The organism is bacterium (genome assembly GCA_023382385.1).
Lineage (GTDB): Bacteria > Electryoneota > RPQS01 > RPQS01 > RPQS01 > JABWCQ01.
Genome location: JAHDVH010000002.1, coordinates 807,399 through 865,069 on the forward strand (window position 1 = coordinate 807,399; position 57,671 = coordinate 865,069).

The 57,671-nt window shown below is 54.3% G+C and carries 47 protein-coding genes (1 of these 47 only partly in view); 24 read left to right on the forward strand and 23 right to left on the reverse strand.

The genetic code is table 11. The features are described from left to right. The 8 genes in view from KJZ99_07780 to KJZ99_07815 are tightly spaced (at most 6 nt apart) and all read right to left on the reverse strand, a layout consistent with a single transcriptional unit that may run on beyond the window. Window positions 1–1,237: the 5' portion of a fatty acid--CoA ligase family protein gene (locus KJZ99_07780; protein MCL4305800.1), read on the reverse strand. It extends 35 nt beyond the left edge of the window; only the first 1,237 of its 1,272 coding nucleotides appear in the window; the start codon lies at window positions 1,235–1,237; its stop codon lies beyond the left edge, outside the window. After that, window positions 1,237–2,235 (reverse strand): o-succinylbenzoate synthase, encoded by a 999-nt coding sequence (menC, locus tag KJZ99_07785; GenBank protein MCL4305801.1) that lies wholly within the window; start codon window positions 2,233–2,235, stop codon window positions 1,237–1,239. The genes KJZ99_07780 and menC overlap by 1 nt, the downstream gene beginning before the upstream one ends. Beyond that, window positions 2,232–3,107 (reverse strand): 1,4-dihydroxy-2-naphthoate polyprenyltransferase, encoded by an 876-nt coding sequence (locus KJZ99_07790; protein ID MCL4305802.1) that lies wholly within the window; start codon window positions 3,105–3,107, stop codon window positions 2,232–2,234. Before KJZ99_07790 ends, menC begins: the two co-directional genes overlap by 4 nt. Further along, a complete protein-coding gene (locus KJZ99_07795; protein MCL4305803.1) occupies window positions 3,104–4,468 on the reverse strand; it encodes a potassium transporter KtrB in 1,365 nt (454 codons plus the stop codon). Before KJZ99_07795 ends, KJZ99_07790 begins: the two co-directional genes overlap by 4 nt. A gap of 6 nt (window positions 4,469–4,474) precedes the next feature. Continuing rightward, complete coding sequence (menB, locus tag KJZ99_07800; GenBank protein MCL4305804.1) at window positions 4,475–5,296, reverse strand: 1,4-dihydroxy-2-naphthoyl-CoA synthase; 822 nt, start codon at window positions 5,294–5,296, stop codon at window positions 4,475–4,477. Beyond that, the gene (locus KJZ99_07805) at window positions 5,293–6,126 is read right to left on the reverse strand and encodes an alpha/beta fold hydrolase (protein MCL4305805.1); all 834 of its coding nucleotides are present in this window, start codon (window positions 6,124–6,126) and stop codon (window positions 5,293–5,295) included. Before KJZ99_07805 ends, menB begins: the two co-directional genes overlap by 4 nt. Beyond that, window positions 6,126–7,841, reverse strand: coding sequence for a 2-succinyl-5-enolpyruvyl-6-hydroxy-3-cyclohexene-1-carboxylic-acid synthase (menD, locus tag KJZ99_07810; protein MCL4305806.1), 1,716 nt, complete (start codon window positions 7,839–7,841; stop codon window positions 6,126–6,128). The genes KJZ99_07805 and menD overlap by 1 nt, the downstream gene beginning before the upstream one ends. Continuing rightward, entirely contained in the window at window positions 7,838–8,968 is a 1,131-nt protein-coding gene (locus KJZ99_07815) for a chorismate-binding protein (protein MCL4305807.1), read from the reverse strand. The genes menD and KJZ99_07815 overlap by 4 nt, the downstream gene beginning before the upstream one ends. Before the next feature lie 121 nt (window positions 8,969–9,089). Between KJZ99_07815 and KJZ99_07820 the strand changes: the two genes are divergently transcribed. The 5 genes from KJZ99_07820 to KJZ99_07840 all read left to right on the forward strand — a co-directional run bounded on the left by KJZ99_07820 (window position 9,090) and on the right by KJZ99_07840 (window position 14,514). Then, the gene (locus KJZ99_07820; protein MCL4305808.1) at window positions 9,090–10,238 is read left to right on the forward strand and encodes a 2-isopropylmalate synthase; all 1,149 of its coding nucleotides are present in this window, start codon (window positions 9,090–9,092) and stop codon (window positions 10,236–10,238) included. Between the two features lie 74 nt (window positions 10,239–10,312). Then, window positions 10,313–11,095: a T9SS type A sorting domain-containing protein gene (locus KJZ99_07825; GenBank protein ID MCL4305809.1), complete on the forward strand. Its 783-nt coding sequence runs from the start codon at window positions 10,313–10,315 to the stop codon at window positions 11,093–11,095. Between the two features lie 76 nt (window positions 11,096–11,171). Further along, window positions 11,172–12,122, forward strand: a complete 951-nt coding sequence (locus KJZ99_07830) for a threo-3-hydroxy-L-aspartate ammonia-lyase (protein ID MCL4305810.1) — start codon at window positions 11,172–11,174, stop codon at window positions 12,120–12,122. 52 nt (window positions 12,123–12,174) lie between these two features. Next, window positions 12,175–12,561, forward strand: coding sequence for a hypothetical protein (locus tag KJZ99_07835; protein ID MCL4305811.1), 387 nt, complete (start codon window positions 12,175–12,177; stop codon window positions 12,559–12,561). 405 nt (window positions 12,562–12,966) lie between these two features. Then, window positions 12,967–14,514, forward strand: a complete 1,548-nt coding sequence (locus KJZ99_07840) for an IPT/TIG domain-containing protein (protein MCL4305812.1) — start codon at window positions 12,967–12,969, stop codon at window positions 14,512–14,514. 82 nt (window positions 14,515–14,596) lie between these two features. Here the strand turns inward: KJZ99_07840 and KJZ99_07845 are convergent, their stop codons facing one another. After that, window positions 14,597–16,159, reverse strand: a complete 1,563-nt coding sequence (locus KJZ99_07845; protein ID MCL4305813.1) for a T9SS type A sorting domain-containing protein — start codon at window positions 16,157–16,159, stop codon at window positions 14,597–14,599. Between the two features lie 7 nt (window positions 16,160–16,166). Then, window positions 16,167–16,664, reverse strand: a complete 498-nt coding sequence (locus KJZ99_07850; protein ID MCL4305814.1) for a hypothetical protein — start codon at window positions 16,662–16,664, stop codon at window positions 16,167–16,169. A gap of 305 nt (window positions 16,665–16,969) precedes the next feature. Here KJZ99_07850 and KJZ99_07855 point away from each other — a divergent pair, with 305 nt between their 5' ends. The 4 genes from KJZ99_07855 to KJZ99_07870 all read left to right on the forward strand — a co-directional run bounded on the left by KJZ99_07855 (window position 16,970) and on the right by KJZ99_07870 (window position 20,371). Next, window positions 16,970–17,269 carry a co-chaperone GroES gene (locus tag KJZ99_07855; protein ID MCL4305815.1) on the forward strand — a complete coding sequence of 100 codons (300 nt, stop codon included), beginning with the start codon at window positions 16,970–16,972 and terminating at the stop codon, window positions 17,267–17,269. 77 nt (window positions 17,270–17,346) lie between these two features. Then, window positions 17,347–18,990, forward strand: coding sequence for a chaperonin GroEL (groL, locus tag KJZ99_07860; protein ID MCL4305816.1), 1,644 nt, complete (start codon window positions 17,347–17,349; stop codon window positions 18,988–18,990). A 289-nt stretch (window positions 18,991–19,279) separates the two neighbouring features. Continuing rightward, a complete protein-coding gene (locus KJZ99_07865) occupies window positions 19,280–19,780 on the forward strand; it encodes a DUF1579 family protein (GenBank protein ID MCL4305817.1) in 501 nt (166 codons plus the stop codon). Window positions 19,781–19,876: 96 nt separating this feature from the next. After that, on the forward strand, window positions 19,877–20,371 hold the full coding sequence (locus tag KJZ99_07870; protein MCL4305818.1) for a DUF1579 family protein: 495 nt from the start codon (window positions 19,877–19,879) through the stop codon (window positions 20,369–20,371). 110 nt (window positions 20,372–20,481) lie between these two features. Here the strand turns inward: KJZ99_07870 and KJZ99_07875 are convergent, their stop codons facing one another. Continuing rightward, the gene (locus KJZ99_07875; protein MCL4305819.1) at window positions 20,482–22,671 is read right to left on the reverse strand and encodes a T9SS type A sorting domain-containing protein; all 2,190 of its coding nucleotides are present in this window, start codon (window positions 22,669–22,671) and stop codon (window positions 20,482–20,484) included. Between the two features lie 195 nt (window positions 22,672–22,866). Beyond that, on the reverse strand, window positions 22,867–24,069 hold the full coding sequence (locus KJZ99_07880) for an MFS transporter (GenBank protein MCL4305820.1): 1,203 nt from the start codon (window positions 24,067–24,069) through the stop codon (window positions 22,867–22,869). Window positions 24,070–24,439: 370 nt separating this feature from the next. On the opposite strand from KJZ99_07880, the gene KJZ99_07885 reads away from it, so the two are divergent. The 5 genes from KJZ99_07885 (at window position 24,440) to KJZ99_07905 (ending at window position 29,627) form a co-directional block, all read left to right on the forward strand. Next, window positions 24,440–25,939: a Do family serine endopeptidase gene (locus tag KJZ99_07885; GenBank protein MCL4305821.1), complete on the forward strand. Its 1,500-nt coding sequence runs from the start codon at window positions 24,440–24,442 to the stop codon at window positions 25,937–25,939. 169 nt (window positions 25,940–26,108) lie between these two features. After that, a complete protein-coding gene (locus tag KJZ99_07890) occupies window positions 26,109–26,912 on the forward strand; it encodes a DNA-3-methyladenine glycosylase (protein ID MCL4305822.1) in 804 nt (267 codons plus the stop codon). A 53-nt stretch (window positions 26,913–26,965) separates the two neighbouring features. Beyond that, the gene (locus KJZ99_07895; GenBank protein ID MCL4305823.1) at window positions 26,966–27,397 is read left to right on the forward strand and encodes a methylated-DNA--[protein]-cysteine S-methyltransferase; all 432 of its coding nucleotides are present in this window, start codon (window positions 26,966–26,968) and stop codon (window positions 27,395–27,397) included. Window positions 27,398–27,535: 138 nt separating this feature from the next. Further along, window positions 27,536–27,943, forward strand: coding sequence for a hypothetical protein (locus KJZ99_07900; GenBank protein MCL4305824.1), 408 nt, complete (start codon window positions 27,536–27,538; stop codon window positions 27,941–27,943). Between the two features lie 49 nt (window positions 27,944–27,992). After that, window positions 27,993–29,627: a T9SS type A sorting domain-containing protein gene (locus KJZ99_07905; GenBank protein ID MCL4305825.1), complete on the forward strand. Its 1,635-nt coding sequence runs from the start codon at window positions 27,993–27,995 to the stop codon at window positions 29,625–29,627. Window positions 29,628–29,735: 108 nt separating this feature from the next. Here the strand turns inward: KJZ99_07905 and KJZ99_07910 are convergent, their stop codons facing one another. From KJZ99_07910 to polA, 7 genes are all read right to left on the reverse strand, one after another. Beyond that, window positions 29,736–30,401 carry a DUF4433 domain-containing protein gene (locus KJZ99_07910; protein ID MCL4305826.1) on the reverse strand — a complete coding sequence of 222 codons (666 nt, stop codon included), beginning with the start codon at window positions 30,399–30,401 and terminating at the stop codon, window positions 29,736–29,738. Further along, the gene (locus KJZ99_07915) at window positions 30,398–31,612 is read right to left on the reverse strand and encodes an MFS transporter (protein ID MCL4305827.1); all 1,215 of its coding nucleotides are present in this window, start codon (window positions 31,610–31,612) and stop codon (window positions 30,398–30,400) included. Before KJZ99_07915 ends, KJZ99_07910 begins: the two co-directional genes overlap by 4 nt. After that, a complete protein-coding gene (locus KJZ99_07920) occupies window positions 31,609–33,258 on the reverse strand; it encodes a hypothetical protein (GenBank protein MCL4305828.1) in 1,650 nt (549 codons plus the stop codon). Before KJZ99_07920 ends, KJZ99_07915 begins: the two co-directional genes overlap by 4 nt. 119 nt (window positions 33,259–33,377) lie before the next feature. Beyond that, on the reverse strand, window positions 33,378–33,803 hold the full coding sequence (locus KJZ99_07925) for a hypothetical protein (GenBank protein ID MCL4305829.1): 426 nt from the start codon (window positions 33,801–33,803) through the stop codon (window positions 33,378–33,380). A gap of 411 nt (window positions 33,804–34,214) precedes the next feature. Beyond that, a complete protein-coding gene (locus KJZ99_07930; GenBank protein MCL4305830.1) occupies window positions 34,215–34,577 on the reverse strand; it encodes a hypothetical protein in 363 nt (120 codons plus the stop codon). Next, window positions 34,574–35,002 (reverse strand): hypothetical protein, encoded by a 429-nt coding sequence (locus KJZ99_07935; protein ID MCL4305831.1) that lies wholly within the window; start codon window positions 35,000–35,002, stop codon window positions 34,574–34,576. Before KJZ99_07935 ends, KJZ99_07930 begins: the two co-directional genes overlap by 4 nt. 71 nt (window positions 35,003–35,073) lie before the next feature. After that, window positions 35,074–37,827 carry a DNA polymerase I gene (gene polA / locus KJZ99_07940; GenBank protein MCL4305832.1) on the reverse strand — a complete coding sequence of 918 codons (2,754 nt, stop codon included), beginning with the start codon at window positions 37,825–37,827 and terminating at the stop codon, window positions 35,074–35,076. Between the two features lie 95 nt (window positions 37,828–37,922). Between polA and KJZ99_07945 the strand changes: the two genes are divergently transcribed. Both KJZ99_07945 and KJZ99_07950 read left to right on the forward strand, forming a co-directional pair. Beyond that, the gene (locus KJZ99_07945; protein ID MCL4305833.1) at window positions 37,923–38,255 is read left to right on the forward strand and encodes a DUF3467 domain-containing protein; all 333 of its coding nucleotides are present in this window, start codon (window positions 37,923–37,925) and stop codon (window positions 38,253–38,255) included. A 71-nt stretch (window positions 38,256–38,326) separates the two neighbouring features. Continuing rightward, the gene (locus KJZ99_07950) at window positions 38,327–39,757 is read left to right on the forward strand and encodes a fibronectin type III domain-containing protein (protein MCL4305834.1); all 1,431 of its coding nucleotides are present in this window, start codon (window positions 38,327–38,329) and stop codon (window positions 39,755–39,757) included. Between the two features lie 53 nt (window positions 39,758–39,810). Here the strand turns inward: KJZ99_07950 and KJZ99_07955 are convergent, their stop codons facing one another. The 4 genes from KJZ99_07955 to KJZ99_07970 form a co-directional block, all read right to left on the reverse strand. Continuing rightward, window positions 39,811–40,713, reverse strand: a complete 903-nt coding sequence (locus tag KJZ99_07955; protein MCL4305835.1) for a hypothetical protein — start codon at window positions 40,711–40,713, stop codon at window positions 39,811–39,813. Between the two features lie 132 nt (window positions 40,714–40,845). Next, the gene (locus KJZ99_07960; GenBank protein MCL4305836.1) at window positions 40,846–41,496 is read right to left on the reverse strand and encodes a GyrI-like domain-containing protein; all 651 of its coding nucleotides are present in this window, start codon (window positions 41,494–41,496) and stop codon (window positions 40,846–40,848) included. 177 nt (window positions 41,497–41,673) lie between these two features. Then, window positions 41,674–42,753 (reverse strand): A/G-specific adenine glycosylase, encoded by a 1,080-nt coding sequence (mutY, locus tag KJZ99_07965; protein ID MCL4305837.1) that lies wholly within the window; start codon window positions 42,751–42,753, stop codon window positions 41,674–41,676. A 124-nt stretch (window positions 42,754–42,877) separates the two neighbouring features. After that, the gene (locus tag KJZ99_07970; protein MCL4305838.1) at window positions 42,878–43,423 is read right to left on the reverse strand and encodes a hypothetical protein; all 546 of its coding nucleotides are present in this window, start codon (window positions 43,421–43,423) and stop codon (window positions 42,878–42,880) included. A gap of 201 nt (window positions 43,424–43,624) precedes the next feature. Between KJZ99_07970 and KJZ99_07975 the strand changes: the two genes are divergently transcribed. The 8 genes from KJZ99_07975 (at window position 43,625) to KJZ99_08010 (ending at window position 57,553) form a co-directional block, all read left to right on the forward strand. Then, window positions 43,625–44,044 carry a hypothetical protein gene (locus KJZ99_07975; GenBank protein ID MCL4305839.1) on the forward strand — a complete coding sequence of 140 codons (420 nt, stop codon included), beginning with the start codon at window positions 43,625–43,627 and terminating at the stop codon, window positions 44,042–44,044. A 5-nt stretch (window positions 44,045–44,049) separates the two neighbouring features. Beyond that, window positions 44,050–44,652, forward strand: coding sequence for a hypothetical protein (locus KJZ99_07980; GenBank protein ID MCL4305840.1), 603 nt, complete (start codon window positions 44,050–44,052; stop codon window positions 44,650–44,652). A 173-nt stretch (window positions 44,653–44,825) separates the two neighbouring features. After that, window positions 44,826–45,296, forward strand: coding sequence for a hypothetical protein (locus KJZ99_07985; protein MCL4305841.1), 471 nt, complete (start codon window positions 44,826–44,828; stop codon window positions 45,294–45,296). A gap of 58 nt (window positions 45,297–45,354) precedes the next feature. Next, window positions 45,355–46,518 (forward strand): glycosyltransferase, encoded by a 1,164-nt coding sequence (locus KJZ99_07990; protein MCL4305842.1) that lies wholly within the window; start codon window positions 45,355–45,357, stop codon window positions 46,516–46,518. After that, the gene (locus KJZ99_07995) at window positions 46,515–47,054 is read left to right on the forward strand and encodes a dCMP deaminase family protein (protein ID MCL4305843.1); all 540 of its coding nucleotides are present in this window, start codon (window positions 46,515–46,517) and stop codon (window positions 47,052–47,054) included. Before KJZ99_07990 ends, KJZ99_07995 begins: the two co-directional genes overlap by 4 nt. Before the next feature lie 61 nt (window positions 47,055–47,115). Then, window positions 47,116–48,480 carry a vanadium-dependent haloperoxidase gene (locus KJZ99_08000; protein MCL4305844.1) on the forward strand — a complete coding sequence of 455 codons (1,365 nt, stop codon included), beginning with the start codon at window positions 47,116–47,118 and terminating at the stop codon, window positions 48,478–48,480. 87 nt (window positions 48,481–48,567) lie between these two features. Next, window positions 48,568–49,905 carry a vanadium-dependent haloperoxidase gene (locus KJZ99_08005; GenBank protein ID MCL4305845.1) on the forward strand — a complete coding sequence of 446 codons (1,338 nt, stop codon included), beginning with the start codon at window positions 48,568–48,570 and terminating at the stop codon, window positions 49,903–49,905. 352 nt (window positions 49,906–50,257) lie between these two features. Then, window positions 50,258–57,553 carry a carboxypeptidase regulatory-like domain-containing protein gene (locus tag KJZ99_08010; GenBank protein ID MCL4305846.1) on the forward strand — a complete coding sequence of 2,432 codons (7,296 nt, stop codon included), beginning with the start codon at window positions 50,258–50,260 and terminating at the stop codon, window positions 57,551–57,553. Window positions 57,554–57,671: the final 118 nt, after the last annotated feature.

Here is a 57,671-nt window from a genome sequence, read left to right on the forward strand (position 1 = left end):
AGTCGAGCTTTCCATTTGGCAGATGAGGCAGTGAACCGGTGGTCAGAATCCTGCGTGGCAGCTTAAACCCCGGCAGCCGCTCGCGCAGCATGCTCACCCACTCGCTGCTTAGACTACTCCGCTCCGCCTCAACAGCGGCAGCGACAATCTGACCCCACTCTTCGTCCTCAAGTCCAATACAGGCGGCTTCGCGGATGTCCGGCAATTCGCGCAGAGCGGATTCAATTTCGTCGAGCGCGATGTTCTCGCCGCCGGAGATGATGATGCGATCTTTTCTGCCCAGCACATGCAGGCAACCTGAGCTATCCAGCAACCCCACATCCTCCGATGCAATCCAGCCCTCGCAAAACACGAGGGCTGTTTGATTGACGTCATCCACGTAGCCCGAGACCATTCCAGCGCTTTGCACGAGAATACGACCCGTCTCGCCGCAGGGCAAGTCTTGAAACTCATCGTTCACGACACGCACAGCCGCGCCGCCTATTGCACGGCCGCTGCTCGCACGTTCGGCCGCATCGGCTGCAAGGCTCACACAGGTGACCATGGAGCCGGCTTCGGTCATGCCATAGGTCCGCAACGCCTGCGGGACTTGTTCCGTCAGGTTAAGCGGCACGGGTCCACCTCCGACTAATATTGCGCGCAAACGGTCGGGAAACGGGCGGCCGTTGCGCACGGCGATGAGTCTGCGCAAGACGGTGGGCACGAGAGAAGCGAGCGTGATAGGTTCTTCATCGATGATGCGTGACAGCTCGGCGGCGTTGGCATTTCCGGTTATTCTAACGGAGGCTCCAGAGAGCACTGCACGCGGAAGAATCGCCATGCCTCCGACATGATAGAACGGCAGGCAGGCAAGCCAGCAATCGCCGGAATGTGCGGACAAATGAGTGTTGACCGCCTGTGCGTGCGAGATGATTCTCTCGGTTTCGAGCAGCATCAGCTTCGGCTCGCCGGTTGAACCGGACGAGGTCATGAACAGTCCGGCGTCAGGATGTCGCAACGCTTTAAGCCTTGACTCAACGGCAACCCGCTCGCGTGAGTCAACGCGGCCATGAAGCAGAGCAAGTGACGAATTGCCCGCCAATGCAAGCAGGATCTTCTGCGCATCCGCAATTGTATTAGAGGGTGCCAGAGTTTCTACTGGTTTCGCACTCGGAGATGAAGCGATGAGATCAGCAATCGCGACGCGTGCGTCGCTATCCTGAAGAAATGCGCGGGAGCGCCGCAATTCGTCAAGCATTACCATCTTAGAGGCGAGGCGTATTGGGGCAGGAGCCGCTCCGCCAGTTCAGCAAGAGGGGGAACATGCAGAGAGCCATCTTTGCACAGCACGGAATTTACAACTGTATCATCTTCGAGTAGATCAAGGGTGCCGAGTCCGTGCGCCACATATTTGGAGCCGAACTCCGCCGCGAAGTGCGCAAGCACGGTCAATCCGATACTGCTGTCGTACATGGATGAGAAAATGATGTTCACGTTTTCTTCGCGCAGACGTCTAAAAAGCTGTTCACGACCTCCAATCGCACCTAATCTTGCGGGTTTGACGATCGCAGCGACCACTCCCAGCGCACCAGAGTAGTCGCTAAGGGCGCGCTCGTCAAGCGCTTCATCGCAGGCCAACGGAAGTCCGGATTTTGCGGACAGAATTTTCCAGTTGCTCAGCGGCATGTGGCAAGGATCTTCCAGCCACTCAATTGCGTCAAGCGGCACGGAACGAGCGAACTCGAGTGTCTGATCTTCCGTCCAACCGAAGTTCGCATCCAATCTGAACATTGTGTCCGGCAACTCGCTTGACAACACATGCACCATCTGAATATCTTCCGGAAGCGGACGATACGCAACTTTAAGTTTTAGAGTGCGGAACCCTTGCTCCCAACAGGATCGCGCAGACTGAAGCACGTCATCAAGTGTGCCAGTCGGAAGAAGAATCGCGACAGGGAGAGAAACTGGGGCATCCTGTGCGTGTCGAACCCGTTCAGCAGCGTAACGCAGGCAATCCAGCCCATACATGGTGGCAGGCGCACTCGCGAGCATAAGAGAGTCACCTTCAAGAATGCGTTCCGCGTGCTCAAAGTGCTCGGTGCCGAACTCGGGGAGCAAAGCAATCTCTGAGACGAGCTTCTTGCCGTCCTGCTCAAGACCTAACAAGAAGCCGCGTCGAGATGTAATCATTGCGCGGGCCGTGTGAAGCGGCGCCTTCAGCCTCAAAGATATTGCCGTGTGACGAATCTCGCTCATACGATCATCCCGATCACAAGGAGAATTCCGAACACAAGCATATGACGCGCGGTACCGGCAAGGGCATCATTCAAGGTTGGGCCGTCGGTTTTGGTCCATACTTGCCGCAGAGGCTTAATGATTAACGGCAGAGCGAGGTGCGGGAGCAGGATGGCATAGGCCGGAAGCCGGGACCACATCAGGTCGAGGATGACGTAAGGAAGGAGCAGCGTGGCAGTGTATTCAATGAGTCCGAAAGTTCTGCCGAATCGCACGACGGGAGTGCGTTTGCCGGCTTTTCGATCCGTCGCCTCGTCGCGCACGTTATTGACGGCGAGCAGTCCGCAGGCGAGTACACCGGGTATCAGACCGAGGAGGAACGCAGTTTTGTTCCACTCGAGCAAAAACAAATACGACGTGCCAGCCACAGCCAGCACGCCGAAATAGAGCAGCACAAAGGTTTCCGCAAGTCCGTTGTAGCCGAGCGGATACGGGCCGCCGGTATACATCCAGCCGAACAGGATGCCGCTCAAACCAATTGCAAGTATAGGCAGGCCGCCTCGAAGGATAAGCGGAAGCGCGAAGACGACAGCCAACAAAAAGGCGACTACCGTCCCAATCAGAACTGCGCGCGCGGTGAGCAAACCGGCTTGAGTGACGCGAGTCGGTCCAAGCCGCTCGTGCGTGTCGGCACCCTTTCTGAAGTCGCTATAGTCGTTGGCGAAGTTAGTTCCGATTTGAATGCACGTCGCGGAGAGGAGAATCAGCGCGGCGATTGCCCACTCGAACTCATGCCGGCTGAACGCGAACGCCGCCCCGATAATCACAGGCAGGAGTGCTGCCACCAAGGTCTTTGGCCGTGCAGCAAGAATCCACGCGCGAGACTGTGTCAAATTGCCACGTCCTCTTCGGACATCGGCTTCTTCACGAGTTCATCAATGGTTGATCCACCGAACAACGTAAAGGTGAAAGCCAGAACACCGACACGACCAACATACATGAGCGCGATGATAACGATCTTTGCAAGAGCCGACAAGTCGGCAGTTATTCCGCGCGACAATCCGACCGTCCCGAGGGCGGAGGCTGCTTCGAAGAGAAGCGGGTCAAGCGATGTTCCTTCCGCCCAAGAAATCAGAAACGTTCCAGCCAGAAGAAGAATGACGTAAGCGCCTACCGTAACGGTCGCAACTCTGACGCGTTCGGGCGGCACTCTTGTATTCCAAAAGACAACGTCCCGAATTCCTCTCAACGTGCTGCGAATGGCGCCGAAAGTCGCCGCGACCGTCGTGCTTTTTAACCCTCCGCCTGTTCCTGAGGGCGAAGCTCCGATGACCATGATGATGACGATGAAGAAGGCAAACGCGACCGAGAGATTGCCAATGGGCACGGTATTGAAGCCAACGGTCGTGGAAGCTGTCATGCACTGAAACATACTCGCCATAATACGTTCATTGAGCGGCAAGCCTGTGATGCTGGGTTCACCGACAAACAACGCGAACGATCCGACGAAAAACACCACAGCGGTTGTGGAAAGAATGATTTTCGTCGTGAGAGAGACTTTAGGAATATCGTCTGTCACCCAGCGCCAGAAGTCGAACAAAACAATGAAACCGATCGCGCCCAAGTAGCTCAAAACGCCGATCACGACATTGATACCCGTGTGCCCTCGAAAACTTTCAAGGCTTGTGTCGAATAAACTGAACCCCGCCGTGCAAAATGCGGAAATGCTATGAAAGATCGCATTCCACATCGGATGCGGCACGCCCGCCTCCTGAAACATCGAATACAATAACCCAACTCCACAAAGCTCAATGACGAATGTCATGGCAATAACCGCTTCCAAGAAAGCTTCGACTCGCTGATCGCCTGTCAAACCGAAGGATTGCTTTGAAACGCTTCTCCTGAAATGCGGCAGCGGGCTATCGTTGCCGAACACGTAGAGAAAGGATCCAAACGTCATGTATCCGATGCCGCCCAATTGAATCAGCAGGAGGATGATTGCCTCGCCGAACCAGCTGTAAGATCCGGAGGTGCTGACGGGAGACAATCCGGTCGTGGAGACGGCCGAGACGGCGACAAACAAGTTATCAAGGATCGAGACCGAGTTGACCTCATGAGCGAATGGCAATGATAAGAGAAGCGTGCCAATGAGCATGTAGATCGCGTATCCAATCGCCAGCACGGTAACGGGCCGCAGATGGCGAAAGCGCAGGAGCAGCAAATGTGTCAGTTTGACTCTGGAGCGAGTAAGCATTGTTGACTAAGGGAGTCTTTTGAACTTGGAGAAGTCCGGCTTGCGCTTCTCTTTGTATGCGTTGCGCCCTTCCTGCGCCTCCTCACTCATGTAGTAAAGGAGTGTTGCATTTCCCGCAAGCTCTTGGATGCCTGCTTCGCCATCGGTTTCGGCATTGAAGGCAGCCTTCAAACAGCGCAGCGCCATCGGTGACATTGCGAGCATCTCCTGACACCACTGCACGGTCTCTTCCTCCAGCTTCTGCAACGGCACCACCGAGTTCACGAGACCCATGTCGAGGGCCTGCTGCGCGTCATACTGTCTGCACAAAAACCATATTTCCTTAGCCTTTTTGTGCCCGACGATGCGTGCCAGATATCCGGCGCCGAATCCTCCGTCAAAGGACCCGACGCGCGGTCCGGTCTGACCGAATCTCGCATTGTCGGCGGCGATTGAAATATCGCACACGACATGCAGAACATGCCCGCCGCCGATTGCGTAGCCCGCGATCATGGCCACAACCGGTTTCGGGAGTGAACGAATCTGCTTCTGCAGGTCAAGCACATTCAGGCGCGGCACCTTGTCATCACCGACATAACCCTGGTCGCCGCGAATGCGTTGATCTCCGCCGGAACAGAAAGCCTGATCACCTGCGCCCGTGAGAATGATCACACCGACATTGGAGTCTTCGCGCGCATCGAGAAAAGCGTGCTGCAAATCAAACAGTGTTTGCGGACGAAATGCGTTGCGCACTTCAGGGCGGTTAATCGTGATTTTGGCAATGCCGTTCCATTTGTGATAGAGAATATCCTGATACTCACCGGCAATGTGCCAAGGGAATGCACTCATGTCGAAGATCCTTCCGCTGCAGATATGAATTCAACTAACAGATTAACGAATTGTTGCGGCTGTTCGATGTGTGCCGCGTGTCCGCATCCCGGCAGTGTGTGTCGTCGAAGCAGCCGCGCACACGAAACTCTGCTGATGTTCGCGTTGCTCTCCACAAATTTCGAATCAATCTCTCCGGCAGCCAGAAAGAGCGGCTTCTCCCAACCCGCTAAATCGTTAAAGCAATCCGGCATGGTTCCCGTGCCAAAGTACTTCAGAGCGAGGGCAAGGCCTTCCGGAGAACACTTCAGCCGCTCTCTGCGAATGTGATCCTGTATGTGCGGGGGCAACGACTTTTGTGTGGCAAAGATCGGGAGAGTCTCCCAATAGCTTGTGAACCAAGTCATGCCGCGGCGCAGAATGTTCTGAGCGAGCAGCAGGTCGCTCTCGCGGCGATGTTTGCGCTCGTCGGGATTCGCGATTCCCGTGCTTGCGCCGAGTAAGGCGAGGCTTGCGAACTGGGCAGGTTTGGACAAGGCACACATCAGCGCGACGCGGCCACCCTGACTGTAGCCGAACCAATGTGCGGGACGCGGTTCGACCTGCGCAATGACCTCTAACAGATTACTCGTTAGGGTTGACCACCCCAACGAAACATGGCTGTCCACGACAGTCTCGCCGTGACCCGGCAAGTCCACGCGGATAATTCGCAGGCGTTCTTCAAGGAACGGCAGCAATAGATCGAAGCTCGAGAGCGTCTGAGCAAAGCCGTGCAGCATGACCAAAGGCGGCGCTGATGGGTCACCGGAAAGTTCAACCCGCCAGTGGAAGTCTTGAGTTTGGATAAGCATTACTTAAGCGACCGGAGAAGCCGCGCAACGGTCGCGTCATAAAGCGTCCGGTTACGTTCGCGTTCCGTTTGCACCTCAATAATTCGGGTTGTACCGCCTGTCCAATCTAATCGAGCGGCAAGTTCCTCAGGCATCCTGCAGGTGCTCCAAGCAATGTTGAAGAGCTTCTCAGCGGCAGAGAGGTTAACATCAACGGGAGTTCCGTGGATTTTTTCGAAAGTGTCGGAATAGCTGGAGATCGGCAGAAAATGGAAGATGCCGCCTCCGTTGTTGTTGAGAAGGAGGACATTAAGGTTGAGTGCCTTGCGTGCCGCCTGTAATCCACCAAGGTCATGCAGAAAAGCCAGATCGCCGCAAATCAAAAGGGTTGGACGACCGCTACTCACTGCAATCCCTGCCGCTTGTGACAGCACCCCGTCTATTCCGTTGGTGCTGCGCTGCGCATAGACGTGAATGATCTTGCCCATCGGCTCTGCGAGCATGTCCGCATAGCGGATCGGCATGCTCGAGGCCAGCACGAGGTTGCTCTTGTCGGGAAGTGAATCAAGTGCCGCTACGACAAACGCAGCTTCGCACTCCGCATCGAACTTCTCCGCTCTGCACAACGCGCGGGCGGCACCCGCGGTTCGCCATAGCGGGTCAAGCAGGAACGAATCACGCGAAACTTTGACTTTCAGAATCAGATTGTGCAGGAACTGAGCGACGTCGCCCGTCAGCACGTGTGCCGCACGTTCGTCAGGATCGCGCGGCAACGAATCCCGTTGAACGCGAATTGTTTGCGCGCGATGACGATTCAGATACTGATTGAGCGTTTTGCTGGTTGGATAGCCACCAAATTCGATGACAAGATCCGGTGCCAACGCGTTTAGTCCATCGTGGCGGAGAAAGAGATCGTAAAGCGGCAGATTTGGTTCACCCGAGAAGCGCAAGCCCGACGCAACGTCAGCGAACATCGGCCAACCGAGCTTGCGAGCCAGCGTATGGATTGCCTCACGTTCAGCGGGTGTGCGTGCCGAATCGGGACCGCAGACAATCAAGCCGCACCAGCTGCTCTCAATCTTCCTAATCAACTTTGCATCGGCATCGCTGCTCGGCGGCTGAAGAACTTCAATTGCGGAAATCTCACTTACGATCTCCGCGAAAGCTCGATTGCAGGACTCGATGTCCTGTTGAAGTGGAGCGAGCGGCTCGTCCGTCGGCACGTTTATCTGAATCGGTCCCTGCGGCGCGGAGAGCATGGCCGTCAATGCGTGCCGAACCCAGTAGAGCATCTCCCGCATTGACTTCGCATCGGCCTGCGGTTCGGATAGGTCCAGCGCCATGCGCGCGTATCTTCCAAAGATCGCGGTCTGATCAATCGTCTGTGGAGCACCTGTATTGCGCAGCGCACGCGGGCGGTCGGCGGTCAGCACAACGAGCGGATAACCGGCTTGTGCTGCTTCAATCACAGCCGGATAGTAATGCGCGGCGGCAGTGCCCGACGTGCAGATCAGAGCAGAGGGGTTACCACCTCCCTTGACAAGTCCGAGTGCATAGAAACCTGCCACCCGTTCGTCGGTAAACACATGACATGTAAACTGCTCATTCAACGCTGCGGTGCGCGCGAGAGGCGTAGATCGGGATCCGGGCGAGATAACAACATGCCGAATGCCGGCGGCAATGAGCTGCGCGCAGAGCAACTCGGCTTGCAGATAGTTCGGATTGGGGATGTTCACAGTAGATCAAGCAGCGTTCGGCGCATCACATCCATCTTCCACCCGCACTCGGCATACTCCTGCTCGGCATTCGAATTCGCCACGATTCCCGCGCCACCGAAGAGCCGCGCATGGTTGCGATCCAGCATCGCACAGCGCAGCACGACAATTGCGGTCGTGGTATGTCCGTTGCTGAATCCGAGCACTCCGCTGTAGAGTTCTCGCGGACGCGGTTCGAGTTCTTGAATGAGATCCGCGGCAAGATCACGCGGAGTGCCGCACACGGCCGGTGTGGGATGCAAAGTCGAAATTAAGTCGTCATCCGTGACACCGTCCCGCAACACACCGACGAGCTGGCAGTAGACGTGCTCAAGATTATCCGCACGGCGTTCACCAAGCGGGGAAATGGTCAGATGCTGACACAGAGGTTCAAGGCAGGTTCTCACGAATTCCGTGACAACTTGCTGTTCGGCGCGGTCTTTTTCGGAAAAGGCATGACCTTCAAAGAGAGTCTGCCGCGTTCCGGCCAGACTGTCAACTTTGACGACTCGACCTTCGCGTTGAAATAGGATCTCGGGAGATGCGCCGATCCAGATCTTATCGTCACGGAAAGCGTGCGCAAAGATGGAGGTTCCCGACGAGTGCTTCAGGAGACGAGTCACCAGTTCATGAACGGACCACGCCTGCATGCCGACCATTTCGATTTGGCGGCTTAGCACAGCCTTGCTGATGAAGCCCGATTCAATCTCGTAGCGAATCTTTTCGACCGCACGCGACCAGTTTTCAAGCGGGAAACAATCGGTTTCTATCGGTGGATCAGGGGACACCTCCGCCCCGCTTCCGAGGACGTTGAAGCCCGGAATCTCATCGCCGCTGAAGCGTACAGCGTCACCACTCACCTCTACCATCCAACTCGGATGCCAGACATAGCGGAGCGCCCCGCTATAGTCTATCCGGAAGCAGACCGGAATAATAGAGCTTGAGTCACGCCATTGGAGCAGTTCATGGATGGACGTGCCGGACTTGGCGACTCCTCCAGCACACCACACGTGCTCTTCGCCACGTGGACGCATGAGCAGCGTTGCCTGGTCGGACATGACCCGCCCGGCTGCCTCATGCAGAATATCTCTGGTGTCTGCTTTGGTCAAGCGCTCGGTTTCCATAATTTCATAATTTAGCCATATTCCTCTCCCGATTCAATTGCCCGGTCGTTGCACTCCAGCCCGATTCCTCCTATATTCACTTTTCATTCCATACCATTTCTGTATAATGCCCAGACCCGTACACTTCTACGATACAACGCTCCGAGACGGCGAACAGACCCCGTTTGTTGTCTTCTCGGTTGAGCAAAAGCTCAAAATCGCCCGTGCTTTGGCTGATTTGGGTATTGATGTGATTGAAGCTGGCTTTCCCGCCGCCGCGGAATCGGAGCAGGAGGCGATTCGGAGGATTGCGGCCGAGCTGCCCCAGACGGTTATTGCTGGACTGGCAAGATGTCGAAAGAGCGATGTCGAAATTACGGCAAAGGTTCTGGAGAAGTCACACAAGCCAAGAATTTCTATAGTCTTACCTGTATCAAACCGACATCTTACCGCCTCTTTGAAGATAACCCGAGAGCAGGCCTTGGCCTCCATTTCCGAGACAGTCGAGTATGCGACTAAGTTTTTGACAGATATTGAGTTCATCGCAACGGATGCCACTCGCACGGCAGAACAGGATCTTCTTGCGTGCTTACGGGCCGCCGCTAACGCCGGCGCCACAACGCTGGTCGTTGCAGACACTGTGGGATGCGCTCTTCCCGAGGGCTTAAGGGGCTTGTTTCAGCGATTGCGCAGGGAGTTTCCGGCATCGGTCAGGCTGGGAATCCATTGTCATAATGATTTTGGACTTGGGACAGCCAATTCGGTGGCGGCACTGGAGGGAGGAGCGGACCAAGTCGAGGGGACGGTCAACGGGTTGGGTGAGCGGGCAGGGAATACAGCCCTCGAGGAAGTTGCGATGATCCTGAAATATCATAGGGATAAACTTGGGTTAGCCACGAACATCAATTCCTCGCAAATCATGGAAACCTCGCGGCTGGTTCGGGAAGTTTCGGGAGTAATCGTGCAGCCCAACAAAGCCCTCGTGGGTCAAAATGCTTTTCTGCATGCTGCCGGTATGCACCAACAGGCGATGCTCGCCGACCCTTTAACATTTGAGCCGTTTAATCCCGAAGAAGTCGGTGGAAGTGCCGCGCTTGAAGACCGGATAATATTTGGTAAATTCTTAGGAAAAAACGGATTAAAGCGGCTGCTGGCAATGGACGGCATCGAACTCGCGGAAGATCAGTTAGATGCGTTGGTCGCGAAGATCCGTGCTGCCATCGAACGGCGGGAAACGGTCAGCCGCCGCGACATGCTGAGCTGGGCACGCGGCTAAACCAGCTTGCAAAGAGTTGAAATGCGTATTATCTTAATTGTCTGAACAGACCATTGTCCGCTTCTGGAGAGAATATGAACCGCTTGCTTTGTTTTTGCATCTTGACAGTACTCCTTGCCTTGAATTCAGTTGCCAGCGCGCAGACGTTCACTTTTACGATGCGGGAAACGGAAATTGAGTATTCCAACGGCTCGACTGAATACGTGTTTCATGGAAGAATCGAAAATCTTCTTGACGAAGAGCGTGAGCTTTGGGTCTCCGTCACGCCAATCGACGTGCCCGATCCACTGCGCGCATATTCAATTTGCACGCATCGCGGCTGTTATCCACCTGATTCCGGCCAGCGAAGGGTTCTTGAGACGTATGAAGCGCTTCAGGTGGATACCGGAGCGAGCGCGTATGTTTACAATTTAGGAATTGATCCTGAGACCGGATTTCTCGACATTTCACCGATAACGGGGAATTATGTGTTGCGCATCGCCGCCGAGAACCCCGACGATCCTGAAGAGACAATTGCCTTTGACTTACATCTGAACGAGGCGACGTCCGCTCGCCCGCGCGTTGTGCCGGTGATCAACTCGGCAGCGTTACTCAGCAGCTATCCGAATCCATTTAACCCCGAGACGACCATTCAATACGTTGTCAGTAATCCCGGCGCGGTTGAATTGAATGTTTTTAATATGCTGGGACAGAATGTCGCGACATTGATCAACTCGCCTTTCATGAGCAGCGGAAGCTATAACGCGAACTGGAAGGCGGTCAACGCACAGGGTCTGCCGCTCCCTTCGGGAAGCTATCTGCTTGAGCTGAATAATGCGGGTCACCGCGCCGTGCATAAACTCGTATTGGCGAGATAAGAGCCTGCCAAACCGGAAAACAACTTTCAAGAACAGGGTGCTGCCGGGCACCCTGTTTTCATGAGCAGAGCAATTCATGACTGAACAGAAACTCCCCACCTCTCTCGATGTCCTCGAAGCCGCGCAAGTTCTGAAGGGCGTAGCACACAAGACTCCGGTGCACACGTCACGCACACTTGACGCGCGCGGCGGCGCTGAAGTGTATCTGAAGTGTGAAAACTTTCAGCGTGTCGGTGCGTTTAAGTTTCGCGGGGCCTATAACGCGATGTCGCGTCTTACGTTCGAGGAAAAGAATCGCGGCGTCATTACGCACTCTTCCGGCAACCACGCACAAGCTGTCGCGTTGGTCGGCGCACTCTTGAGTATTAAGACTGTGATCGTTATGCCGCAGGATGCTCCGCCGATCAAACTCGCGGCCACTCGAGGCTATGGCGCGGAGATCGTATTGTATGATCCAAGCCGGCGGACGCGCGAAGAGATCTCCGCGGAGTTGAAAGACAAGCACGGCTACGTGTTGATTCCGCCTTACGATCATCCGCATATCATCGCAGGGCAAGGCACGGCCGCACTCGAACTGCTGACGGACTTTCCAGATCTTGAATTGCTGCTCGTCCCCTGCGGCGGCGGCGGCTTGTTGTCGGGGAGCGCGCTTGCCGCGAAACATGTCAATCCCAACATCAAAGTAGTTGGTGTCGAACCCGAAGTTGCTAACGATGCGACATTATCGTGGCGCACCGGCACACTGCACACGGTGAAGAATCCACCAACCATTGCCGAAGGCACCCGCACACCAAGCCTCGGCAAGCTCACGTTTCCGTTGGTGCGCGCGAATGTGGACGATTTTGCGACGGTCAGCGAATCCAAGATCATCGAAGCCACGAAGTTTCTGTTTGAACGCATGAAACTGGTCGTCGAGCCCTCAGGTGCGCTCGGTGTCGCGGCGTTGCTGTCCGGCTACCCAACACCTGACCGAGTCGGAGTCATCGTCAGCGGCGGCAACCTTGATCCAAGTGTGTTGTTGATGTGAAGAAGCGAAACTCAGCCAGACATTGGTGCTCAAGACCTGAAGGGAGAACTGGATGACCAAAACCACGTTAACGGCTTCGCGAACAAACGGATTGCGCTTCTCCTCACAGCTGATAGTCACACTCTGGGCGAGCTTCTGGAGCTACTTCCTCATTGCCAACCTGCTTGACAATGCACACACCACCCCTGCTTCTGAACAGACGAAGGGCTACGCGTTTATCATGTGCGGTCTGCTTGTCGTGTGGGGCGCAAGCTTGCTGGCATGGCGCATGCCCCAGAAAAGCGGTGTCATTCTATTGGTATTAGGAGCTTTGCTTTCTTTGGGTTACATGGCTTGGCCTTCGCCGAATCTGTTGACTGCGGACAGACTAATGACTTCCGCTTTACTCGGTGGATTACCCTTCCTGGCCGGAGTTCTGCTCTGGGTCGCTCATCGCTGAGCGCCAGCCCTATACCTTCAGATTCAAGCCCCGCTCAATAGAGCGGGGCTTCCTTTTCCAGCGCACCAAACAGGAGGCACAGGCTAATATGACTAATTCCGTCGACTTTGAAAAGTGCTGAAGTATTGATGCATTCCGTTAGGATGCCTATTGATTAGCAACTATCATCCCCACAAGTCGAGGCTGCGATGAGTGACCGCGTGAAGAACTTTCTTTTGAGCGGCTGGTTCATCCATTGATAATCGAAAATTCATGCCATAGATTCTTCAGAGATCCTCACTCAGACGTTACTCGTGCTTGTGCTTAGTCGGAATAGACACATGCCCTGTAGTGCCAGAGAAAAATCTGTTGGCTACTTGTCTTGATGAACATCGTAACAGTTAGTAAACGTGAGGGAGATTAGTTATGAAGAGAAGTTCAGGGATAGTTCTTCTACTCGCTTCATTATGCACAATTGCAGTTGTGCAAGCAGAACCAAGTAGACCCGTTCCGATTCAAGGCCCGCCGCCTCCCGTGTCATTGTCCGTTGATCGGGATGCACGCGTTGCATTGCCCTGGGTTGAGAATTTCGAGAACGGCGCACCGGGTTGGATTACGAGCGGTTTCTTTCATGTGATTGCCAATCCGCAAACCTATCAAGTGATGCACCCGACCATTAACCCCAATCTGGTTACGCTGCCGGACGCGGGGAACCTGCCCAGCGCGCACGGAGGTAACCACGCGCTCTGGTATGGAGAGATTGCCACGGGCACTTTTGTCGGAGCAGATTTCGATCAAACTCAGCCGCTGCTATCCGGCGGAACTTCCCAACTACCCAACGCGGGCTGGGCTATAACCCCCGATCTGGATCTAAGCGGTCTTACGGATGCTACTTTGACGTTCTGGACATTGTGGGAAGTTGAAGGAGTGGATATTCCGTGGTTCGACGTGATGTACATAGAAGCATCAACCGATGCGGGAGCAAGTTGGTGGCCGGTTGGAGGCGGCCAACTCAATCCATTGAATGACGTCAACGCCAATGCAAACGTCGGATACAGTTCGGGTGGCCTCGGAATGCCTCCGACATGGGTTCAGCATAGCTTCTCCCTCGCGGCCTTCTGCGGCGGCACTTGCTGGCTCCGCTTCCGCTTCGACACAGTTGACCAACTCTACAATGGCTTCCGCGGCTGGTTTATAGATGACGTTAGAGTAGATGGTGCCGGTCAGTCCTCGGGACCGATCATCACAGACGTTGTTCCAAGCAGAGGCCAGATGGATGACATCATCTACGTTCACGGTCAGAATTTCCAGGGCGGGGCAAGCATCACTCTGAGCGGTGTCGGCACCGAGTCTGCGGTGCTTTCCAATATCCTTGCGCAGTTTGTCGTGCCCGATCTGCCGGAAGGAGATTATGACGTCATGCTGATGAATCCGGACGGTCAATTCGATGTTTGCGCGGGATGCTTCGAGATATCTCCTGTGCAAGGGCCGTATATTGATTTCGTGGATCCGAACTGGGCCTACCCCGGTGTTCCGACTCCTCTGATCATCGAGGGACAGAACTTCGATCCTTCCGCGGTGGTGACGATTGGGGGAATACCGCCAACGGATGTGGTTGTTGTCACCCAAGAGCGCATTACATGTGTATCTCCCGGAACTCTGGGGATAGGATTTCACGCCGTGCGCGTGACCAATCCCGACGGACAATACGATCAGTGCACCGGCTGCTTTGAAGTGCGGATTCCAGAGTCGCCGACTGAACTGGTGATCAGTGTAGTAGGTAGCGACGTTCACTTGAATTGGCGTCCGGCTCCGTGGGAAGGCGCGGAATACAGAATCTACCGCGACTCGAATCCCGAAGGGCTGTTTACAACTTTGATCGATGATGTGCCGGACACCTTCTGCGTCGACCATAACGTATTGAACGAACCCGAAGAGGGCTTCTTCTATATCGTCAGGGCGTACGTACCGTAGCAGGTGAAAGATAAGAGATTTTGATACGAAGCCCCGCTCGATTGAGCGGGGCTTTCATTCTGATTGGGGATAGAGGAATCGCCTACTTCAAATGCAGCAGCTTTACGCTTTGCGCGAAACCGCCGGCATTGAGTCGCGCAAAATAAAGACCGGTTGAGTGATTCCCGGCATTCCACATCACGGAATGCACACCGATGCTTTGCTGCTCGTCTACTAATGTTTCCACGAGTCGTCCCAGCACATCGTGGATATCCAAGCGAACGCGCTGCTCGCGGACCATTGCGTATTCAATAGTCACCGAGGAATTGAAAGGATTGGGAGAAGCAAGAAGAGGAATGCCCGTTACCACTTCCGGCAGATCTGCTCCGATCCCCGCCGTTGTGTCCGTCAACCACGGAGCAAGTTGCACTGGTCCGGTTACCGTATCGCCTGCCCCATTCGGAGCTGCAAATTCATTGAACGGTCCGCTTGGATCACTCCAGTAATTGAATCGCGCATCGGTTTCCACAGATCCGTCCAATGCATAGCCGCAATTCTCGAAGAAATTGTAGCGCATCGTATGCGGCATGGATTGCCATGGACCGCCGCTTCCGCCAATGGATGGGAGGCCATTTATGCTGTCGTGTACAAAGCGATTGTTCTCTATAAGTGCCGGATATCCGACGAACGGCCAAATATCATCAGCAGTTACGTGACCTGCACAATCAATGAAAGTGTTCCGTTGAATCCGAGCGCCATGAGTAACGGAAGCAGGGTAGTAGAGTAATCCGAGCGCGCCAGCGGCCATCAAACCGATACTTTGTCCCGTGCATCTGATGAAAACGTTGTCCGTGATACGAACGGAATCAGGAAGCTCTGAATCTATCCTGACAGCGTGGTTTCCGTAAGAACAATCAATAATCAAATTATGCGAAAACTCAATCGACCCTCTGCCCAATGACACAGCAGTTTCGAAAGGGATTGTAACTGCCGGACCAAAAGTACAATTTGTGATTCTGTGCGAATCGCGGTTCGTGCCAAGCAGACTGTGACCATACACATCACTGAAATTGCACGAATCAATTTCAGATTTGCTCGCACTGACCAGACTGCGCGGGTCATGGTACTCACCTCCCGAGAACTTGCACCTTTTCGCACGCAGCATGTTTCCGGCGCGTACGATTACCCCGGACAGTTCGACATTTCTGAAGACACAATCTTGCAAATCTACTAATGCACCTATGCTGTCCTGCACTTGTAACAGCCACCGATAAGCAGAGTCTAATTGACAGTTCACAAGGGTTAGGTTGTCAGCCCAGCTCCTGATACAATAACGGTGTGAATTCATGAATCCGAAATTCTCGATGCGAACGTCTGAGAAGCGAGGCAATGCCAATGCGGCTGTCGTATCCGGCAGTTCAAGGTTGCTGGCATTCACAAATGGCCCACTCCAATTACCGGATATGGAATCAATTGCTCCAAGCATCGTGAAAGGTATTGCAGGCGCGATCAGCGCTTCCTCGTATGTCCCAAGTGCGACAAGGAGTGTATCGTTTACAAAGAGACTTTCAAGTCCCTCTTGAATGGTTCCAAATTGGGCTGGAACATATACTATCCGTGCAAACAGTGGTCCGCAAAGACATAATATGAACAGAAACTTTCCCACAGTTCAGTTACGGACATCCCGTGCCAGTTGTTCCCCATTCGAGACACCCGTATGCCTTACAATCCCCGGCAAGCTCCTCACAGCACGTCTCTTCGTCATTCTGCGTGCATGCGACAAGGCAGACATACATAATGTAATTGCCGGAAGAAATGCTGGTCGTAGTGGTCGTCCGATCACACACATTGCTTTCGCAATATTGCGTTCCAAGAGTGTTAACACTGGCAACCGGCGTTACTCCCGGCGGATTCGTATAAATACTCACGCATGATGCACAATGTCCGCAATTCACATTGCCGCAATCAACCAGCGCCTTCAGTTTGTAAGTGTTTCCGCAATCCACATGAAACGAGTATGAAGTGCAACCGACAAGAGTGTTACAGCCTGCCCCTGAACATTCGATATCCGTACCAATGACAAGTTTATTGCATCCCGGATCATCAGTTTGCGCTTTCACTATTGTGCAGAACAGCAACGGCAAAAGAGAAATTAACAGAACCTTCTTCATTGCAACTTCTCCCCTGGGTTATCTGCACCTCACCTTATGCTCGGCACCGGTTGCAGACACTAAGTCAAAAAAAGAAAACTATGTCAAGCGTTTCGTAGATATTATAAAAGTCCCTCGCCTCCCCAGAATCCTGCCCGATCTGCAGGATTCTGTTTTTATTAGAGTAAAGACTTAGTATAGGGTGTTGACTCGTGGGAACTTGGAGTGTATATTTGCGGTATAATTAGCAGTCGCACGCGATGAGTGCTAACAACAAATTTCCCAATAACTTAATAGATGTCAACCAAACAGGGAGACCTAAAGTCATGAAAATCAAGCCGATTGATGAGCGCGTCCTGATTAAGCCGCTCGAGAAGGAAGAAAAGACCGCCGGTGGAATCATTATCCCCGATACCGCTTCGAAGGACCGCCCGCAGATGGGTGAAATCGTGGCCTTGGGCGACGATGTGGAAATCGCTGATCGCAAGCAGAAGAAGATGTCCGAAATGCTCAAAGTTGGCGATACGATCGTCTACGCGCGCTACGGCGGCACGGAAGTCAAGCTCGATGACAAGGAATACATGCTCATCAGCCGCAGCGACATCTTGGCAGTTGTCGTGAAGTAAGCCTGTTCTTGTTGCGGCCTTTAATTTGGCTGTCGAACTTGGCAACATCTCTTAACACTTAAAAGGAACAATACAACATGGCAAGTAAACTCATTGACTTCGATGTCGAAGCGCGCAGCGCACTCAAGAAGGGTGTCGACCTTCTTGCAGACTCCGTTAAGGTGACGCTCGGTCCCAAGGGCCGTAACGTCGTGATCGAAAAGAAGTGGGGCGCGCCGACCGTCACCAAGGACGGCGTAACCGTAGCGAAGGAAATCGAACTCGAAGACGCCGTGCAGAACATGGGCGCGCAGATGGTTCGCGAAGTTGCCTCCAAGACCTCCGATATCGCCGGCGACGGCACCACTACGGCGACCGTGCTCGCGCAGGCCATCATTCATGAAGGCTTGAAGAACGTAACCGCTGGTGCGGACCCGATGAGCCTCAAGCGAGGCATCGACAAGGCCGTTGCGCACGTCGTCGCCGATCTGAAGAAGAACGGCAAGGCCGTAAATGGCAAGAAGGATATCGCCGCAGTCGGTACGATCTCCGCCAACAACGACAAGACCATTGGCGACCTGATTGCGGACGCGATGGACAAGGTCGGCAAGGACGGCGTCATCACCGTCGAAGAAGCCAAGTCCATGGAAACATCGCTGGAAGTCGTCGAAGGTATGCAGTTCGATCGCGGCTACCTGTCGCCTTATTTCGTCACCAATCCCGATGAGATGGAAGTCGAACTCGAGAATCCCTATATCCTGATTCACGACAAGAAGATCTCCTCGATGAAGGACCTGCTCCCGATTCTGGAGAAGGTTGCTCAGAGCGGCCGCGCGTTCGTGATGATTGCCGAAGACGTCGAAGGCGAAGCCCTGGCGACGCTCGTGGTGAACAAACTGCGCGGCACGTTGAAGGTTGCCGCAGTGAAGGCTCCGGGCTTTGGCGATCGCCGCAAGGCCATGCTGGAAGACATTGCGATTCTGACTGGTGGCCGCGTGATTTCCGAAGAAGCCGGTTTCAAGCTCGAGAATGCCGTCATGAGCGATCTTGGCACAGCCAAGCGCGTGATCATTGACAAGGACAACACGACGATCGTCGAAGGCGCCGGCAAGAGCGAAGACATCAAGGGCCGCATCGCGCAGATTAAGAAGCAGATTGAAAGCACGACGTCGGATTACGACCGCGAGAAGCTGCAAGAGCGTCTGGCCAAGCTGGCCGGCGGTGTGGCTGTGCTGAAGGTTGGCGCGGCGACGGAAGTTGAGATGAAGGAAAAGAAGGCCCGCGTGGAAGATGCGTTGCATGCGACGCGTGCCGCGGTGGAAGAAGGCATCGTCCCCGGCGGCGGCGTGGCCTTGCTGCGCGCGCAGAAGGTGCTCGATGATTTCAAGCTGGAAGGTGACGAGCAGTTGGGCGTAATGATTGTGCGTCGTGCGCTTGAAGAGCCGATCCGCATGATTTCGCAGAACGCCGGTCATGAAGGCAGCGTTGTCGTGAACAAGATTCGCGAGAACAGCAAGTACAGCTTTGGCTTCAATGCCGCAAGCGAGAACTTCACGGACCTCCTCGAAGACGGCGTGATTGACCCGACCAAGGTCGTGCGTGTTGCCCTCGAAAACGCGGCATCCGTCGGCGGCTTGATGCTGACTACGGATTGCGCCATTCACGAAAAGAAGGAAAAGAATCCTGCTCCTGCTATGCCCGGTGGCGGTGGCATGGGCGGTATGGGCGGCATGGATTACTAAGATCCATCTGCATTTCGCTCTCCAGCAGGGCGAGCCGAAAGGCTCGCCCTGCTCACAACACTTCCTCTCTCAGTCCCGCTCTCTCATCCCCCCCGATGCCATTCCCAAAACCGCGACTTCTCCGCTCCCCTCTTGACTCTTTTTTGAACAAATGTTATATTTATGAAAATTCACTATTACTCGCAAAGAAAGGTGTCCGATGAGGAAGTTCAATCTATTTGTTCTTGCTGTATTTGTCTCTTGCCTTGGCACAGCCATCGCCCAAGAAGGAGGAATGTCGGAAGAGGAAATGATGAAGCGGTGGATGGAATTTGCGACCCCCAAAGCCGAGCATGCGGAGCTGGCGAAATTGGCAGGCGATTGGTCCGCCTCCATGAAGATGTGGATGGGTCCAAACGAAACCCCGACCGTGAGCACAGCCGAAGTCAAGAATGAGATGACGTTCGACGGCCGTGTTCTGACCAGTCACTATCACGGCGAGATGATGGGCGCACCTTTTCACGGCATGGGACAATTCGGCTACGCAACTTTCACGAAGAGTTACTGGCTGACATGGATGGACAATATGAGCACTGCTCTCACGTATGCCGAAGGCTCCTCGTCAGACGGTGGCAAGACTATCGTAATGAACGGCTTGATGGATGAGCCGATCATGGGTGTGCAGGACAAACCCGTGCGATGGATCCACAAGGCCGTGAATGAGGATCAGTATATCTTCGAAGCGTGGGACGAAATCGGCACTCCGCACGAATTCAAGGCGATGGAGATTACCTATACGCGCAAAAAATAATCAGCGCAAAACGACAGACACACTGAGGACGGCAGGAGTATCACTGCCGTTCTTTTGCCAGAGTAACTGAACATATCTTCAAGAAAGGGACCCCTGATGACCGAACAAGAGATGATGGAAAATTGGATGCGCAATGCCGCGATAGGCCCGCAGCACGAAAAGCTGGCGAAGGAGGTCGGCGAATACGAAGTCAGTATGGTGGAGCGCGGCCAGCCGATGACCGGATATGCGAAGGTTGAAATGATCCTTGACGGGCGCGTGCAGATTCAGCATTTCAGCATGGACTTTCAAGGCATGCCGTTCAAAGGATTCGGTATGACTGGGTTTGACAATTTCACACAGCGCTATTGGTTCACGTGGAATGACAACATGTCCACAGGACTCTATTCTCTGTGGGGTGTTGCCGAAGACGGCGGCAAGCGTGTCGTTTTTGAAGGCAAGATGGACAAACCCGGCATGAATCTGAAGCAATGTGATACCAGGCACGTCTTCACATATCTGAGCGACGACGAGTTCAAGATGGAAGCATGGGATTTCCCCGGCACGCCGAGTGAGAAGAAGACGATGGAGATGACCTACAAGCGAAAGTAGGTTAGTTCGCTCTACGGCAAAAGAAAGCGGGGCGAACCAATCGGTTCGCCCCGCACGTCTGACCAGATAACATCCTTAGGCCGCGCAGGCCACGTGATGCACCCTCAACTTTACTTGAGCAGCATCAGCTTGTGCGTGCTGTGGAAGCTTCCCGCCTGAATGCGCGCGAAATACATTCCGGAAGGCAGTTCGCTGCCGCCGAATTGCACAGTGTGATAACCGGCCTGCAGACGGCCGAGGTTCATATCGCGGACAACCTGGCCGTTGATATTAAAGACGACGATGCGCGTCTCCGAAGCGTTTGGCACCGCAATCTTGAAGTTGGTCTGCGGGTTGAACGGATTGGGGAAGACCTTCACGCTGTATTCGGTCGGCAATGCGGCATTCTCGCCCACCGGCAACGGACCGCGAATCGTACCGCCCGACTGACCCGAACTCCAGCGTCCATCACCGTCGCAGGTCGGGTGTGACAGCACAAAGCCGGTTACGGTTTCGGTTGCACCATATGAAGTGGTCGACGTGAAGATGATTGAGTCATTATCCACGGTAACTGTCCAGCCGGTCGGCGCGGTGGCCGTCGTGCCTTCGCAGAAGTCGCGAATCACGACCGTGTTCAAGCAGCCGCTGTTAACCGTCATGGAGTAGGTCCAGTTCGGCGGTCCGGCAGTCACGAGCGTAAACGTAGCAGTTCCCGTTCCGGCGGCACGACGCGTTCCGGTGTTGCCGGTTGCAACGCTGCCAGCTCCGCACTGATTGAATGCGACAACGGTGTAGGAATAGGTCACACCTGCAACTGCGGTAAAGTCATCATATAGCAGAACGCCACCGGCAACGGAGCCGATGGTGTTTCCATCACGGCGAATCTGGAACGAATCCGTTCCGGCCAAAGCCGCCCACGTGACACGAACTTTGTCGCACAACGTATCGGAGGCCACGATCGTCTGCACGTTGCCCGGTGCGGCAAGGCGTGTTCCCGGCACCGGCGTGGCCGGCTGAAGCGTTCCGTTTCCACAAGCGTTCACGGCACGAACTTGATATTGACCAACCTGTCCAGCTACGGGAGCGTGACAGAAGCTATAATTGGGACCACCTGTTGCGGGAACCGTTCCAACGGAAACATTTGAGCGCAGAATCTGGAAGCTAACCGCATCGGGGCAATTCGCCGTCCACGTCACGCAAACTTCATCGCAATCATCACTCGTGGCAGCGATGTTGTTGATCGTGCACACCGGCGCGGCACCGGCACGACCATTGTCACAGGCTCCCGTACCGGTGCTGCAGGTTGTGGAGTATCCGTAAACACAGTATGCAGCGACTCCCGCGAGCGGTGCATTATCCACAAATGTGCGCACCTGTCCGGCGCTGCCGCGGTTTAATGAGCCGATATGAACACCTTCGCGGAACACGCGGAAGGAGTCAAGACCGAGCACGGTATTCACAGACCAGCGGACGTATACCGATCCGCAACTGTCATCGGTGGCCGACATGTTCTGCGGTGTCGGCGGAGTGACCAAGCTGCGGCCAGTGACTTCCATTGCAGTAGAAAATGCGGTATCCGCATCCTGACCCGTGCCGCAGATCCGATACGCACGACAACGGACCGGAATATCAATGCCGCCCGGATAGCCTGTTATGGTGTAGCTTGTGTTGGCTGCACCGGGAATGTACACATAGTCAGCACTATTAACCAACAAGCGGTAGCCGGCAACATTTTCGCCGCTGTGGGTCCAATTCACGAGAATTGAGTTACACAGGTTCTGGGATGCCGTAAAATTGGATACCGGTGCCGGAGAGGGGCAGCCGCCACATGCACCAGCAACACAGGTGAACGGAATTTCTCCGGGACCTGTGCCGAAATAGACTTCTTGATAGCCGGTCTGAACACGGAACGTATCGCTCACCCAGTGAATGTCGCTGTTGTCAAGGCAGATTCGCAGGTAGAAGACGGGGTGACCAGTTCCATCGCCAGGATTCGGCGTGTTGGCGGCAAACACGAAATTCTCAGTGGCCGCAAACGTTCCGGGTGTTCCCAACTCTTGCATACCATTCAGCAGGAACTGATTGAAGTTCGCTTGCTGGAAACCGAAGCCTTCTTGGGGTTGAACGTCGCCGGGTCCAATCCCGTTTGCGGTGGAATCCCACCACACCTGAATCGTGGTTCCATCCGGCACCGGCGTTCCGCCGCCGCACGCATTCGTAATTACCTGAAATTCATCGAGGAACCAGACTTGAAATTGTGCATTCGCGGAGTTGACCACGAGCGCCAGGCAAACCATTAACAAAGCATATCTTAGACGCATCTTTGACTCCTATAGGTCGTCACATGTTATGAGGATAATGCGCTAATTTAGAATATATCATTTGAAAAGTCAACTCTTAGCTACTCAATTTTCTGAAGTTAAGGTCCTGCAGGAGGGGGAGTGACAGCCCGAAAACATAGGAGTTTAGCCCAGGAAAACCGGTCAGGTCGATAATTATCAACGTGACAAACACACTTAGTCGGCCGCAAACCTCTCTTTTGTCAGGCCTCGAACGATGAGAAAACCGGCCAAAGTCGCCTCAAGAAAGCCACCGCAAAACAGCACCATTGCATAAGCAGTTTCTGTGGGAGACCACATGGTGAACAGGGTTACAAGTGCACCCGAGACCAATGGCCCAAGCAGAAATCCCAGTGAACCCGCCGAGTTGAATCCGCCCATGGAAGTGGCGACATTGCCGTCCGGCGCCCGCGTGGCCGACAGCTGAAGTGTGGGAATAAACATCATGGCCGAAGCCGCGCCGAGCAGGAACATCCAGACCATCAGAAGCGGCGGTTCCACCCACCCGACTGTGGCAAAGAACAGTCCGTAGCAGAGCGAGCCCCACAGCAACAGCTGAGTCTGTGAAAAGCGACGCGACAAGACCACGACCGGACGGCAGAGCAGCCCCATCGTAAGCATGAAAGCCGCAATGTATCCGCCGATTTGACTTGGCGTGAAATCAAATCGCAGTGAAGCATAAATCGGAAATGAAGCGACAAAAAAGCCGACCGTGAATCTATCCAAGAAGGCGAACAGATAGGGAAGCCGCAAGCGCGGCTCGGTTGCCAACAGCTTTAGAATCTCGCCGAGGCGATGTCGTCGCGCAAAAACTGTTTGAGGGACAGCGAGTACCAAGGAAGCGATGGCCACCACAAACATGATCAAGCCGCCCAATGAAAGCGAGTAGGTCGGCGACATTGCACCCAGCCAGCCGCCAATAGGCGAGCCAAGCGCGACACCAAACGTAATGGCCGCACCGACCCGACCCATCGCTGCGGAAAGGCCTTCGTCTCGGCGCGCTCCGGCGACGGCCAGAAGCAACGACAAAGTTCCGATATGAAACGCACCTTCGATAAACCGCAGAACGAGCAGAGTTGTAAAGTTGCTCACGTGCGGCATAATCAGGAAACAAAGCCCGTCGAGAACAGCCGCGATCGCAATGAACGTGCGCGGCCTGCCGTAACGGTCGGCAAGACTGCCGGCAATCGGAGCGAACAGGAAAGCGGCCAGCATGTTTGCCGCCAGGAAGATGTGTGCCCAGAACTCCGAAACGCCGAAGCCGTCCATGACAAATGTTTTCAGGATTGGGACCACCCCCGTGACCGGAAGCATGGTCAGGAAGATCAGCCACGGTTCGATGCGAAGTTGAGGTGCAGAGGGGTGATTACTTCGGGGCACGTAACAGACTCAAGTTTGACCGATCAAAAAGCTGACTTCGTTCCAGAATATCAGGCCGTATGGAATTGTATTGTGCACTGCGGACGACGCAACCGCATCACGAGAGACTGATCTCTTTTGCAGGGGGAGAGGCCTTGCGATTGTAAGCGCTTACAAGCATACTATTAAAATAAGGAATTGAAAAGCGATTTACAACTCCAGAACCACAGCAAGATCACATCAAAAACATATAAATCAAATACTTATTTAGTGTTTGGGAACTTGGGAACCGAACCGATTTGATATCGTATACTCCTTGAAACGCAATTGATGGGGCATGTTGTATGCCTCGCATTTTGACAAGAAACCACCCAAAACAATTGAAAAGACCATGAAAAAACTGGGATGGCTTGGTGCAAGCCTCGTATTAGCGGGAATCGTGGCTGGCGTGCTGTTTACAGCCCAAATGGGGATTCAAACCCCAGCCGTGGCGGTTGAGGACGTTGCTCCTCGCGTAAATGCCGAATTTGCGCAGTACAATAACCTGATTAACGACCATGGCGAAAGCCCGTTCGTTGCTGTTGCCGAGCGTGTCGGACCAACGGTCGTCTACATATCATCGGATAAAGTGGTCCGCCGCCGCGATTCGATGCAGGACTTCTTCGACAACTCTCCCTTCTTTGAGTTCTTCCACAAGGATATGCGCGAGCCGAACCGCGAGTTTCACGCTCCTTCCACCGGGTCGGGCATGATTATTAGTCGTGACGGCTACATCCTGACCAACAATCATGTGGTGGACAACGCGGACAAAGTAACGGTAAAGACTCAGAACGGCAAGGAGTATGAGGCCAAGATTATCGGAGTTGATCCGGAAACGGATGTTGCGGTGATAAAAGTGGATCACAATTTTGAGTCCAATGAAGTCGCTCTCATCGGCAACTCGGATCAGCTGCGGGTGGGTGACTGGGCGATTGCCATGGGGAACCCGCTTGGCTTGGATTGGACTCTGACGGTGGGTATCATCTCAGCTCGTGGACGTAACAACTTAGCTATCTCAGGCGGCGGTCCGAGCTATCAGGACTTCATTCAGACCGACGCTTCAATTAACTTCGGCAACAGCGGCGGCCCGCTCTGCAACATTCACGGTGAAGTCATCGGCGTGAACACGGCCATCAATCCGTCGGGTCAAGGTATTGGATTCGCCATACCGATCAACATGGCCATGAAGGTCGTGGATCAATTGCGCGCGCATGGCAAGGTCGCGCGTGGATATCTTGGCATGCTGCCGCGCGAGTTAACGGCCGATCTGCGTTCTGCGACTGGTGTGAGCAAAGATCAGGAAGGCGTGTTTGTGGAGCGAGTCGATCCCAATACACCGGCGTCCGATGGCGGACTTGAAGCTGGCGATGTGATTACCGAGTTCGACGGCAAGACGATCAATGATGTCCAGAAGTTTCGCATGGCAGTCGCGGATGTGCCGCCGGGCAAGAACGTGCGCGCGAGAATAATTCGCGACGGAAAGACCAAGAATCTCGAGTTCGTGCTGGGTGATCGCGCACAGTTGGCGACGTTCCTCGGACAGGAGAAAGAGGCACCCGCACCATCTACCAATTGGCTGGGTATTGACGTCGGAGAAATCAACGAGTCGATGGCGCGCGCGCTGCGGCTTGACGGCACATATGGTGTGATCATCAACGAAATTGAGAAAGACAGTCCGGCCAAGCAGAAGCTGCGTGCGGGCGACGTGATTATCGAAATTGACCGCAAGCCGGTGGACGATGTGCGCGCCTTCAAAGAGATTGCCGCAAGTCTACGCAATTCGAACAAAGCGGTGCTCTTCAGAATCGTTCGCGAAGGCGTTAAGACCTTCGAGGCAGTGGAAGTGAACTAAGAAACCTTCTTGAACCTCCAGCACTCCCCGGTCAGCTTGGAATGGCCGGGGAGTGTTGTTACCTCCTATATCCTCTTCCTCTATGCTCATCTATACCTTCTCCGCACCTTTTTCATTCGAACGCACAGCGGCTTACATCGGCCGATTTGAAAACTCTCAGACGCACGCCGTGTCTGGCGAGCAATTTTGTCAGGTGCTTTCAGATGATAAAGGCTACTATCTTGTCGAGGTGAAGCCGTGGGGGAAGAGTTCGGTTCAGGTCTGCGTGGTTGTGGGGGAGGAGACGGACTCGCGGCGTGTTCAGATCCGCCGCTATCTCGATCGCACATTTGGGAGCGATGACGAGTTATTACGCTTTTACGCGTTCGCCAAACCGGACGCGTATTTGTCAAAATGGACGAATGACTTTCGCGGACTGAGGTTGGTCGGCATTCACAGCCTTTGGGAATGCCTCTCGTGGTCCATCATTGGGCAGCAGGTTTCCGTGGCCTCCGCCTTTGCCACGCGATCGCGTTTGGCGCAGCATTGCGAGGCAGTTGTTGCATGGCAAGGCAAGGATTATGAGGGATTTCCTACGCCAGAAGCGGTGCTGAGCTTAACGCCTGCTGAACTGCGTGCCTGCGGGTTGTCCGCGATGAAAGGAGAGTATCTTCAGGGTCTTGCGCAGGAACTTTGTCTCGACTATCTTAATGAATCCTTACTCAGCAGTTCTGACCCAAGCAAAATTCGCGAACGACTGCTTGAGATTCGCGGGATCGGGCCTTGGTCAGTAGAATATGCAATGATGCGCGTGCACGGTGACCCCGATGCCTGTCCTCTCGAGGACATCGGGCTGCGCAATGCGCTCGCTCGCGAATACGGATTAGGCAAACAAGCGACACTTGAAGAGACTCGCCGCATCACGGACACGTGGCGGCCTTATCGAGGTTACGCAACATTTTATATATGGTTCACGTTGCTGAACACCCCATAGTCGAGACGGCATCCGAACTCTATTGGACGGATTTGAAAACGCCGCTGGGCCGCATGCGCCTCACCGCGAGTGCCTATGGTCTGATGCGTGCGGAGTTCATGGACGACCCTCGCGATGCAGCCGGCGAGTGCGTGGAAACAAAACTTCTTCAGCTTGCGCGCAAGGAGCTGACCGAGTATTTTGCGGGATACCGAACGCACTTTGATGTGCCGCTGGACTTGCGCGGAACCGAGTTTCAGTTGGAAGTGTGGCGCGAATTGCGGCTGATCCCCTACGGCACGACGATAACCTATGGTGAAATTGCCAAGCATTTGCTATTGCCGAATGCGTCGCGTGCGGTAGGAGTTGCGAACGGACAGAATCCTGTGGCCGTGATTGTTCCGTGTCATCGCGTATTAGGACAGAAAAATCAGTTAACGGGTTATGCCGGAGGTATAGATCGCAAAAGCTGGCTGCTCAGACATGAGTGCAGCACGCTGGTGTAGCGTGTAAGGTAAAGAAAATTTAGGCTTGCGCATCACAAGTGCGCAAAATTATTCGCTCTTGACTGAACTTCCGATCGCATGTATATTACAGTAGACCCTGCAACTGCAGGGCGACAACACAAACAAAAGAGGTGTGTCATGCGGAACAAAAGACGTAAGTTCAGGGGGGGGCGGAAGTTAGCGCTGATATTGGTGCTCTTTCTTGCAGTTGGAGCTAAGGCGCTGAACGTGGTAAACACGCATACTTCATCCGGATCGCTATCAAAGAGCATTACGGTCACTACTGCCGGAACCTACAAACACGATGCACTTGCGCCTGCGCAAGGATATCTCTACAGCGAAATAGAGAACCGCACGGCGATTCCTTCTGATGACATTTACGTGGAAAATGGCGAGTGTGTCAGTCATTCCGTTTATCTGGAGCAAACGGACGAACGTACTTTTTACAATCTTAACTCAACTGCCACGATTACGAGTGGCACAGCAAAATCGCAGGTACGGTCACAGGAGATAGTAACAATCTGCCCATCGGGCGGCGGAAGTTAACCGCAAACTTAGAAGCGGTCGAGTGCAAGCTCGACCGCTTCCTTGCATTATGAGACACCTTGTCTTGCTTCTCTTGTCGGCACAAGTTATGGCCGGCATTATCCCGATTACGCCTGCACAGAGCATTGAAGACGCGATGCTTTTCTCTGACACGGGCGACACGGTTTTGCTTGCAGATGGTCTCTATTCAGAGTCCGTGTTTATCACAGGGAAGAAGATCACGGTTGGAAGCCAGTTCTTGCTGGATGGGGATACGGCTCACATTTCGGCGACTATTGTTGAACGTGATCTCGTACATCCTGATACGCAATCCTGCTTCATTATCGTGGACTGTCCGGACACGGTTCGATTAGTGGGGCTTACGATTCGGAACGGGTTGGGGACTATGTGGTCGGAAGAAAATGCGTACGCAGGAGGCTGCGTTTACAGTCTGCTCTCAAAGGTAATCATTGAGCATTGCACGATTCGCTCTGGAACTGCCGCTTTCGGGGGAGGCATCTTCACGTTTAGGCGTGCCAATCAGTCGGTGAATAGCCTATCTCTGCGCAACTGCGTTGTCACGAATTGCGCGTCGGATTACTGGGGCGGTGGGGTATATGCAAACCGATGCACCCTTGAAGTCCGTAACAGTACCGTTCGTAATTGTTTTAGTCTGTCGCAATCTGGAGGGGGCATCAGCGCACCCGCGCCTGCTGCTATCATTGAAAACTGTACTTTTGATAGTTGCGCAGGAATTGTTGGTGGTGTTGATCTTGGCGTCGGGAGCGCAATTGTACGAGGATGCACTTTCACTAACAATACAGCAACGCTAATTAGGTACTCTGCGCATTTGGGGGGCGGGGGAGGATTCCGGAGAATTGAGGGCAACTATTTCGGTCCCACTCTGTCAAATACGGTAGGAGTACGATTCTGCTGTGACACCGAAGACTCCGTTTTCTTTGTCGGCAACATATTGGAGTACAACGAAGCGACAGTGCGAACCGGAAGTCTATATTCTGCGGGAGTGGCGGGAGAGATATCGCACAACATTTTCAGGTGGAACATTGGATCGTTGGGCAGTCAGATTTATTGTTTTCAAGGCACAACTGTAGACATCCATCACAACGTGTTTGAAGGCAACATAAGCCTTGATCCGAGTTTTCCGAGCGTCTTGCTGACTGGACCCAACGCACGGCAGCAGTTTCATGACAACATTTTGGTGGGGAACAGCGGAGGGACAATCGACTATAACGATACGTATCACACCACAATTGACGCACGCAACAACTGGTGGGGTCATGCGAGCGGACCTTATCATCCAACTCAGAATCCGGGCGGTCAGGGGGATACTCTGCTTTCGGACAGCGTGCTCTTTGATCCGTGGCTGATGTTTCCACCGGACACGTCTTCGTCGAGCGTAGGGCGGCCATTGCCAGTCTCGCCGGTAAACTGGGAACTACTGATTGTCTATCCTAACCCATTCAACAGCGAACTGTCAATTTCCATAGCGGGGATCATGGGGCAAGGGTTTTCCTTGAAGCTCTATGATACGCTTGGCCGCGAGGTTGCCACGCTTCGCGAAGGAAGAGGGCACGGGACAACACTCCACTACAGCGCACCTCCGACACTCGCTGCAGGTGTTTATTTTCTGTGCGCGGCGGAAGGCAACTTTGTTGAAACTCGAAAAGTCGTGTTCCTGAAGTGAAGCACTTGCCACGAAAAGAAGTCGCGGCCCATCGATTGGATGGGCCGCTTCGTTTATACGATAGTCGAACGACAATACTCTACTACAGCGCAGAGCAAGTCGGTAAGTTTACGCTCCCGTCTGCCTTTTCAGTCTTGCCGGCCACAGAAACAATCTGGGTTCAATCCGTGTTTGAATCTTGTGGCCACTAAATTCTGCGAGCCTCTCGACTTCATCTGCCGTTCGAGCATTGCTGACAAATACGAAAAGTATGTCTGTGAGCGGCAATGCGCCTTTTATCAGCACTTCCGCCTGCGGGTGAGTAGGTTCGGAACTTTGCAATCCGAGGCGCGTCCACTTCTCAACGTGGTCTGCAAACATTGCCTGCAAACCAACTACTCTAGTCTGCACATGCCTTCCGTTTTCCTGTGCGGCAGATACCGCGGAGAAAAGCGTATCCTCCCTCTCAAGCAACTTCAAATCCAAAGCAAGATGCACCCACTCCACAGGCCAAGCGGATTTTGAGCGTGCATAGAGAAGTTCATAATTGGGAACCGTCAGTGCGCAGTTGATATAATCGAGGCCGACCGCGAATTGCTCGAAGCGACGCGGATCGTGCAACAACCGCTCAGCATTCGCCCCAAGTCTCGTCCGCAGTCCGCGCGCGGTGTCTACGAATCCGTCCCGAAAAATCTGCGGGAGATTAATCGTGATATGCGTGCTGTGCAGTAGCCATCTAAGGCTTCGCTTGCGCAGTTCGCGCGAGATGGTCGGTCTTCCGAACGGCCACATCACACGGCGCGCAATCGTCGATAGTGTGTAACGGTGTAAACGGCCACAAGCAGGCATATGACACTGGCGGAGGCCAGCGCGACACGTGCACTGAAGATGTCCGCCACCACGCCCAGCAGGAATGCGCCGATGGGACCGAAACCCAGAAATGCCGACGTATAAAACCCCAACACGCGCCCGCGCAAGTGATCCGGCGTGAGCATCTGCAGAAGTGTGTTCGTCGAGGCGAGAATTGAGATACCGGAGAAACCGGTCATCAACATGGCAATCACAGAGACTTCGAATTGCTGTGAGAGGGAGAAGATGAGCACTCCCAAAGCCATGCCGACCATTCCCATCATCACAACCCATCCACGTTTGGTGTCGCGGCTCATGGAGGCCTGCCAGAGTCCACCGAGCAGCGCGCCGATTCCCGCAGCAGACATCAGAATCCCCAGTCCTGAAGCTCCCTGGCCAAGTACGAGATCGGCAACCATCGGCAACAGGGTGTTATAAGAGAAGCCGAAGATTGCAAAGATAATCACATTGCGAATCAACACGCGCTGCACAGGCGCTCCGACGATGAAGCAATAGGCGTCGCGCAATTGCTTGAAGATAGGCTCACGGAGGTCACCGGTTGGCGGCGGCAAATTGCGCATCAGCGACAACGTGACAACTAATGAGAAGTAAGACAGCGCGTTGACCAGAAAACAGACGCCCTCACCAAAGAGCGGCACAAGCAATCCGGCAAGTGAAGGGCCGACAAACCGTGCGCCATTGAACGTCGAAGAGTTCAGTGCTACCGCGTTGCCGATGTCTTCCTTTCCGACAAGATCACCGACGAATGCGAGCCTCGCCGGCGCGTCAATGGCAAGGAACACGCCTGAAATCGTCGCGAGGATGAGAATATGCCATTCGTTGACGACTCCAGTGAACGTCAGGAATGCGAGGATAAGCGCAGAAATTGCGAGTCCGGTTTGCGTAATGTAGAGCACGAACCTCTTCGGTGAGCGGTCCACCAATACCCCGCCCACAGAGCCGAGCACAAGTGAGGGCAACTGCGACATCGCAGCGATGATCCCGAGCCAGAGTGGTGACTCGGTTATCCGCCAGACCAACCAACCCTGTGCAAGCGTCTGCATCCACGTGCCGACAATCGAGAGCGCAAACCCTGTCCAGAAGAGCCGGTAGTTGCGATGGCGAAACGCGCGGAATGTCTCCCGAGGTGAGTTCACCGGAGTTTCTGAGCTTCCCGTTCGAGTGCATCAAAATAGCCATTCAGAGCGCAAGCATGCCGCAGGTACTCTGCTTCACGCGGACCGCCTTTGCCACGTGCCATTGCGAGCCAAGTCCGCTTCTGCTGAGCGGACCAACTTTCGGAATCCGGCAGCGCAAGCAGCAATGAGCCGTGCTGAGCCACCCATTTGCGTTCGCTGGTCGTCATGCCGGGCAACGCAAAACCGAGCCGCTCTTCGACTGCCCTCAGAACGCGCTTCTCAAACCCGCTGTCACGTGGGGCGAAAGTTGTTAACGCAAGCGAAGCCAGCAGTGAAACGGAATCCAGCGGATATTCGCGGTAGAGTGCAGGATCCTGTCCATTCAGACCCATCACAACGTCAGCTTCGGCAAGCTGTTTAAGAGTCTTCCTGGGCGTTCGATAGCCTTTAGTTCGGGCGATGCGCTTGCGCTCAGCATCTGCAACCCTTCGCAGTTTAGCATCGGTCGAACGCAATCCAAGTTTATCGTAAAACCAGTAAGCCCCTGAACCGACAGCCTCGTCGTTCTCATACCCGATCTGATAGCGGCGGGCGATGACCCAAGGCGCGGGACAAAAGGCGCGTGCCGCACGAATGAGTGAAGCATAAACCCAGGCCGCCTCACCTCCGCGAAACGTGTCGAAGATATTAAGCGCAATTTCCAGCCGTGCCGGATGCATACCACCACCACCATAGCTGATCGGTACGCCGTTCTTGAGCATCAAGAATCCCCAGCCCGCCTCCTGTGGAAGCCTCCACTCGAGCTGGTTGAACCAAACCAGTAGTGATGCGCCGCGCTCAAGCTGTATCTCGTACAACTCCTCTGGATTCCCGTGCGTTGCGCCGTAGTATTCGCGTAATCGAACAGTCAATGTGCCATGCACGAGATTCAGAAGCTCCTGTCCGCGTCGCCGCGGAACCGGCTGCGGCAGCTCGAGGGGCTTTCGGATCTCCGCAGCGAAGTCAAAGGTGAACTTGTCCTGCGGCCAGATCCAGAGGGTATTGGGCCTGGGTTCAGCAGTCAGCGTTCGCGAGGGTCCCTTCGGGTCAAGCGTCATCGCGAGCATGAGACTTGCCTCATTATAGAGGTGATCTGCCACCTGTTCGGGAAAAGCATGCCGGAATCGCTCGAGCAAGAGCGACAGCGTACTCCGTTCCCCCGCGACTTTTTGCAGAATCTCGCGCACGGTAAGCGTCTCCGAGTCTGCCGCATCGGCCTCAACACTCTCCAGCAGCAACCAAAGCAAACCGGCCAAGGGATCGCTTTCCCGCGATTCATAATCCTCCCAATCGAGGTCTACAAGATCCTTAAGACGAGTGCTAAGAACCTGAGCGTTACCAAAGTCAAAAGCGTAGTAGAGCATTGTGCCGACCACACCCGTTTGTGCGAGTTCTTCAGCGAGCTCGGGAGTGATACGCGCATGGAAGTGCGAGAGCTCACGATCCGCAAAACGCCGCACGGCTTCGCTGACAGGATAGGCTTTGTAAAAGAGCAACTGGTCGTGATAAGCAAGCAACGACTTAGCGGAATACCGGGCGGTGCTGAGTGCACGCAGCAGCTCGAGCGTTTCGTCCGCCGAAGGTCGGGCAGTAAGTTTCTTGAGTAGAGATTGGGCGGTCATCATAGAGCCCTTACCGTTTAAATATCGAATAACACAACAGACAATTTACCACGCCATACCACAAAAAACAAACGGCCCGGAGAGTTCCGGACCGTTTGCATATCGTAGCCTGAAGAAACCGATTACATCGGCATCGGGGCGGCCTTCTTGGCCTTCTTGCGGCGCTTCGGAGCCTTCTTCGCCGTTGCTTTCTTGGTGGCCTTCTTGGCAGCTTTCTTCTTGGTGGCCTTCTTGGCGGCTTTCTTCTTGGTTGCTTTCTTCTTCGTCGCCTTCTTCGCGGCCTTCTTAGTTGCTTTCTTCTTGGTCGCTTTCTTCTTGGTCGCCTTCTTGGCCGTGGCCTTCTTGGCGGCTTTCTTCTTGGTGGCCTTCTTCTTGGCCGTGGCCTTCTTGGTGGCCTTCTTCTTGGTTGCCTTCTTCTTGGCAGGACTCATTCGGATTTCTCCTTCGCTGAATGATCGGGCAGAGACTCGTTCGAGAACAGGATGTTTGATGTCCAGACAGGAAGCGGATGCGCTGCCCGAGATTCGCAGGCCTCCTGCTCTGTGCAACGCGGCAATCCGTGCGGCGAATTACCGAATTGTACCGGCGGCTTCTCGAAAGATGAGTCGCACAGTATCTATGATCGCGTCCCTGAAAGCGGGACGTTCATCGCGTTCCAGAACGGGTTGGATTCATTAGAATCAACGACCCGTGAGGGGAATCGTGACCATTTCGTGCCAAGCTATAGCAACAAATGGGCCGATTTTCAGCAAAGATAAGCAGATGACCAGTGTTCAGCACCGATTCATGTACTGTTTGAGCCTGCTGTTGGCTCGGTCGAACACAACGTAAAACTTTTAGGTAAAAAGATTTACGAAGTCCATAAAGAACAGGGCCTCGATTTCCGATGAAGTCCGTGCGAAGTCAGAACTAAATTCGCAGAAACCTGCATGCTCATACTTTCGAGTTACTCTGAGCGGCTATCGTTTCCGCTTTGCATCGCGGGCAGCGCGTTTTTCAGCTTTGAGCTTCGCGCGAAATTCTTTTTGCCGAGCTTGCTCGACTTCATCCCGCGCTTCAATCAGGTCGGCGAGATAGCCAAGCGTTTCCCGCCGCTCCAAAGCCTGCTGCAGGAGATCGTACTCGCGGAGCGTGAACCACGTCCTGAGCATGGGGGCGAAGAAGAGCATGACCTGCGAGCCGATAAAATTGACGGGCCGCAGGGACTCCAGAAAAAGCACGGCGGGCAGTGCGAATCCCAAAGTCACCACTTTATCGGCAAGCTTGGCAAACAACTCAAGCTGTTCGGGACTCAGATAGTCCGGAGCCGTGATCTCCTTCACTTCGCGGACCTCGTCTCGTCGATTCGCTGCCGGATATACTTTAGAACTGCGTCACGCTCAGGAGGTTCCATCAGCAGCATCCCGCGATGTCCGTCGAGGCGGGATCGTTCCGCAAATGGCGAGACGAACAGGCCGTTCGGATCAAGTTCAACGCGTCCCAATTCCCGGAAAGTCTTGCGGCGTTTCCAGTACCAGCGCTTGAGTTCGATAGCGTCATCCGTGATCGTGAAGCGAGTCGGAATCCAATATGCGCTGAGCGATCCCAGCAAAAACACAAGGGAAAAGAATGCCCAGATCGCGCTGTCCAAAGCTTTCATGATTCCGTAGGGAACAAGAATCACGGCAAGGAGAAAGACCACGCGGCGGTATCCGCCCCGCTTCGGAGGATGCACTGTCCATTCAAAGATCGTTTGATTCGAGGGCATACCTTACCCAACCCACGACGCGAAAATATAACTCATCAATTTTGAAAACGCAAGTGCTTATCAGAAAAAAGTTACGAATGTGCCGCCAACCAATTAGCCCCGCTACCCACCTCAACCTCGATTGGAACCCTGAGTGGCATCGCTCCGGACATCTCTTGACGCACGAGTTTCTCGAGTTTCTCGAGTTCGGAATCGGGAGCTTCAAAGACGAGTTCATCATGCACTTGCAGCAGCATCCGAGCGGCAAACTTTTCCACTTTTAGCCGCTTTGCGATTCGAATCATGGCAATTTTAATCATGTCAGCGGCACTGCCTTGGACCGGAGTATTGATCGCAATGCGCTCCGCGAACTCCCGAACCTGCCGATTCGCGGCCTTGATATCGGGGATCTGGCGTCGTCGGCCCAGCAGCGTCTCAACGTAGCCCAGATCGCGGCAACGCTCGATAGTTTCCTGCATGAAGCGCTTGACGCCGGGGTAAAGTTTGAAATACTGTTCGCGGAAATCCTTGGCTTCTGCGCGCGGAATGCCGAGCTGCTCAGACAACCCGAAATCGGTTTGACCGTAGATGATACCGAAGTTCACGGTCTTGGCCGCACGGCGCATCTCCGGATTGACTTCAGAGAGCGGAACTCCGTGTATCTTGGCCGCAGTCTCCCGATGAATGTCTCCGCCGCTCTGGAACGCTTCCAAAAGAGACTCGTCGTTGGAAAGGTGGGCCATGATGCGCAACTCAATTTGGCCGTAGTCCGCTGATAGAATCTTCCAACCGTCTTGACCGGGAATGAATGCTTCACGAATTCTGCGGCCGACTTCTGTGCGTATGGGGATGTTCTGCAGATTGGGATTGTTGGAAGAGAGTCGTCCGGTTGCAGCAATCGTCTGACTGAAAGTCGTGTGCACACGTCCGGTATATGGATGCACGAGTTGCGGCAGCGAGTCTACATAGGTTCCCTTTAGCTTCGACAACGTGCGATACTCCAGCAGCTTCGCAGGGAGTTCGTGCCTCGGTGCCAGTGTCGTCAGTGTGTCCACATCCGTTGAGGGACCGGTCTTGGTTTTCTTCTGGACGGGCAGCCCGAGCTTTTCAAACAGGATGACCGCAAGCTGCTTGGGAGAGTTCAGATTGAAGGACTCGCCGGCCAGAATGTGGCACTCCTGCTCGATGCGGACGAGGTCGCGGTCGAGCTCCTTGGACATCCCCTCAAGCAGGTCCGAATCGAGTCGGACACCGGCAAATTCCATATCTCTGAGCACCGGAAGAAGCGGCATCTCAAGCTCATCAAACAGCTTCTTCTGGCTTTCGAGCAGGGGTTCAAGGACATGAACGAGCCTGAGAGCATAGTCGGCGTCTTCGCACGCATAGTCGGCAATTTTTTCCAGATCGACATCAAGCATCGAGCTCTGTTGCTTGCCTGATCCGATCAAATCGGAGGTTGGAATCTTGGAAAGTTTCAGAAAATCGCGCGTCAGTTCATCAATCCCGAGCGAGCGGCTGCCCGGGTTGAGGAGGTAGGCCGCGATCATGGTGTCAAAAGAAAGAGAGGCAACCTCGATTCCATAAGAGAGGTAGACCAGAGCATCATATTTGATATTTTGACCTGCTTTGGGGACTTCGGGGTCCTCAAGAAGATCGGCCGCAAGTTCGAGGTAAGCTGCAAGTGAACCTTCTGCCTCACTCCCGAAGCGCACGAATTGACGGGAACCTGTGGGCCTGCCCTCGAAGTGAGCAAGAGAGATGTAGTATGCCTCTCCCTCCACAACCGAGTAGCTTGCACCGACGATTTCTGCGAACATCGGATCGGCACTGGTAGTCTCAACGTCGAAGGAGAGAAGCGCCTTCGCTTCCTTCCATTGCGTGACGAGCTTCTTGAATTCCTCTGCGGTGCGGACGATCTGGTATTTACGTTTCGCAGCAGTTCTTGTGTCCGCCGTCACGGAACCTGCCGGGGCGGACGCACGCAGTCGATCCAGTACCCGATACAACTCAAGATCGGTGAGCAGGCGCTCGATTTCCGCGTTATAGATCGGCCGCACAGTGAGATCTTCCACGTCCATATCGATGGGTGCGTTGCAGTCAATCGTGACAAGCTCACGTGACAGGCGCGCCGACTCGGCGTGCTCGAGGAGCGCATCGCGCAGCTTCGAGGCTTTCATTTCCGGAGCGGCCTTGAGAACTTCGTCAACCGAGCCGTAGTCTCGGACGAGCTTCACTGCCGTTTTCGGTCCGACCCCTGCCACTCCGGGGACATTATCTGAAGAGTCACCCATCAATGCAAGCACATCCACGACGCGTTCGGGAGGCACACCAAAATTCTCTTCGACATCGGCCGGAGACCAGATAAGCACCCCGTCGGGTTTAGGATTGTACAGCTTGATGCGTTCGGAGACCAATTGCTGATAGTCCTTGTCGCCGGTCACCATATAGACGTCAAACCCCTCGGCTTCGGCGCGCTTCGCGAGCGTCCCAATCACATCATCGGCCTCCCAACCGGGAAGCGCAAGAATCTTTATTCCGGTTGCCACCAAGACCTGATCAAGTCTCCCTAATTGGTCTACCAGCTCCTCCGGCATCTTCTGACGCGTCGCCTTATACTCAGTATAGGCCTTATGGCGGAAGGTGGGTTCGGCAGTATCAAAAACAATTGCCAAGTGGGTCGGCTGCTCTTTCTCGATTAGCGAGATCAAGGTATTCAGAAAGCCGAAGATGGCTGATGTGATTTCGCCTCGTGAGTTAACCAGCGGATTGCGCAGAAAGGCGAAATGGGCGCGGTACATCAGAGCCGATCCGTCAATCAGGAAAAGGGTATGTTCACGGTCAGCCATTTCGTGGACCTTGCGGGCTTGACTTTTTGCTGACAAAGCCCCTCATTAAAGCTCCGGTACTCATTCGAACAGTATATTCTACAAAAGGATAACCCATGTCAGACCAGCCGGGCCCGCGCCCTCATCAAATTAACGTATCCCTGGACGAGAAAGTGGCCGAGGGGACCTATTCAAACCTCGCCCTGATTTCGCACAGTCCTGCCGAGTTTTTCCTCGATTTTGCCCGGATGGTTCCGGGAACACCGAAAGCCTCAGTGCACGCGCGAATTATCATGACTCCGTCGCATTGCAAGTTTCTGCTGAATGCGCTGAAGGAGAACATTGAACGCTTCGAAAAGCAGTTTGGAGAAATCAAGCTGCAAGGTGGGCCGTCACAGCCGGGCAGCCAATTCGGGTTCCGAACCGGCAACGAACCGGATATCAAGTAACTTTTGCACTTTTCAGCAAGGGCAAACGGACCTGCTGGAAGTAGTAACGGCTTCACTCTCTGGAGGGAAACATGTCTCGCATCATCGCACTGCTTGCCATCATCGCCGTACTTACTCTGTCGTGTGACGAGGAGAAGAACCCGCAACCAACTCCTCCGACTGCGCCCAATCTGCTCGCTGCGATCGAGATAACACACAGCTCTGTGCGAATGACATGGAACGACCGCTCAAACAACGAGGAGCGTTTTGAGGTTGAGAAGTCGACAGGAACAACATGGGAACTTGCGGAGACTGTCGGCGCGAATGTCACCGAAGCCTATGTTGGCGGATTGAACGCCGGAACGCCTTATCAGTTCCGCGTCTTCGCCGTGAACAACGCAGGTCGCAGCGATGCGTCCAATACGATCAACGTCAATACGCAATCCGTCAATCCGCCGCCAGCCCCCACGAACGTGCAGGCTAATGCCCTCGCCCCGTACGTCGTGCGCGTCACGTGGAATGACACCGCGCCGAACCCTGTCGTGTTTGTTATCGACCGCAGAACTATTGAAACAGATTGGACACGCGTAGGCGAAGCGCCGGACAACGCGACATCCTTTAATGATTCAACCTGCCTTGCCCTAACCACCTACTACTATCGAGTTGGTGCGCGGGCCGGGTCGTTGTTGACGATGTCCGCTGATTCGGCGCAGGTAACAACCCCGGCAGTCGGCACGCCGGCGCCGCCCTCAAACCTCCAGGCAGAAGTCATCTTGGGCACCGGAGTGCGTCTTTCTTGGACAGACAACTCCGTGGTCGAGACGTCATTCCAAATCGGCCGCAACATTTCCGGTCAGCCGTTCGGCGTAATTGATACCGTACCGGCCAACACGACCGTCTATTTCGACTCACTAGGCGACGCCATGGCCTTGTATAACTACGGGGTTCGCGCCGCGAACGAGGTCGGTGCGTCAGGCTGGTCGAATTACGTCCAGGCTAATTACGTGTTCTGTTCGGAAGGCGCGATTCCCATTTGCCTCGGATACTTCTGGACGTATGAGGTAGATCCTCCAAGTGGTACCAACTATCGGGTCATGCGCCGAATTCCCCGCGCAGAGTTCAACGATGGTTTAGACTACTATCTTGTGGTGCAGAACTATTGGCCTGATTCGGCCGGGACGGACTCGCTCTACTATTGGCGTAATCGAAACGACGGACTCTATCAGGATGAGTTTCCGTTTGATGCGACTCCGGCAGATTTACTTTTGCGAGTTCCGGCATCTTCAGGATTCTGGAGCTTCAACGGAGATAGCGTCATCGTGACGACAAGCAACGTCACGGTGATTGTCGCTGGTAGAGTCTTCTCGGGCGTGACCATCTATCAGAGATTTATTCGGGGCACCAACCGCAGCATCAAGTATTACCTTAAGACGGGGGACATCGGGATTATCAAAGAGGAGGAAATCGAGGGGTCCGTCATTCGAACGACACGTGAGATCGTTGACTGGCATACCGGTAATTAAACAGCAAGCGTCTCGCCGCGCGAAGGAGAGCGGGGCGTGGAGCGGATCGAAGGTTACCCCGCCATCCTTATAATAGAAAATCCGCCTTCAATTGGTCCGCCTTCGGGTTCGACGATTCGCAGCGGCAGGTTTCGTAAAGTGATTTCCTCTTCGAGCAGTGGTTTGAGAATGTCTCTCCGTTCCCATAATCCTCCGGTCACTGCGAGCGGAAGCACATGCATACTTTGCGGCATATCTTCAAGCAAGCGTTCGACCTGGTCAATCAACTCAAGTGCTGCAAACTCCAGGATTCCGCCGACTTCGGGCTGCTCGTCGGCAAATTGAAAAACGATAGGCGCAAGCTCAGCCCAGCGGGTTGGGCCGAAATCCTCACGGTAGACCTTCGTGATGATCTCAGAACTCGATCCGATTTGGAGTTTTTCGAGAATTGCGGCATGGAAAGGGGAAAGCTCTGCGCGCTCGCTTTCGCGCAAACACAGCCTGAGTGCTTCGCGGCCAATCCACGCGCCGCTTCCTTCATCACCCAGAAGGGGACCCCAGCCACCCGCGCGGAAGAACTCATGGCCCTGCGGGTTTTGATAGAAAGCAATCGAACCCGTGCCGATAATCAGAAGTATCCCGTGCTCTCCTTTATAAAAGGCTCCTGCGTAAGCCAAGTGTGCGTCGGTCACGATATGCACTCTGCTTTCCGGCCAGTACTCTCTCGCGACCGTGTTAGCGATCTCCAGCTCGCGCGCACGACCGACTCCGGCAAGTCCGAGCACGACTTCTTTACATGAATGAGCGTCCGGACACATTTTGAGTAAGTCTGCAAGGGCACTGCGCAACCCCTCCGGCCCATGCCTCGCGACATTTGAAGGCCCGGCCTCCGCAGAACACAGCAGGCGCCCGTCAGCCGTGATGAGCCAGCCGCTGGAGTGTGTTCCTCCGCCATCAACGATGAGGTAATTGTCCATATCGGATAAGTTAACTCTTTCCTTTATATATGCAACTCAAAAGGCCGGAGCACTCAGCTCCGGCCTTTTCCTTTCCAACAACCGCCGCAACATCAGGGACAATCAAATCTTAGCCGCATGACAAAGACGTGATTACTCCTTGCCTCCCTCCATCTGCGCTTGCTTCTTCATCGCCGGCCAGACAATTTCGCACAGCCAGTCTTCGGCTTTCTTGGAGTCCATATTGAACTTATGATAGACCTCCATCGGCGCGCCAGCCCACTCAAGGTTGTTTGCCTCGGCAAACTTCATGAGTCCCTCCCATGCATTCATAGAGGAATTGGGATGACCTTCATACGTGCAGGAGACAACCTGCATCTCCGGCATTTGTTCGATCGTCACATTTACAGTCGGTTCATTGTCTGCTGCGATGGGAAAGCACCACTTCGACGTCAACGAGCCTGCGGCGGTAGACGACGGATCTTCATACCACACGGAGAACATAGGGCCTGCGGGTTGAATGGACTTTTCGGCCATGTAGTCCATCAAACGCTTGACGCCGTTCGCTGCCATAGCCTCGATGGCTCCTTCATAGTCTTTTTCGCCCCAGCCGCCCTCGGGGGCTAAGTCGGCTGCACGCAAATACGCTGATGCAACGATCATCGCGGGCCTGGTAACATACTCAGGACCTCTGGTGATCTTGGCGGTGCCTTCAAAACCCGGTAATACCACATCATCGGCGGCAAAAGCAAATGAACATATGCAGAACGACAAAACGACTGCTGCGAGACCGAAGTTCTTCATAACTCCCTCTTTGATTTCTGACTTTCGTTTATTCAAGAAACGTCTGCGATGTGTGACAAATCGAATATTTGACTCAATCCTCTCGCGAGAGACTTCCGGAGTCACTTAGACATGCCAAGTGATGACAGCGACGAGAATTCGCGGCGTGACAACCCAGCATTCGTCAAAGATAGGTTTCTATCGAGTCAACTCATCCAAAACCACGCGATCCGCCTTAGGAAATGCGTAGTTGGAAAGTTCGGATGGCCGCACCCATTTTGCATCCGCGGCATGAAGCAGCTTCAGCTTTCCACCGATATGTTCACACTCAAAACAGTGCAAGGTAATTCTGAAGTGCGTATAGGCATGCTTGACACTGGCGATTAGTTCGCCAACTTGGACATGGATGGCCAGTTCTTCGAGCATTTCACGCCGTACACACTCTTCCAGCGTTTCGCCATGCTCTTTCTTGCCTCCGGGAAACTCCCAGAGTCCGCCAAGCATCCCATGTTCAGGCCGCTTGGTAATCAGGATTCGTCCGTTCTTGCGTACGATAGCCGCCCCAATATCATAATGCGGCGTTGCGGCTCTTGCCCGTCTGCGCGGCAGGACGGTCACGTCGTCCAGAGTCTTCCGCGCAATACAGACTCGTTTGAGCGGACACTCAGAACACAACGCCTCGCGCGGTCTGCAGACCGTCGCTCCGAGTTCCATGAGAGATTCATTCAGGTCACCCGGCGCGAAGCCAGACCTGACCGCCGCTTGCATCCACGATTCAGCAGCAGCCTTCAATCTGGCATTGACTTCGCGCTCCGTGATCAGTCCCCCTTCACCTGTCACACGAGCCATCACACGCTCGACATTGCCGTCCATGACGGGAGTAGCTTCGCCGAAAGCCAGCGACGCGATGGCCGCGGAGGTGTAAGAGCCAATCCCGGGAAGTTTCTTAAGCTCCGCGCTTGACCTCGGAAGCTTTCCCCCCATACCCAAAACCTGTTTGGCTGCCTTGTGGAGGTTGCGTGCGCGAGCATAGTAGCCGCAGCCCTCCCACATCTTCAAAACCTCGTCGAGCGGCGCGTTTGCGAGCGCTTCCACAGTCGGAAATGTCCTGATAAACCGTTGGAAATACGGTTCGACCGTTGTGACTTGCGTCTGCTGCAGCAGAATCTCGCTCACCCATATTTTGTATGGGTCGCGTGTCTTTCGCCACGGCATCGCACGTTTATTGCGCGCGAACCAGTCAATCAGTCCGCGAATTGTGCCTACACTAACTTTCAAATGATACCTTTGAAGTCACAAACGTGCAGACACTGGGCGGCGCAGCACACGAGAACAGATTTGTAGATGGAGAGAAGGGGAAAGAGAAACCGCTCACAACAATAGTTGCGAGCGGCATGCGAGATCAATTAGATGACGGCTTGCCCATATCCAATTCCAACAACAAACTCACCGTGTCGGAGACTGGTTCAATCCGTTTTTTTTTATTTGGGTCGTCCGTCAACCACCAAGCCTGCACCGTTTCCGAACCGTCAAGCCAGATCCGCATCAACCGGCGATTGGTGACGACCAGCACCGATTTGCCTTCTTTGGAATTCAGGACACGGTAGCGGTCCCAAAGCAGGTATCCCCCGCCGACCAAGCAGAGCCCCAGCCAGCCGAGCATGACGGAGAACCCCAAAACAGGACGCTGATTGGCAAGTGCTGCTCCGACGATCAAACAGAAGGGTGTGAACAGCATCATCGTTTTAAGCACAACATACTGGCCAAGTCTCTTCTGCCTGCGCGGCAGGGGCCAGTCTTGAATGGAGGCCACCTGCTCTGACTTCCCTAAATTCTGGAACAGCAAGTCCAATAGTTCACCAGCGTCCTGATGGACAGCCATGAACGTCTTGTGGCTGAGTTCGCCGCGCGAATAGCGCTTCAGGGTGTCGAGGTCGAGAGATTTCACGTTAGGCCGGTGGTCGGTCTCATCCTGTTGTTTTGACAATATAATAAAGGTTGCCTGCCCTCGCAAGCAGAGTGCACTGCGTAGATTGCGAAGAGCACCGCCTGGGCTTTCCGATTTCTGCCTCCAAAGCGGTTGCGGACGCAAGCGGAAAACCTTATATTTAACTCAACTTAGCATTATAAAGATTCCGCAGGAGCCTGCTTGGGCAGACGGATTGGCATCATATTATGGCTCGTCCTTGTCGTGACGGGAGGCAGCCAAGCACAGGAGCTGCCCGATTCGCTAGCGAAGCATGACTCGGTTCTTGTCGTAAAGCAAAGTTTTGATACAACTTACGTAATACCTGCGGGTCCAATAGCTGGCGGTTTCACGGACGACAGCCGCATTCAGGTGATAGACACGGTCGCTGGTTGGGCAAGGATTTTGGTCGAAGGTTGGGTACCGGTATCCAAGGTTCTTGGGAGGATGTCCGCAACGATCCCGGATGTTTCTCAGAAGTCCAAACCGGACAAACCTGCGAAAGCCGAACGCCCGCAATGTGCCGCCCAGACGAGCAAAGGAAAGCAGTGCAGCCGCAAGTCGATTGTCGGCTCAAAGTATTGCTGGCAACACTCACAGTGAAAGTCGTGCCTTGCATAGTTTTTACGGTCGCATTGCTGTCGGCAGTTAGTACTGCGCAGCCACCGGCCAAGATCGCCACGGACTACGAGTGGCAGCTTGCCCAGCCGGGCCGCACGCTGTTTCGCGACAAGTTGCCGGTCGGGCAGATTGCGCTCGTTTCAGGCCGCAAGGAAAAAGTCACCGGCGAGCTGCTGCAAATCCTGACGGACATTGCTTTCACTCCGGGTGACACCGTGCGCCATTTCGCGGCTACGATTCGTGTGTTTGAAGGAGAGCGCATCTATAGCGAAGTCGTTGTCGATGCCAATGAGTTGGCGGAATTGATCAAGGCCGCTCGCTACATCGTGCAAACTGCTGCGGACATCGCTTCAACAGCCCGCTCCGAAACGGACATCACTTTCCATACGAGAGCGGGGTTCAGTCTGGAGTTTCGGCAAGTCGGGACGGAGCAACTCTTGCAATTTGCTGTTCCCGATCCGCTTTCGGACGGTGAAATTATTCGCGTGCTATCAACAGACCAACTAAGACTCTTTTCCGACTTGCTTGACCTGACCATCTTTGAATTGAATCGTCAAGGGGCAGGAATCAAAGTCGCAAAACTCAAATAACTTCCTTCGAGACGGATACCGGATTCGCCTCATAAATCCATTTTAGTGTTATCAAAGTGCGCTACTCAGATCTTGTCTTAAAAACCTCCAGCTTGTCGCTTGGCAAGCATCTCATTGCAGAACTCGAAACCGGAGCCGTACTAATTCACAACACAGGTGCGCGCCATCATTATATGACGGCTCGTGACGAGTATCGACTCATCGTGGAAACCGGCGGGAAGTCGTTCACGCCGCGGCATAGCGACTTTCTGAGCGACTACCTGCTCAAGTGTGATTGCCGTCCCGAATTGCGCCTGTCACTTTCCGAGGCATGTGATGCGCTATGCAATGGAGCGGGTCCATCAGAGCTTATCGCATCCAAGAATCTGCCGAAGTTCTTTTCAGAAACTGGCAATGACACCTGGACCTACCAGACGAGTTTCTATCAAAGCGGCGGACTGTCGACCGAGCTCTTCCTTTATGGACTGCAGGGCTTGATTCGCACGTATGACCTTAATGACCCCACCGTAAATGCACCAGAGGCCTTTCGCAAGGCATTCCTGGAACTGCAATCCGGTGCTGGAGTGCCCGAAGTTTCGCAGCGGTTGCGCCCGCAGGTTCGAGCAGGTAAACGATACTTCGACGGCCTCGAGCGGACTGCCTGAATTCTCTGCATTTTGTTTCGAATTGTTTCTGTGAACTATCGGTATCGGAGCTTCGGCCGTGTCTGAAGTACTCCTCCAATGCGTCTTCTGGATTTCCGCCGGATTGATGGTGTTCACGTTTCTGGGTTACCCGTTAACTCTCAAGCTTTTTCGCAAACCGTACGTTAATCCTCCGCAGATGCCGGAAACAGACTGGCCCCGAGTGGCCGTCATGATACCTGCGTACAATGAGGAAGCGGTCATCGGCCGCAAGGTTCAGAACTGCCTCGATCAAGACTATCCAACTGACAAGTTGACCGTCTATGTTGGTTCGGATGGTTCCACCGACAAGACGGATGATATTGTCCAGTCGATAACTGATCCTCGCGCAAAGCTTGTTCGTCTGGGTGGCCGTAACGGCAAGCCGCTGGTCTTGAATCAGCTCTTTGAAATCGCGCACGATGCAGATATCGTCGTCATCAGCGACGCAAACATTTTGTGGGATAGACAGGCACTCAAAATGGCGTGTCGGCACTTCGCCGATGACAAAGTTGGTGTTGTTTCTGCTGGGCGTTATGCGCAGAGTGAGCGTGACGACGAGCTTGCCCTCGAAGAGCAACACTACACCGCGCACGAAAACAGACTCAAGACCCTCGAAAGCCACATAGGCGGCATGTCCGGCGGACTCGGAATGCTGTTGGCGATTCGCCGCGAATTGTATCGGCCGTTTCCACCCGGTTCGGCCAATGATGATACGACGCCGATGATTTGGGCGGTATTGGCAGGTAAGCGAGCGGTCTGGGAAATGGAATCCAAGGCTTTTGAACGTTCGGGGCAGTCGTTTCGCGAAGAGTTCCGCCGCCGGATTCGTATAGGTGTGGGGAATTATCAGACGCTTTTCCGCTACTTGGATATACTGCATCCACGTTACGGCATTGCAGCTTACACGTTCTTTGCCCACAAAGTCATTCGCTGGCTGTTTCCGTTCTTGATGCTTATCGCGCTGGTCGCGAATGCTTTGCTTATTCAAAGTCCGCTGTATCGCGTGCTACTGTATGGACAGCTTGCGCTCTACGGAACCGCTTTGTTCGGTGCAGTCTTAGTGGCTTTACAAGTACGCGTGCCTCCGATTACGTCGCTCTTTCACTTTGTTGCGATGAACATTGCACTCCTGATAGGATTCTTCCGCTACCTGAAACAAGGCAACCGCCGGTTTGTTTGGGAACCCACCGCTCGCACATGATACAGAAAAAAGACCGCATTTCCTGGGACGAATACTTCTACAATATCGTCAATCTCGTATCCATGCGTTCGGCGTGTCTGCGCCGCGCGGTTGGTGCGCTTATCGTTCGCAACAATCAGATCCTCGCGTCAGGGTATAACGGCCCGCCTGCCGGTCACCCGCACCCTGAAGAGCTCGGGGGCTGTGAGCGCGATATTGAAGGTATCAAGTCCGGCGAGCGGCTCGAGCTGTGTGTCTGTTTGCATGCGGAACAGAATGCCCTCTTGCAATGTGCCCGAAATGGCGTGTCTGTGGAAGGGGCAGACATATATGTAACCGTGTTCCCTTGCCCTATCTGTGCGCGCATGATTGCCAATTCGGGCATCAAACATGTGAAGGTTTTCGGCAGCTATCCCGGCGAAGATCGCAGCCGAAGGGTGCTGGAGAACGTTGGTATAAAAGTTGAACTGCTGGATGTCAGCGGTTTTCGCGCGCCGCTGTCGGGTCCGCAAGGTTGGGAAACCGAAGCAGAGAAGCTGGAAAAAAAGAACCACTAATCCGTTAGCGGCAATCGCGAGCCGACCCGCTGAAAAACTCACAAAACTGGGGAGAAACCAGATGAAGCATTTGAAGACTGGAGTGACACGTTGGTTTGTAATTAGCGCCATGCTGGTTGCCGTTGCTCTGTTCGCAGGCTGTGACAAGGATGATGATGATGAGAACACACAACATGGACCTCCGCCGTCATCGTCATACGATGCTTCTGTAGCGATCGGCTGGTCGGATTTTGTCTATCGGATGGTCAAGTCTGAGGCAATCGGCCCGTGTCCTGCGTCGCGCGCTTACGGCTACTTGGGTGTCGCAATTTACGAAGGAGTCGTGCAGGGCGATCCGACACGCGTGTCACTTGGCAATCAACTCATCGAGTTAGGTGCTCTCCCCGCGCGGTCGGCAGGACAGGAGTATCACTGGCCAACGGTTATGAATGCGGCGGTAGGACGCGTGGTCGAGACTCTGTTCGCTGCGAGTTCGCAGGCGACACGCGACTCAATTGCCGCCTATGAAGCATTCTGGAGTGCCACCTTCGAGTCCACCGTGAGTGCCGATGTTTTCGCGGCATCGCAGAGTTTCGGGAATCAGATTGGCACGGCTCTGAGCGAGTGGAGTGCAACGGATGGTTTCTTCACGCAGGTGGGTGCCAACTGCACATTCACAAGTCCGGATGGCCCCCAATACTGGGTACCGACACCGCCGCAGTTTGCTCCTCCGCATGAACCCTGCTGGGGTTCGCTCCGCACATTTGTTGTGGGACGCAACGGAGGTTCATTGGAATGTGATCCTCCACCTCCACCAGCTTGGTCAACCGATCCCACGTCCGAAATGTATCAGGCTGCGTATGAAGTTGTGACCACACAACAAAGTGAGACGGCACAGGATAGTGCGATTGCCGCATTTTGGGCGGACGTTCCAGGAGTAACCGGCGCACCGGCTGGACATTGGTACGCGATTGCAGGTGACCTGTGCGTGCAATACGACATGAACCTGGCAGAGGCCGCCGAGTGCTATGCACGTGCAGCGATCGCGTTGCATGATGCCTTTATTCAGTGCTGGAAAGCCAAGTATGATTGGTGGTTGCTCCGTCCAGTGACGTATATTCAGCGGTATATTGATCCCGATTGGAACCCGTCATGGCCGACACCTCCCTTCCCAGAGTACACAAGCGGGCATTCGAGCGGTTCAGGAGCAACCTCTCGTGCACTGGAAGGCATGATGGGTGGTTCGTGTCCCTTCGATGATGACACACACGTCAACCGTGGTTTCGGTGTCTGGCACTACAACTCCCTTGCAGAGGCTGCAGAGGAAGCGGCAAACTCACGTCTGCTTGGCGGAATTCATTACACGTTTGGCAACACTGCTGGACTTGTTTCCGGCCGCTGTGTTGGAGATCAGGTCAACGCTTTGACTTTCCGCGCTAATTCGTGAAATCGGGATACATCTATTAGCTTAACTGGTTTGTGAACAATGTCACCCGAACGGGGAGAACGATCGATGAAAAGATGGAGATCAGCTATGTGCAGGTGGTTGACACTCTGTACCATGATAGCATTTGTCGGTGTATTCGCGGGCTGCGACAAGGATGACGATGATGACGACAATAATCCGCAGCCGACACTATCGAAGACTGCCGATTATTCAGATGACGTTGCCAATGTGTGGATTCAAACCTCACGATTGATGGTGAAGAATGCCAGCATGACACCGCCGGTCGCCGCTCGTGCCTACGGTTACCTCGGTCAAGTCATTTATGAATCTGTGGTCAACGGAATGCCGGAGCACATTTCGCTCTACGGCCAGATCAACGGAATGCCGCAGGTACCCGCCTCAAATCCCGCACTGGAATATCATTGGCCCTCTGTCGTGAACAAGGGCTCTTATGACATCATCGAGTATCTTTTTTCAAGTGCAGCACCCGAAGTGCAGGCGCTTGCCACGTCGTTGTACACGGAACTTCACGACGCCTACGCTTTGACCATTCCGGCGGACGTTCTCGAACGTTCTGAAACCTACGGACATCTGGTTGCCAACATCATCAAGATCTGTGCTGATCAAGATGGCTACGCGGCCAATCACAATTGCTCCTACACTGTGCCGACCGGCCCGGGATTGTGGGTTCCGACTCCTCCGGCCTTCGTGCAGAATCCGCTCGAACCCTGCTGGGGAAATCAGCGTCCATTCGTTTTGGATGATGCCGGTGTGGATTGTTTCCCGTCTCCGCCGCCACCGTATTCGGAAGATCCGTCTTCTCAGTTCTACATCGAGATGATGGAAGTGTATGACGTTGTACAGGCCGCCGATCCCGATCAGCTCGCGAGTGCCCGATTCTGGGCAGATGGCGGCGGTACTCCAACACCTCCGGGCCACTGGCTGAATATCGTAAACATCGTTCTGAACATGCAGAATGCCAATCTGGCGCAAGCTGCGGAGATATATTGCAAAGTTGGACTTGCCGTGAACGATGCGTTCATTTCCTGCTGGCGCAGCAAGTATGAATACAACTACCCTCGACCAATCTCCGTGATTCGCGACTTGGTGCCCGGTGCGGCAGGATGGTTGTCCCCGATTGTGACACCGCCTTTCCCCGAGTGTACCAGTGGCCACTCGACACAGAGCGGTGCGGTTTATGTTGTGCTCGAGGATTTCTTCGGTAATGTGACATTTACCGACACAACCGCCAGTGCGACCTACCCGCCGCGCACGTTCAACAGCTTTGAAGACGCAGCTTGGGATGCCGCCTACTCCCGACTCTATGGCGGAATCCACTTCCGGACGGCTTGCGAAGTTGGCGTGACACAAGGAGAGTGCATCGGGCAGGCTGTGCTTGCTCTGCGATTCCGAGCCAACTCGTAAACTGGAATGATAGTTGTTTGTTAGGGCCGCCGAGTGCGGCCCTTTTCTTATGTAACCTCCTCCCATAACTTCCCTTCGGTAAAATCTTTATTCATCTCAAGAAAACGTTGGTCAGTGTATCAAAGTGTATGGTTCACAGACAATCTTGGTGTTAGTTATTTGCATATTATATAATAATTAACAGGGCATTTTGCGCAAGTGAAACCATTTGAGCTGAACTATGTTCAGTCGCAGCCGAGAATTGCGCACAAAAGCCACATGTAAATCCGTCTTAATTCATCATTGACTATTTATACTGATTGAGGTAACTTACATTAATCGGTTCGATAAGCTGAAAGCAAGGAGCATCAGAATGAATCACCGGAACACCATTTGGAAGGGGCTGTTAGCCTGTGCAGTGCTAATGGCGATGGTCACGACCGCCTTCGCAGTGACGGAAGCGGATGTCGTGCGCTTGAAGAACAAGTTAACCAGCGGGGAAACGCTGACTAAAGCAGAGTCCCTGCTTGCGCTTGAAGCAGAAGAAGTTTTTGGAAGCAAGATACTGGGCGACTCTCCGTTTCAGTCGCCGCGCCAGCCACGCCAGCCGCTTGATGACTATGTCTTTGAGACGGTGGCGTACGAGTGGATTGACATCACAGGCAACGGAACGCCTGCGGGGATAACAGGTGATGACCAAAACGTCGGGCCGTTTAACCTTGGTTTCACATTCTCATTCTACGAACAATCGTATACGTCAGTCAGAATGTGCTCGAACGGTTGGGCATCATTTACGAGCACCACCGCGGAGTACTTTAACGGATCAATACCGTCAACGGCAACTCCCAATGGTGCGCTGTATCCGTTCTGGGACGACCTGTATCCACCTTCGGGCGGAACATTCTTCTATTATGCGGATGCGGCAAATCAGCGTTTCATCATGAGCTGGATTAACGTGCCGCATATCGGTTCGACAACGGAGCTTTACTCGTTTCAGATTGTTTTGTACGCCAACGGTAACATCCGGTATAACTATCAGACCGTCTTTGTCGGCGGCACGTACGGGAACACGACATGTACGGTAGGCATTGAAAACGCCGCCGGTACGGACGCATTGCAGGTTTGTTACGACGGCAATGGCACGCTGCCGACCAGTCAGACCTCTTTCTTGATTTCTCAGCCTGATGGCGTGCCGAACCCGCCGACCAACGTCACGGCGACACCGAGTGGCAACACGGTCGTCTTCACGTGGGTGGACCCCACGCACGACACCAACGGCAATCCGTTGACTCCGAGCGGCATTCAGATTTGGATGGGTCCGGTAGGAACGGGCACCTTGCTGGCAACTGTGGCCCCCGGTGTTCAGACCTACACAGCCACGAACTTGCAGGCCGGTAACTACACATTCAATTTGCGCGCAGCCGCCGGTCAATATTTTAGCGGTGCGGTAACAGTGAACGCAGTTGTGGGCAACCCGTCCTATTTTTCCGACTTTGAAGCAGATAACGGCGAACTGGTTTCCAGCGGAGGTTGGGAATGGGGCGCGCCTTCCGGAGTTGGTCCGGCCGGAGCCTACAGCGGTCAAAACTGCTGGGGAACCATTATCGCCGGAAACTATGCCAACTCTGCTTGCTACTATCTCGATATCGATCAGGAATTGACCGTCTCATCGGATGCGGCGACTCTTGAGTTTCGCATGTGGCTGAATGCCGAGACGAGTTGGGACGGTATCAACATCAAGGTCAGCACGGATGGTGGTCAGAACTGGGTGATTGTTCAGGATGTTGCTCCCGTATACAGTCAGGCTACAACGGTGGGTAATGCGAACTGCCATGCTCAGGAGCCCGGCTGGTCAGGCAATCAGTCGGCTGCCGGATGGCGTCTGATGGTTGTGCAATTAGGTCAATTCGCGGGCACCACGCCGATTATTCGTTTCAGCTTTGGTTCAGACGCATCCGTGCAGTATCCTGGTGTATACATCGACGATGTCATTCTCTGGGGATTCGGCGAACCTGAGTTTGCCACAGTGTCCGGAACGGTATCGCTCGATGGCGGCGCGGGAACGATAACGTCTGTGACTGTGTCTGCCAATGGAATTGGCAACCCGACGACCAATCCTGCCGCCAATGGCAGCTATACGTTGACAAACGTCTTGACGGGTAATCGCCGCATTTCTGGCGCGCTGGCCGGTTATAACACCGCTCGTCAGGATATCGTGCTCACAGCAGGCGGCGCCACGAACGTCAATTTAACACTCGTTCGTTTGAACCCGCCTGTCCCGACGAATCTTGTCGGTTCGGCCAATAATCAGACTGGTGTAGTGACTCTCGATTGGGATAATTCCACAGATCCGTTGGTGGATGACTATCCAGTCTATCGTCGTTTGCAAGGTGATCAGGACTGGGTGCTGCAAGGTACGCCGACAACATCGTCTTTTGAACAGACGCTGCCTGGTCCCGGTATCTATCAGTTTGCGGTGGCGGCACGCGATATCCACGTCTCCACTCCGGTGGTGTCCGATCTTTCTCCGTCCATCAACGTGCTTTACGGCAATTTGCCTGTCACATCGATTGGGTGGAGCGGCAACTATGACGACCGGATTCGCTTGAATTGGCTGGAGCCGGGCATCGCGGAAGGTCAGGAAATTTTCTACGACGATGGAACATCGGAAACGTGGTTCCGCGTCGCGACCCCGAACGGCCCGAATGACTACTTCTGCGTGCGCATGACACCGCCTGCCGATGCGACGTATCCGCTGATGCTCTATGCAGCGAATATCTACATGGAACGGGAAGATCCAATTCCCTTGGTGGCTCTCTGTCGTCCCAATGCATCCAATACCGGTGCAGACTTGAACAACCCGCTCTTCTCTTGGACAAACATCGGCGCGGATGCAACACCGGGTTGGCTGTTCGCCGAAACCGATGGCTCCGTGTTCCTCTCTGCGCCGGGTGATTTCTACATTGTCATTCAGTTCCCGCCGGGAGGCACCGGACCGGGTTGCGGATCAGATAATAGCGCACCGGATCTCCGCTCTTACTGGTCAAACACCTATCCGACGTGGAACCTGTGGACATCCAACGACTGGATGATGCGCGCGTGGGTTGGTGGTCCGCCGCCGCAAGGCCTTGCTGGTGGCGATGGCGGCATCGAACTTGTACAGATTGACGGTCGTGGCGGCTACGCCGAAGACCGCATTCCATCGAGAATGACGGCCACTTTGCCGCCGCTCGATGAATCGCGTGCCACAAAGGTTGAATACGTCGCACGTGCGGCATATGATAGTCAGTCCGGTTTCGAGAATCCGCTGGATCAGTGGTTTGCACCTTACAGCCGCGCTCCGCAAGTGTTGTTGCGCGTGGATCGTCGTGGCGGCAATGCGCTTGATGAGCTATTGAGCTATAACATCTACCGCAATGCTGTTCAAGTAGGCAACGTACTGGCTCCCACGACCACCTACATGGATATCGGCGTGGTTGAGAATACGCCGTATCAGTATTATGTCACGGCAGTTTATGATAACGGCGAATCCGGTCCATCTCCGACCGTAACCGCGATGTGTAACATGCCGCCCGCAGCACCCACGAACTTGACAGCCGAACCGCAAGGCTCCACGCAAATGGTGCTGTCATGGGTGGCTCCGACCACGAACGGCGATGCGACACCGTTGGTCGACCTCGCGGGATATAACGTCTATCGTTCCGGTGTGTTGGCCGGTTCGACTGCAGCGGGAGTCACAACCTTCACAGACACTCCGCCCAATCCGCAGTTCTTCTATACATGGACAGTCAAAGCTATCGACGAAGTGCCGAATGAGTCGGCTCCGTCCAACGGCGCAACCGCCGCTGTGCTTAGTCCGTGGGAAATCGTGGACTACGAGTGGATCGACATCGTCGGTGTCGGCACAGTCATTGTCAACGGCGACGATATTAACTCCGGCATGATGCCGCTGCCGTGGAACTTTGAATTCTACGGAACCAACTACACGCAATTCAGCGTTTGCTCAAACGGATTCCTATCCTTCACAGGCACGTCTGCCAGCTTGGGCAACGGTGCGATACCGAGCACTGCTGAACCGAACGGGGCAATCTATCCGTTCTGGGACGACTTGAATCCCGGCGCGGGCGGTGACGTCTACATGTACAACGACGTCAACAACGAGCGCATGATTATCGCGTGGGTTGATGTTCCGCACTATGGAAACAACAATCTTTACACGTTCCAGGTGATTCTGGAGCCACCGACGTCCATTACGCTGCAGTACATGTCCATGTCGGATATCAGCAGTGGAACAGTTGGTGTTGAGAATGCCGCCGGCACCGAAGCGATCATGCTCTTCAACAACGGCACGAGTCCGTTTGGCTGGTCGCCGACGAACCAGTCTGCTGTGGCGTTCTGGGCACCCGAACCGACGTACGGTCCGATTTCCGGTACAGTAACGTTGGATGGCGGCACAGGAAACGTAACGCAGGTGCTCGTTCGTGCCAGCGGTCGCGGGACGCCGACAACGAATCCCAACGCGCAAGGTCAGTATACCTTGGCACAAGTGGCAACTGGTAATCGCACCGTGACAGGTTCGCTCACCGGTTACAACACGACGACTGTTGCAGTTCCGAATCACACGGAAGGCGGCACCACGGGCGTGAACATCACGTTGCGCCGTGCGAATCCGCCCGTCCCAACTGGTCTTGTCGGCTCGGTGAACAGTGCAACGGGTGTTGTGAATCTGGATTGGGATAACTCGACCGATCCGTTGGTGGATGACTATCCGGTCTACCGCCGTCTGCAAGGTGAGCAAAACTGGGTTCTGCAAGGCACCCCGACGCAGTCACAGTTCACGCAAACCTTGACGGCCAGCGGAATCTATCAATACGCCGTCGCTGCTCGCGATAACAACGCATCAACGCCGGTCGTTTCGGACTTGACAAATCCTGTAACGTTGCTCTACGGCGAACTTCCACCGACGGGCTTGGCCGCGAACGGAAACTACGACGACCGCATAGTGCTCTCGTGGTTCGCCCCCGGCACACCGCCTGAATTTGAATTGTCTTACGACGACGGTACGAACGAAGTGCAGGGTATCGCATGGTGGGGCGGCAGCCCGACCTTCGGTTGGATGGCTACGAAGTTCCAGGCTACTGCCGGTAACGTCACTGTCACACGCATCAAGCCGTTCTGGAGTGCCGATGCGCAAGTTCCGCAGAATGTGCCGGTGGAAGTCGCGGTGTTTGCAGACAATGCCGGAGTTCCCACTTTTACTCCTCTGGGAGTAACGAACTTCCTGAAGAATGGAGTTGGCGCTTTCCAGGATGTTGAACTCACGACTCCGGTGACTATACCGAGTCCTGTTTTCTGGGTTGGCGTTCGCCAGATTGGCGCCAACGCTTTGGGCTTGGGCGGCGATAACGACACTCCGTTTATCAACAACACCTTTAAGTACAGCTTCGATGGCACGGCCTGGACGGCGTTTGAACCCGGCCTGCTGACGATTCCCATGCTGCGCTGCTATGCGATTGGTCAGTTCGGCGGTTTGATGGAACTTTCGCCCGCACCGATAAGTGTGTCTGCAGAAGACCTTGCGGTTCGTACGGAAGTTGTAAAGTCAAACCAGAACGTCACAGTGACGACGCACGTAGATGAAATGAGCATGACCACGTCCTGCGAAGTGACTCCGCTTGCGGAATTGCAGGCTCGCGGTGCCCGCGCGGTCATGCCGCACTTCCCGACGATTGCTCCGCGCATCTCGGATGAACGAGGTGGCCGCACGCCTCGCAGTCTGGATGATGTAACGAACTATCGCGTCTATCGCGGTGGCACGCAGATCGCTCAGGTTCCGGCCACTGTGTTGACCTACACCGACTTGAACCGCATCGAGAACACGCCGTATCAGTATTATGTCACGGCGCTGTATGATAACGGTCAGGAATCCGGTCCGACGCTGACGGTCACGGCGATGTGCAACATGGCGCCGAACGCTCCGTCCGGTCTGGTTGCCAATCCGCTTGGCACTACGCAAATGGCACTGGCATGGGTTGCGCCCAACACGAACGCCGACGGAACGCCTTTGGTTGACCTTGCAGGCTTCCGCATCTACCGTGATGGCAATCAAGTGGGTACGACCGCTCCCGGCGTGACAACCTACATTGACTCGCCGCCGGACAATCAGACCTTCTACACATGGACCATCAGAGCCATTGACGAAGTCCCGAACGTCTCTAACCCGTCCAACTCGGCCATCGGTGCGATTGTCAGCCCGTGGGAAGTCGCGGACTACGAATGGATTGACATCACCGGCAACGGTACACCTGCCGGAATCACCGGCGACGATCAGACGGTCGGGCCGTTCCCGCTCGGTTTCAACTTCGAGTACTTCGGTCAGACCTACAGCAGCATCAGAATGTGTTCGAACGGTTTTGCCTCCTTTACCAGCACGGCAGCGACTTTCACGAATGCCACAATTCCGACCGCTGCTGAGCCTAACACCGTGTTGTGCCCGTTCTGGGATGACTTGTATCCACCCACAGGCGGCGGTCAATACCTCTACTACTCGGATGCCGCGAACGGTCGCTTCATCATGAGCTGGATTAACGTACCGCACATTTCGAGTTCGACTGCGCGCTACACCTTCCAGATAGTACTTGAGGCGGGCGGCGGAATCTACTTCAACTATCAATTGGTCGCCAGCGATGCTCCGGGCGTCACGAGTATGACGATTGGTGTCGAGAATGAAACAGGAACCGACGGTATTCTGTTGAACTTCAACGGTGCCGGTCCGTTCACGCCGGCCAACCTGACGTCCGTGTCCTTCTGGGCAGGTCCGTCAGGAGAAATCAATGGTATCGTCCGCGAGTTTGGTTCCAACGCTCCTATTGCCAACTGTGAAGTCTGGATCGAAGAGATTTCCGAGTTCACGTTGACCGATGCACAAGGTAACTTTGTCATCTCGGTCGACCCGGGCACCTACACCGTCCGCGCTCACAAACTGGGTTACTGCGATCAGGTTGCTCAGAACGTCGTCGTTGAAGACGGTGGCGCAACAACGCGTACCTTCAGCATGCGTCAACCTAACGCAACGTTTAACGTAAGCTCGCTGAACATTTTCGCGACCTTCGGTCAGAACGGCGTGTCCGGAATGGAAATTACGAACCCGACGCAGGGTGCCATGACTTGTGATGTCACCTATTCTATTACAAGTGATGAGAATTGGCTGGTCGCAACACCTGCACAAGGCACCATCGCTGTCAATGGCACGCAATTCATTACCGTCACGGCCAACGTGGCCGCCTTCCCGGTTGGGGAGTATACGGCGAATTTGACGATTGATCACAACGACACCGGAAGCCCGTATGAAGTTCCGGTGACAGTGGTCGTCTCGCTGACTGCAAACGAGACGTCTGTGCTGCCGACCGAGTTTGCGTTGAACGCGAACTATCCGAATCCCTTCAATCCGTCCACGTCGTTGAATTTCGATGTGCCGAATGAAGCTCACGTTCAATTGATTGTTTACAATGTGCGCGGTCAGGAAGTCGCTCGTCCGCTCGACGCGACGGTTCAGGCCGGCCGCCACACGGTTACCTTCAATGCTGACAACCTGCCGACGGGTATGTATCTTGTGAAGATGACTGCGCCGAATTTTGATGCGGTGCAGAAGATTGTCCTGCTGAAGTAAGCAGTTATAGAGCCTGCACGACGAAGCCCCCGCTCATCCGAGCGGGGGCTTTTCTTGTTCTACAAAATCAAGTGAGTGGGGCAGGGCGAACAGTAGTCCCTCAATAACGATGCGTCTT

Bases quoted from the DNA above. Each gene is read 5' to 3' on its own strand.
- KJZ99_07920 (MCL4305828.1), bottom strand. From the start codon at position 33,258: ATGATGACCGCCCAATCTCTACTCAAGAAACTTACTGCCCGACCTTCG.
- KJZ99_08005 (MCL4305845.1), top strand. From the start codon at position 48,568: ATGTGCAGGTGGTTGACACTCTGTACCATGATAGCATTTGTCGGTGTA.
- KJZ99_07835 (MCL4305811.1), top strand. From the start codon at position 12,175: ATGACCAAAACCACGTTAACGGCTTCGCGAACAAACGGATTGCGCTTC.
- KJZ99_07820 (MCL4305808.1), top strand. From the start codon at position 9,090: ATGCCCAGACCCGTACACTTCTACGATACAACGCTCCGAGACGGCGAA.
- KJZ99_07850 (MCL4305814.1), bottom strand. From the start codon at position 16,664: ATGAAGAAGGTTCTGTTAATTTCTCTTTTGCCGTTGCTGTTCTGCACA.
- KJZ99_07865 (MCL4305817.1), top strand. From the start codon at position 19,280: ATGATGAAGCGGTGGATGGAATTTGCGACCCCCAAAGCCGAGCATGCG.
- KJZ99_07950 (MCL4305834.1), top strand. From the start codon at position 38,327: ATGTCTCGCATCATCGCACTGCTTGCCATCATCGCCGTACTTACTCTG.
- menB (MCL4305804.1), bottom strand. From the start codon at position 5,296: ATGAGTGCATTCCCTTGGCACATTGCCGGTGAGTATCAGGATATTCTC.
- KJZ99_07855 (MCL4305815.1), top strand. From the start codon at position 16,970: ATGAAAATCAAGCCGATTGATGAGCGCGTCCTGATTAAGCCGCTCGAG.
- KJZ99_07875 (MCL4305819.1), bottom strand. From the start codon at position 22,671: ATGCGTCTAAGATATGCTTTGTTAATGGTTTGCCTGGCGCTCGTGGTC.
- KJZ99_07895 (MCL4305823.1), top strand. From the start codon at position 26,966: ATGCGCCTCACCGCGAGTGCCTATGGTCTGATGCGTGCGGAGTTCATG.
- KJZ99_08000 (MCL4305844.1), top strand. From the start codon at position 47,116: ATGAAGCATTTGAAGACTGGAGTGACACGTTGGTTTGTAATTAGCGCC.
- KJZ99_07795 (MCL4305803.1), bottom strand. From the start codon at position 4,468: ATGCTTACTCGCTCCAGAGTCAAACTGACACATTTGCTGCTCCTGCGC.
- KJZ99_07825 (MCL4305809.1), top strand. From the start codon at position 10,313: ATGAACCGCTTGCTTTGTTTTTGCATCTTGACAGTACTCCTTGCCTTG.
- KJZ99_07830 (MCL4305810.1), top strand. From the start codon at position 11,172: ATGACTGAACAGAAACTCCCCACCTCTCTCGATGTCCTCGAAGCCGCG.
- KJZ99_07960 (MCL4305836.1), bottom strand. From the start codon at position 41,496: ATGAAGAACTTCGGTCTCGCAGCAGTCGTTTTGTCGTTCTGCATATGT.
- KJZ99_07955 (MCL4305835.1), bottom strand. From the start codon at position 40,713: ATGGACAATTACCTCATCGTTGATGGCGGAGGAACACACTCCAGCGGC.
- KJZ99_08010 (MCL4305846.1), top strand. From the start codon at position 50,258: ATGAATCACCGGAACACCATTTGGAAGGGGCTGTTAGCCTGTGCAGTG.
- KJZ99_07945 (MCL4305833.1), top strand. From the start codon at position 37,923: ATGTCAGACCAGCCGGGCCCGCGCCCTCATCAAATTAACGTATCCCTG.
- KJZ99_07805 (MCL4305805.1), bottom strand. From the start codon at position 6,126: ATGCTTATCCAAACTCAAGACTTCCACTGGCGGGTTGAACTTTCCGGT.
- groL (MCL4305816.1), top strand. From the start codon at position 17,347: ATGGCAAGTAAACTCATTGACTTCGATGTCGAAGCGCGCAGCGCACTC.
- KJZ99_07905 (MCL4305825.1), top strand. From the start codon at position 27,993: ATGAGACACCTTGTCTTGCTTCTCTTGTCGGCACAAGTTATGGCCGGC.
- KJZ99_07985 (MCL4305841.1), top strand. From the start codon at position 44,826: ATGACGGCTCGTGACGAGTATCGACTCATCGTGGAAACCGGCGGGAAG.
- KJZ99_07840 (MCL4305812.1), top strand. From the start codon at position 12,967: ATGAAGAGAAGTTCAGGGATAGTTCTTCTACTCGCTTCATTATGCACA.
- KJZ99_07900 (MCL4305824.1), top strand. From the start codon at position 27,536: ATGCGGAACAAAAGACGTAAGTTCAGGGGGGGGCGGAAGTTAGCGCTG.
- KJZ99_07995 (MCL4305843.1), top strand. From the start codon at position 46,515: ATGATACAGAAAAAAGACCGCATTTCCTGGGACGAATACTTCTACAAT.
- KJZ99_07885 (MCL4305821.1), top strand. From the start codon at position 24,440: ATGAAAAAACTGGGATGGCTTGGTGCAAGCCTCGTATTAGCGGGAATC.
- polA (MCL4305832.1), bottom strand. From the start codon at position 37,827: ATGGCTGACCGTGAACATACCCTTTTCCTGATTGACGGATCGGCTCTG.
- KJZ99_07870 (MCL4305818.1), top strand. From the start codon at position 19,877: ATGACCGAACAAGAGATGATGGAAAATTGGATGCGCAATGCCGCGATA.
- KJZ99_07935 (MCL4305831.1), bottom strand. From the start codon at position 35,002: ATGCCCTCGAATCAAACGATCTTTGAATGGACAGTGCATCCTCCGAAG.
- menC (MCL4305801.1), bottom strand. From the start codon at position 2,235: ATGAGCGAGATTCGTCACACGGCAATATCTTTGAGGCTGAAGGCGCCG.